This is a genomic window from Mesorhizobium sp. M0618, from assembly GCF_040320765.1.
Lineage (GTDB): Bacteria > Pseudomonadota > Alphaproteobacteria > Rhizobiales > Rhizobiaceae > Mesorhizobium.
Map to the genome: position 1 here is coordinate 1 of NZ_JAMYQH010000022.1, position 54,768 is coordinate 54,768.

At 63.2% G+C, this 54,768-nt stretch carries 61 protein-coding genes and 1 pseudogene (1 of these 62 only partly in view); 23 read left to right on the plus strand and 39 right to left on the minus strand.

The window, feature by feature from the left end; all coding sequences use genetic code 11:
• Positions 1–139 precede the first annotated feature (139 nt).
• Complete coding sequence (locus tag NKJ04_RS22005; protein ID WP_352677372.1) at positions 140–745, minus strand: tetratricopeptide repeat protein; 606 nt, start codon at positions 743–745, stop codon at positions 140–142.
• Between the two features lie 111 nt (positions 746–856).
• Positions 857–982, minus strand: coding sequence for a type B 50S ribosomal protein L36 (ykgO, locus tag NKJ04_RS22010; protein WP_006327841.1), 126 nt, complete (start codon positions 980–982; stop codon positions 857–859).
• 241 nt (positions 983–1,223) lie between these two features.
• Between ykgO and NKJ04_RS22015 the strand changes: the two genes are divergently transcribed.
• A complete protein-coding gene (locus tag NKJ04_RS22015) occupies positions 1,224–1,646 on the plus strand; it encodes a lysozyme inhibitor LprI family protein (protein ID WP_352677373.1) in 423 nt (140 codons plus the stop codon).
• 6 nt (positions 1,647–1,652) lie between these two features.
• Here NKJ04_RS22015 and NKJ04_RS22020 read toward each other — a convergent pair whose 3' ends face one another.
• The 14 genes from NKJ04_RS22020 to NKJ04_RS22085 form a co-directional block, all read right to left on the minus strand.
• The gene (locus NKJ04_RS22020) at positions 1,653–2,732 is read right to left on the minus strand and encodes a 5-(carboxyamino)imidazole ribonucleotide synthase (RefSeq protein ID WP_023810925.1); all 1,080 of its coding nucleotides are present in this window, start codon (positions 2,730–2,732) and stop codon (positions 1,653–1,655) included.
• On the minus strand, positions 2,729–3,226 hold the full coding sequence (gene purE / locus NKJ04_RS22025; RefSeq protein ID WP_023810926.1) for a 5-(carboxyamino)imidazole ribonucleotide mutase: 498 nt from the start codon (positions 3,224–3,226) through the stop codon (positions 2,729–2,731). Before purE ends, NKJ04_RS22020 begins: the two co-directional genes overlap by 4 nt.
• 102 nt (positions 3,227–3,328) lie before the next feature.
• On the minus strand, positions 3,329–4,222 hold the full coding sequence (locus NKJ04_RS22030) for a ribokinase (protein WP_352677374.1): 894 nt from the start codon (positions 4,220–4,222) through the stop codon (positions 3,329–3,331).
• Complete coding sequence (locus NKJ04_RS22035; protein ID WP_013529211.1) at positions 4,219–5,094, minus strand: MurR/RpiR family transcriptional regulator; 876 nt, start codon at positions 5,092–5,094, stop codon at positions 4,219–4,221. The genes NKJ04_RS22030 and NKJ04_RS22035 overlap by 4 nt, the downstream gene beginning before the upstream one ends.
• Positions 5,091–6,059 carry an ABC transporter permease gene (locus NKJ04_RS22040; protein WP_352677375.1) on the minus strand — a complete coding sequence of 323 codons (969 nt, stop codon included), beginning with the start codon at positions 6,057–6,059 and terminating at the stop codon, positions 5,091–5,093. Before NKJ04_RS22040 ends, NKJ04_RS22035 begins: the two co-directional genes overlap by 4 nt.
• A 23-nt stretch (positions 6,060–6,082) precedes the next feature.
• Positions 6,083–7,582, minus strand: coding sequence for a sugar ABC transporter ATP-binding protein (locus tag NKJ04_RS22045; protein WP_128305973.1), 1,500 nt, complete (start codon positions 7,580–7,582; stop codon positions 6,083–6,085).
• Between the two features lie 69 nt (positions 7,583–7,651).
• Positions 7,652–8,704, minus strand: a complete 1,053-nt coding sequence (locus tag NKJ04_RS22050; RefSeq protein WP_352677376.1) for a sugar ABC transporter substrate-binding protein — start codon at positions 8,702–8,704, stop codon at positions 7,652–7,654.
• Between the two features lie 41 nt (positions 8,705–8,745).
• The gene (locus tag NKJ04_RS22055; protein WP_352442014.1) at positions 8,746–9,735 is read right to left on the minus strand and encodes a TIM barrel protein; all 990 of its coding nucleotides are present in this window, start codon (positions 9,733–9,735) and stop codon (positions 8,746–8,748) included.
• Between the two features lie 217 nt (positions 9,736–9,952).
• The gene (locus NKJ04_RS22060) at positions 9,953–11,158 is read right to left on the minus strand and encodes an aminotransferase class V-fold PLP-dependent enzyme (protein WP_352677377.1); all 1,206 of its coding nucleotides are present in this window, start codon (positions 11,156–11,158) and stop codon (positions 9,953–9,955) included.
• A gap of 25 nt (positions 11,159–11,183) precedes the next feature.
• Positions 11,184–11,645, minus strand: coding sequence for a RidA family protein (locus tag NKJ04_RS22065; protein WP_128305969.1), 462 nt, complete (start codon positions 11,643–11,645; stop codon positions 11,184–11,186).
• 38 nt (positions 11,646–11,683) lie between these two features.
• Complete coding sequence (locus NKJ04_RS22070; protein ID WP_023810935.1) at positions 11,684–12,478, minus strand: amino acid ABC transporter ATP-binding protein; 795 nt, start codon at positions 12,476–12,478, stop codon at positions 11,684–11,686.
• Positions 12,479–12,480: 2 nt separating this feature from the next.
• Complete coding sequence (locus NKJ04_RS22075; RefSeq protein WP_023810936.1) at positions 12,481–13,131, minus strand: amino acid ABC transporter permease; 651 nt, start codon at positions 13,129–13,131, stop codon at positions 12,481–12,483.
• 1 nt (position 13,132) lies between these two features.
• Positions 13,133–13,798, minus strand: a complete 666-nt coding sequence (locus tag NKJ04_RS22080; protein ID WP_023810937.1) for an amino acid ABC transporter permease — start codon at positions 13,796–13,798, stop codon at positions 13,133–13,135.
• A gap of 170 nt (positions 13,799–13,968) precedes the next feature.
• Entirely contained in the window at positions 13,969–14,850 is an 882-nt protein-coding gene (locus NKJ04_RS22085; protein WP_502897957.1) for a transporter substrate-binding protein, read from the minus strand.
• 127 nt (positions 14,851–14,977) lie between these two features.
• Here NKJ04_RS22085 and NKJ04_RS22090 point away from each other — a divergent pair, with 127 nt between their 5' ends.
• Positions 14,978–15,766 (plus strand): IclR family transcriptional regulator, encoded by a 789-nt coding sequence (locus NKJ04_RS22090; protein WP_352677378.1) that lies wholly within the window; start codon positions 14,978–14,980, stop codon positions 15,764–15,766.
• A 23-nt stretch (positions 15,767–15,789) separates the two neighbouring features.
• Here NKJ04_RS22090 and NKJ04_RS22095 read toward each other — a convergent pair whose 3' ends face one another.
• On the minus strand, positions 15,790–15,993 hold the full coding sequence (locus NKJ04_RS22095; protein WP_013529216.1) for a YdcH family protein: 204 nt from the start codon (positions 15,991–15,993) through the stop codon (positions 15,790–15,792).
• 239 nt (positions 15,994–16,232) lie between these two features.
• On the opposite strand from NKJ04_RS22095, the gene NKJ04_RS22100 reads away from it, so the two are divergent.
• The 4 genes from NKJ04_RS22100 to NKJ04_RS22115 all read left to right on the plus strand — a co-directional run bounded on the left by NKJ04_RS22100 (position 16,233) and on the right by NKJ04_RS22115 (position 19,764).
• Entirely contained in the window at positions 16,233–16,412 is a 180-nt protein-coding gene (locus NKJ04_RS22100) for a YdcH family protein (RefSeq protein ID WP_013529217.1), read from the plus strand.
• 334 nt (positions 16,413–16,746) lie between these two features.
• Complete coding sequence (gene ispG, locus NKJ04_RS22105) at positions 16,747–18,000, plus strand: flavodoxin-dependent (E)-4-hydroxy-3-methylbut-2-enyl-diphosphate synthase (protein ID WP_352677423.1); 1,254 nt, start codon at positions 16,747–16,749, stop codon at positions 17,998–18,000.
• A 5-nt stretch (positions 18,001–18,005) separates the two neighbouring features.
• Positions 18,006–18,860 (plus strand): lytic transglycosylase domain-containing protein, encoded by an 855-nt coding sequence (locus tag NKJ04_RS22110; protein WP_352677379.1) that lies wholly within the window; start codon positions 18,006–18,008, stop codon positions 18,858–18,860.
• 55 nt (positions 18,861–18,915) lie between these two features.
• Positions 18,916–19,764, plus strand: a complete 849-nt coding sequence (locus tag NKJ04_RS22115) for a Stf0 family sulfotransferase (protein WP_352677380.1) — start codon at positions 18,916–18,918, stop codon at positions 19,762–19,764.
• Between the two features lie 20 nt (positions 19,765–19,784).
• Here NKJ04_RS22115 and NKJ04_RS22120 read toward each other — a convergent pair whose 3' ends face one another.
• The 3 genes from NKJ04_RS22120 to NKJ04_RS22130 form a co-directional block, all read right to left on the minus strand.
• The gene (locus tag NKJ04_RS22120) at positions 19,785–22,124 is read right to left on the minus strand and encodes a response regulator (RefSeq protein WP_352554511.1); all 2,340 of its coding nucleotides are present in this window, start codon (positions 22,122–22,124) and stop codon (positions 19,785–19,787) included.
• Positions 22,125–22,238: 114 nt separating this feature from the next.
• Positions 22,239–23,045, minus strand: coding sequence for a class I SAM-dependent methyltransferase (locus NKJ04_RS22125; RefSeq protein WP_352554510.1), 807 nt, complete (start codon positions 23,043–23,045; stop codon positions 22,239–22,241).
• 158 nt (positions 23,046–23,203) lie between these two features.
• Positions 23,204–24,121, minus strand: coding sequence for a polyprenyl synthetase family protein (locus tag NKJ04_RS22130; RefSeq protein ID WP_352554509.1), 918 nt, complete (start codon positions 24,119–24,121; stop codon positions 23,204–23,206).
• 78 nt (positions 24,122–24,199) lie between these two features.
• On the opposite strand from NKJ04_RS22130, the gene NKJ04_RS22135 reads away from it, so the two are divergent.
• The 3 genes from NKJ04_RS22135 (at position 24,200) to NKJ04_RS22145 (ending at position 25,924) form a co-directional block, all read left to right on the plus strand.
• A complete protein-coding gene (locus NKJ04_RS22135; RefSeq protein ID WP_031213164.1) occupies positions 24,200–24,961 on the plus strand; it encodes a transglycosylase domain-containing protein in 762 nt (253 codons plus the stop codon).
• A gap of 140 nt (positions 24,962–25,101) precedes the next feature.
• On the plus strand, positions 25,102–25,284 hold the full coding sequence (gene rpmF / locus NKJ04_RS22140; protein ID WP_008834724.1) for a 50S ribosomal protein L32: 183 nt from the start codon (positions 25,102–25,104) through the stop codon (positions 25,282–25,284).
• A gap of 238 nt (positions 25,285–25,522) precedes the next feature.
• Positions 25,523–25,924: a hypothetical protein gene (locus tag NKJ04_RS22145; RefSeq protein ID WP_127296853.1), complete on the plus strand. Its 402-nt coding sequence runs from the start codon at positions 25,523–25,525 to the stop codon at positions 25,922–25,924.
• A gap of 108 nt (positions 25,925–26,032) precedes the next feature.
• Here NKJ04_RS22145 and NKJ04_RS22150 read toward each other — a convergent pair whose 3' ends face one another.
• The 3 genes from NKJ04_RS22150 to NKJ04_RS22160 form a co-directional block, all read right to left on the minus strand.
• Entirely contained in the window at positions 26,033–26,464 is a 432-nt protein-coding gene (locus NKJ04_RS22150) for a GlcG/HbpS family heme-binding protein (protein WP_023810947.1), read from the minus strand.
• Between the two features lie 161 nt (positions 26,465–26,625).
• Positions 26,626–26,859, minus strand: a complete 234-nt coding sequence (locus tag NKJ04_RS22155; protein WP_127296851.1) for a hypothetical protein — start codon at positions 26,857–26,859, stop codon at positions 26,626–26,628.
• Positions 26,860–26,935: 76 nt separating this feature from the next.
• Complete coding sequence (locus tag NKJ04_RS22160; protein WP_128305885.1) at positions 26,936–27,457, minus strand: winged helix-turn-helix transcriptional regulator; 522 nt, start codon at positions 27,455–27,457, stop codon at positions 26,936–26,938.
• A 77-nt stretch (positions 27,458–27,534) separates the two neighbouring features.
• On the opposite strand from NKJ04_RS22160, the gene NKJ04_RS22165 reads away from it, so the two are divergent.
• Complete coding sequence (locus NKJ04_RS22165; protein ID WP_352677381.1) at positions 27,535–28,386, plus strand: alpha/beta fold hydrolase; 852 nt, start codon at positions 27,535–27,537, stop codon at positions 28,384–28,386.
• Between the two features lie 104 nt (positions 28,387–28,490).
• A complete protein-coding gene (locus tag NKJ04_RS22170; protein ID WP_352677382.1) occupies positions 28,491–29,147 on the plus strand; it encodes a glutathione S-transferase family protein in 657 nt (218 codons plus the stop codon).
• Between the two features lie 84 nt (positions 29,148–29,231).
• Here NKJ04_RS22170 and NKJ04_RS22175 read toward each other — a convergent pair whose 3' ends face one another.
• The 3 genes from NKJ04_RS22175 to NKJ04_RS22185 form a co-directional block, all read right to left on the minus strand.
• A complete protein-coding gene (locus tag NKJ04_RS22175) occupies positions 29,232–29,495 on the minus strand; it encodes an ArsR/SmtB family transcription factor (protein ID WP_013529232.1) in 264 nt (87 codons plus the stop codon).
• Between the two features lie 32 nt (positions 29,496–29,527).
• Positions 29,528–30,775: an MFS transporter gene (locus NKJ04_RS22180; RefSeq protein ID WP_352677383.1), complete on the minus strand. Its 1,248-nt coding sequence runs from the start codon at positions 30,773–30,775 to the stop codon at positions 29,528–29,530.
• Between the two features lie 90 nt (positions 30,776–30,865).
• Complete coding sequence (locus NKJ04_RS22185) at positions 30,866–31,060, minus strand: DUF1192 domain-containing protein (RefSeq protein WP_352554508.1); 195 nt, start codon at positions 31,058–31,060, stop codon at positions 30,866–30,868.
• A gap of 123 nt (positions 31,061–31,183) precedes the next feature.
• On the opposite strand from NKJ04_RS22185, the gene NKJ04_RS22190 reads away from it, so the two are divergent.
• The 3 genes from NKJ04_RS22190 to NKJ04_RS22200 all read left to right on the plus strand — a co-directional run bounded on the left by NKJ04_RS22190 (position 31,184) and on the right by NKJ04_RS22200 (position 34,013).
• Positions 31,184–32,194: an NAD(P)H-quinone oxidoreductase gene (locus tag NKJ04_RS22190; protein WP_032909131.1), complete on the plus strand. Its 1,011-nt coding sequence runs from the start codon at positions 31,184–31,186 to the stop codon at positions 32,192–32,194.
• Positions 32,195–32,387: 193 nt separating this feature from the next.
• Positions 32,388–32,528 carry a DUF1127 domain-containing protein gene (locus tag NKJ04_RS22195; protein WP_013529236.1) on the plus strand — a complete coding sequence of 47 codons (141 nt, stop codon included), beginning with the start codon at positions 32,388–32,390 and terminating at the stop codon, positions 32,526–32,528.
• A gap of 372 nt (positions 32,529–32,900) precedes the next feature.
• Entirely contained in the window at positions 32,901–34,013 is a 1,113-nt protein-coding gene (locus tag NKJ04_RS22200) for a helix-turn-helix transcriptional regulator (RefSeq protein ID WP_352677384.1), read from the plus strand.
• Between the two features lie 11 nt (positions 34,014–34,024).
• On the opposite strand, the gene NKJ04_RS22205 is transcribed toward NKJ04_RS22200, so the two are convergent.
• The 3 genes from NKJ04_RS22205 to NKJ04_RS22215 form a co-directional block, all read right to left on the minus strand.
• Positions 34,025–34,420, minus strand: coding sequence for a LysE family translocator (locus NKJ04_RS22205; protein ID WP_352677385.1), 396 nt, complete (start codon positions 34,418–34,420; stop codon positions 34,025–34,027).
• Positions 34,366–34,656, minus strand: coding sequence for a hypothetical protein (locus tag NKJ04_RS22210; RefSeq protein WP_352677386.1), 291 nt, complete (start codon positions 34,654–34,656; stop codon positions 34,366–34,368). Before NKJ04_RS22210 ends, NKJ04_RS22205 begins: the two co-directional genes overlap by 55 nt.
• A 128-nt stretch (positions 34,657–34,784) precedes the next feature.
• A complete protein-coding gene (locus NKJ04_RS22215; protein WP_352677387.1) occupies positions 34,785–35,921 on the minus strand; it encodes a LuxR C-terminal-related transcriptional regulator in 1,137 nt (378 codons plus the stop codon).
• 412 nt (positions 35,922–36,333) lie between these two features.
• On the opposite strand from NKJ04_RS22215, the pseudogene NKJ04_RS22220 reads away from it, so the two are divergent.
• The 7 genes and pseudogenes from NKJ04_RS22220 to NKJ04_RS22250 form a co-directional block, all read left to right on the plus strand.
• Positions 36,334–36,753, plus strand: a pseudogene (locus NKJ04_RS22220) (hypothetical protein); the annotation flags it as partial.
• A gap of 102 nt (positions 36,754–36,855) precedes the next feature.
• Entirely contained in the window at positions 36,856–37,656 is an 801-nt protein-coding gene (locus NKJ04_RS22225; protein ID WP_352677424.1) for a YadA-like family protein, read from the plus strand.
• Between the two features lie 13 nt (positions 37,657–37,669).
• Entirely contained in the window at positions 37,670–38,338 is a 669-nt protein-coding gene (locus NKJ04_RS22230) for a hypothetical protein (protein WP_352677425.1), read from the plus strand.
• Positions 38,339–38,406: 68 nt separating this feature from the next.
• Positions 38,407–38,622 carry a hypothetical protein gene (locus tag NKJ04_RS22235; RefSeq protein WP_352677388.1) on the plus strand — a complete coding sequence of 72 codons (216 nt, stop codon included), beginning with the start codon at positions 38,407–38,409 and terminating at the stop codon, positions 38,620–38,622.
• A 423-nt stretch (positions 38,623–39,045) separates the two neighbouring features.
• Positions 39,046–42,372 carry an autotransporter outer membrane beta-barrel domain-containing protein gene (locus tag NKJ04_RS22240; protein ID WP_352677389.1) on the plus strand — a complete coding sequence of 1,109 codons (3,327 nt, stop codon included), beginning with the start codon at positions 39,046–39,048 and terminating at the stop codon, positions 42,370–42,372.
• Between the two features lie 264 nt (positions 42,373–42,636).
• Positions 42,637–43,488, plus strand: a complete 852-nt coding sequence (locus NKJ04_RS22245; protein WP_352677390.1) for a hypothetical protein — start codon at positions 42,637–42,639, stop codon at positions 43,486–43,488.
• 308 nt (positions 43,489–43,796) lie between these two features.
• Entirely contained in the window at positions 43,797–44,492 is a 696-nt protein-coding gene (locus NKJ04_RS22250) for a DUF1013 domain-containing protein (RefSeq protein ID WP_023810957.1), read from the plus strand.
• A gap of 62 nt (positions 44,493–44,554) precedes the next feature.
• Here NKJ04_RS22250 and NKJ04_RS22255 read toward each other — a convergent pair whose 3' ends face one another.
• The 4 genes from NKJ04_RS22255 to NKJ04_RS22270 all read right to left on the minus strand — a co-directional run bounded on the left by NKJ04_RS22255 (position 44,555) and on the right by NKJ04_RS22270 (position 46,726).
• Positions 44,555–45,274, minus strand: coding sequence for a helix-turn-helix transcriptional regulator (locus NKJ04_RS22255; protein WP_013529238.1), 720 nt, complete (start codon positions 45,272–45,274; stop codon positions 44,555–44,557).
• Between the two features lie 125 nt (positions 45,275–45,399).
• Positions 45,400–45,807, minus strand: coding sequence for a hypothetical protein (locus tag NKJ04_RS22260; protein ID WP_352677391.1), 408 nt, complete (start codon positions 45,805–45,807; stop codon positions 45,400–45,402).
• Between the two features lie 72 nt (positions 45,808–45,879).
• Positions 45,880–46,470 carry a DJ-1/PfpI family protein gene (locus NKJ04_RS22265; protein WP_128305880.1) on the minus strand — a complete coding sequence of 197 codons (591 nt, stop codon included), beginning with the start codon at positions 46,468–46,470 and terminating at the stop codon, positions 45,880–45,882.
• An 88-nt stretch (positions 46,471–46,558) separates the two neighbouring features.
• Positions 46,559–46,726 (minus strand): hypothetical protein, encoded by a 168-nt coding sequence (locus NKJ04_RS22270; protein WP_013529241.1) that lies wholly within the window; start codon positions 46,724–46,726, stop codon positions 46,559–46,561.
• A gap of 313 nt (positions 46,727–47,039) precedes the next feature.
• On the opposite strand from NKJ04_RS22270, the gene NKJ04_RS22275 reads away from it, so the two are divergent.
• Positions 47,040–47,987, plus strand: coding sequence for a ring-cleaving dioxygenase (locus NKJ04_RS22275; RefSeq protein ID WP_127296846.1), 948 nt, complete (start codon positions 47,040–47,042; stop codon positions 47,985–47,987).
• Between the two features lie 117 nt (positions 47,988–48,104).
• Positions 48,105–48,266, plus strand: a complete 162-nt coding sequence (locus NKJ04_RS22280) for a hypothetical protein (RefSeq protein WP_023810961.1) — start codon at positions 48,105–48,107, stop codon at positions 48,264–48,266.
• Here the strand turns inward: NKJ04_RS22280 and NKJ04_RS22285 are convergent.
• The 6 genes from NKJ04_RS22285 to gap form a co-directional block, all read right to left on the minus strand.
• Complete coding sequence (locus tag NKJ04_RS22285) at positions 48,234–49,001, minus strand: SGNH/GDSL hydrolase family protein (protein WP_352677392.1); 768 nt, start codon at positions 48,999–49,001, stop codon at positions 48,234–48,236. The genes NKJ04_RS22280 and NKJ04_RS22285 overlap by 33 nt on opposite strands.
• Positions 49,002–49,063: 62 nt before the next feature.
• Positions 49,064–49,804, minus strand: a complete 741-nt coding sequence (locus NKJ04_RS22290; protein ID WP_352677393.1) for a DUF899 domain-containing protein — start codon at positions 49,802–49,804, stop codon at positions 49,064–49,066.
• A 165-nt stretch (positions 49,805–49,969) separates the two neighbouring features.
• Entirely contained in the window at positions 49,970–50,995 is a 1,026-nt protein-coding gene (locus tag NKJ04_RS22295; RefSeq protein WP_352677394.1) for a class I fructose-bisphosphate aldolase, read from the minus strand.
• Positions 50,996–51,129: 134 nt separating this feature from the next.
• The gene (locus NKJ04_RS22300; protein ID WP_023810965.1) at positions 51,130–52,326 is read right to left on the minus strand and encodes a phosphoglycerate kinase; all 1,197 of its coding nucleotides are present in this window, start codon (positions 52,324–52,326) and stop codon (positions 51,130–51,132) included.
• A 146-nt stretch (positions 52,327–52,472) separates the two neighbouring features.
• A complete protein-coding gene (locus tag NKJ04_RS22305; protein WP_023810966.1) occupies positions 52,473–54,362 on the minus strand; it encodes a potassium/proton antiporter in 1,890 nt (629 codons plus the stop codon).
• Positions 54,363–54,580: 218 nt separating this feature from the next.
• Positions 54,581–54,768: the final stretch of a type I glyceraldehyde-3-phosphate dehydrogenase gene (gene gap, locus NKJ04_RS22310; RefSeq protein ID WP_013529249.1), read on the minus strand. Its footprint extends 823 nt past the window's final position; the window shows 188 of its 1,011 coding nt (coding positions 824–1,011); the start codon falls outside the window, past its right edge; it ends in the stop codon at positions 54,581–54,583.

A 54,768-nucleotide genomic window follows, 5' to 3' on the forward strand; every position in this document is an offset into this window, starting at 1 on the left:
GTAGGGGAGTAGGGGAGTAGGGGAGTAGGGGAGTAGGGGAGTAGGGGAGTAGGGGAGTAGGGGAGTAGGGGAGTAGGGTGTGTGTTCCGCAGGTACAATCTGCCCCTACTGCCTTATTCTCCCCACTCCCCTAGAGCAATCAAATGCCTTCACCGGCAAGTTCCTCCGAAATCGTGCCGACCTGGTCCTGGGCGCTGCGCATCATCGGATAGATGGCCAGCACCTTTTGCCAGGCCTCGAGCGCCGATTGCTTGTGGCCGGTCAACGCCATGATCTGCGCCAGGCCGGACAGCGCACCGAAATGGCGCGGCTCGAGCTGCAGCGTATGGTCGATGTCGGACATCGACTTGCCGTAGTTCTTCATCATGAAATGCACGGTGGCACGCCGGTTCCAGCCTTCGGCATAGGTCGGCTGCAAAGTCACCACTTGGTCGAGGAAATCGAGCGCGACGTCGAATTTCTGGCTTTCGACGGCTTTTTGCGACCATTGCATCATCAGGTCGATCGAGGCGCTGCCGGATTGCGACCACTCGCCCCAGATGTTGCCGGCGATGCGCTCCGCCGCCTTTTCGTTGCGCTCGCGTTTCAGATCGCTGAACAACTGGTCGAGGCGGGCTTGTTTCGTCGTTGCGGCGGGCGGGGCGTCCTGAGTGGCCGGCGGCGCGACAGCATCATCCGCCCATGCCGGGCCATAAATGGCGCCGGAAACAAGCAGAGATGTCAAAAATGCAAAAAGAATCCGCATCGCCGGACTCTAGTCCCAGGCGACGGAACGTCAAACTGAATTTGGCGTGAAAGGCCGGCAGGCGGCAACAAGCATCAAATGGGCGGAGGCAACAGCCTCCTGCCCGAAAGCTCAGCCCTGGCGTGCCTTGTAGCGCGGGGCGGTCTTGTTGATGATGTAGACGCGGCCCTTGCGGCGAACCAGCTGGTTGTCGCGGTGACGCGCCTTCAGCGCCTTGAGCGAATTCTTGATCTTCATGGTCTTGCCTGTCGGTGTGGACCCGGTCCGGGTCGAAATTTTAAGGCGCGCCAGAAGACGCGCCTTTGAACTGTGGGGTGGCTCATAAACGAGGAGCCTTGTCCCTGTCAACCGCAAGCGTGCTCCATTGCGGCTGTGAATCATCCCTGTCATCAATTATCCGCCATATCGGCCTGGCGCATTGCGCGGCCCTGGGCCGGCTGGGATGATGCGGTCGCCGTGAAGTGATTTGGAGAGAACCATGCGCCGAATGTTCCTGTCCGCCTGCCTTGTCCTGCTGGCGGCAGCTTCGGTTGCGCGCGCGCAGGAATGCGACCGCAGCGATGATAGCCAGCAGATGATGAACATCTGTGCCGGCGAAGACTATCAGGCCGCCGACGCTAGGCTCAACAAGGCCTATCAAAACCTCACCAGCTCGGATGGTGCCGACGGCAAGAGATTGCTGCAGGTGGCGCAACGCGCCTGGATCACTTTTCGCGATGCCGAGTGCGCGCATTCCACTGCCGCCAGCGAAGGCGGATCAATCCATTCGATGGAAGTCTCGCAATGCCTGACCAGATTGACCAATGATCGCGTCAAGCAGCTCGCTGCCGCGGCCAATTGCGAGGAAGGCGATGTGAGTTGCGCCAATCCAGGCGAGGAGGAGAGCGACGACGTGCAGTAGGCAACCTTATGAGGCGCGACGGCTGATCCGAGTGAAGTGGCCCATCTTGCGGCCGGGCCGCGCTTCGGCCTTGCCGTAGAGATGCAGCATCAGATCGGGCTCGGCGAGAAGCTCAGGGACGCGCAGCACATCGTCGCCGATCAGGTTCTCCATCACGCAGTCGGAGTGGCGGTCCGGGCTGCCGAGCGGCAGGCCGGCGATGGCGCGGATATGCTGCTCGAACTGCGAAACGATACAGGCGGCTTCCGTCCAATGGCCGGAATTGTGCACGCGCGGCGCGATCTCGTTGGCCAGCAGCGAGCCGTCCGCCAGCACGAAGAACTCGACACCGATGACACCGGCATAGTTCAGCGCCGACAGGACCTTCGATGCCGCCGTTCGTGCCGCTTGCGCCGTTTCGAGCCTTACGCGGGCCGGTAAGGTCGACGTATGGAGAATGCCGTTGCGGTGGACATTCTCGGCCGGATCGTAGGCGACGACCGCACCGTCCAGCCCACGCGCCGCGATCACCGAGATCTCGCGCTCGAACGGCACGAAGGACTCCAGGATCAGCGGCACATTGCCCATCGCCTCGCAGGTGCCGGCAAGACCGCCGGCTTCCATGTTGCTGAAGACGCGCTGGCCCTTGCCGTCATAGCCCATGCGCCGAGTCTTCAGGATGCCGCTGCCGTCGAACGCTTTCAGCGCCGCCGTCAGCTCGTCATCATTGTCGACGGCGTGGAAATTCGCGGTGGCAATGCCGATGCCGTTGAGGAATGTTTTTTCGTCCACCCGGTCCTGCGCCACTTCCAGCGCACGCGCCGGCGGATAGACCGGAACCTTGGCGGCCAGAGCGCTGGCGGCCGCGACCGGGACGTTCTCGAACTCGTAGGTGATGACGGAACTCGACGCTGTCAGTTCGGCAAGGGCGGCCGAGTCGTCATAGGCAGCTGTTATTTGCCGGTTGGCGACCTGTGCCGCGGGGCAATCCGCTTGCGGCTCCAGCACCACGGTGCGGTAGCCAAGGCGGGCGGCGGCAACAGCCAGCATGCGGCCGAGTTGGCCGCCGCCAATGATGCCGATGGTCGATCCGGCGGGCAGGCTCACGGCGTATCCGTCGGTTCTGCCGCGACCTTAGCGGTCTGCGCGGCGCGCCAGGCATCCAGACGGACGGCAAGGCTATCATCGTTCAGGGCCAGCACGGCAGCGGCCAGAAGGGCTGCGTTGGCGGCGCCGGCCTTGCCGATGGCCAGCGTGCCCACGGGAATGCCGGCCGGCATCTGGACAATGGACAGCAGCGAATCCTGCCCGGAAAGCGCTTTCGATTCCACCGGCACACCGAACACCGGCAGCGGCGTCATCGCCGCCGTCATGCCGGGCAGGTGCGCCGCACCGCCGGCGCCGGCGATGATCACCTTGTAACCGGCCGCCTTGGCGCCTTTGGCGAAATCATAGAGCCGGTCCGGTGTGCGATGCGCGGAAATGATCAGCCGCTTGTGCGGGATGCCTAGTGCTTCCAGCGTTTCGGCGGCATGACGCATCGTCGCCCAGTCGGACTGGCTGCCCATGATGATGGCGACGTCGGCGCGTTGATCGTCCAAGTCCGTGTTCCCCGGCGACAAAGGCGCGCCTTAGCGGAATTCGCGCGAGGCCGCAAGGATAGGCGGCCGCCGCTTCGGTCCGGCAAGACGGAAACCAGCCGTTCAGATGCCGTCGCGCTCGGCCTCTGGCGTCGAGACCAGCAACGCCGAAGCCGCGTTGGCAGCGGTGACCGCCGCGTGCATGGTCTCTCCTCGGGCAAGTCCCGCGGCCAGCGCGCCAACGAATTCATCGCCGGCGCCATGCGTGCTGGCGACCTTGACCGGGACGGCCAGCAGCGCAAAGGCCTCGCCGGTCTGGTCGCAGGAGGCGACGCCCTCGCCGCCCGCCGTGACAATCGCCACCGGATAAAGATCGGCCAGCAATCGTGCGGCTTGCGCGGCCCCGTCCTGCGTCTCCACCACTGCTGTGCCAGCCAGGAATTCCGCCTCGATTGCGTTGACCACCAATATGTCGACCAGGGCGATCAACTCGTCGGAGAGTTTGCGCGCGGGGGCCGCGTTGAGCACGACGCGGCCGCCCTGTGCTTTGACGGCGCGTGCGGCGGCAATGTTGCCGGCTTCCGGCACTTCGTTCTGTAACAAAAGCACTGCCGTTTGGGCCATCACATCGGAAGCTGAGGCAATGTCGGCATGGCCCAGTGTCAGATTGCTGCCTGAGACGATCACCGCGCCATAGTCGCCGCCCGCGTCGAAGATCGCCACGCTCATGCCGGAGCCGGCGCCAGCGGCCACCCGCACGAAGCGGTGGTCGACCTTGGCGCGATCGAGATTGGCCAGCAACGCCCGCCCGAAATCATCGCCGCCGACGGCGCCGATCATCGCCGCGCGCACACCGGCCCGCGCCGCCGAGACAGCCTGGTTGCCGCCCTTGCCGCCGCATTTCGGATGCCATGCATGGCCGGTCACCGTCTCGCCCTTGCGCGGGCGATCGGGCGCGTCGACCATGATGTCATAATGCAAGCTGCCGAACACGGTGACCAGCGGCGTTGTCGTCATGAGCCCCGGTCTTTTCGTTTCGATGTCACCGCCGACATGGTGCGGCCGAGATTGCGCTCAGCCGCTTGATAGTCGCGCTGCGCCACCGCCACGAACAGCGCGTCGAGGATGTTGAGCTGGGCAATGCGCGCCGCTGCGTTCTCGCCCATCAGCGGCGACCCTTGCGCGGTCGAGCAAAGCACGATGTCGGCGACCGCAGCCAGCGGCGAGTTGTCGTAGTTGGTGATGGCCAGCGTGCGGGCACCGTTCTTGCGGGCCAGCTGGATGGCGTCGATGACGGCCGACGTGTTGCCCGAATGCGAGAAGCCGACGGCGATGTCGTCGCCGCCGAGCAGCGAGGCCGACATCAGCATCATATGCGAATCGTCATAGACCGATGCGCGGATGCCGATGCGCAGAAACTTGTGCGAGACATCGCGGGCGATCTGCGCCGAGCCGCCGACGCCATAGAAATCCCGGTTCTTGGCACGGAAGAGCAGCTCGGCGGCGCGGTCGAAATCCTCGATGTCGAGGATTGCCAGCGTTTCCTCCAGCGCCTGGATGGAGGTGCGGAACACCTTCTGCACGATCTCGGCCGAACTGTCGTCGGACGACAGTTCCTGGTGCATCTCGGCGGTCGGCAGGCGACTGTATTCATAGACGGCGGTGCGGAAGTCGCGATAGCCGGAAAAGCCGAGCTTCTTGGCGATCTTGACCACCATCGCCTCGGACACGCCAGACTCTTCGGCGATCTGCTTCAGCGGAATGCTCTCGTCGAAGCCGCGCCGGCCGAAGACGGTTTCCACCACCTTCGCCTCCAACGGGGTGAGATGCGGCATCATCATGCGGATGCGCGGTCCTACCGCTTTCAGGTCCAGCCCGCTCAAGGTCATCCACGCCCCCTCGTCACGCGATCGATAAGCATCGCGGCGAGGATTATAAGACCAGTTGCCAGAAGCTGATAGAAGGACTGGACGTTCATCAGCGTCAAACCGTTGCGCATGGCGCCGAGGATGACGGCGCCCAGGATGGTGCCGACGATGCTGCCCTTGCCGCCCATCAGCGAGGCGCCGCCGATGGCGGCAGCCGCGATGGCGTCGAGTTCCCAGAGATTGCCGAGGATGGGCTCGGCGGCGCCGAGCCGGCCGATCAGGATCTGCGCGGCAAGCGCTGCCAGCAGGCCTGAGATCATGTAGGCGGCGATCTTGGTGCGGGCAATCGGCACGCCGGCGATGTAGGCCGCCTCCTCGTTGCCGCCGACGGCAAGCAGATATTCGCCGAAGGGCGTCTTCTTCAAAACGACCCAGGCGACGACAGCCACGCAGGCGACGATGACGACCGCCAGGGGCAGTCCAAACAGCGATCCGTTGAAGATGGCGCGGAACCCCGCGGGCAGGCCCAGAACCGGATTGCCGCCGGTGTAGATCAGTGCCAGCGCCCGGTAGGTGCTGAGCGTCCCCAATGTGACGATGAAGGGCTGCAGCCCGACATAGGCGACGAGCACGCCGTTGACGAGGCCGCAGGCAAGGCCAATGGCGAAGCCGGCGGCGATGGCCAGCGGAAACGGCACGCCGGCGACCATCATAGAGGCCGAGATGACGGCCGAGAGTGCCGCCGTCGGCCCGACCGACAGGTCGATGCCGCCGGAGATGATGACCAGCGTCATGCCGAGTGCGAGACAGGCATTGATGCTCGACTGCTGCAGGATGTTGATCAGGTTACGCTCGGCGAAGAAGCCGGGCACCAGCGCGCCGAATACTGCCAGGATCACGACAAGGCCGATCAGCGTGCCGGCGTCGCGCATGGAAACGCCGCGCAGGAATTCGGCGCGTGGCCGCACCAGAGTGGTATCCGACATATCCGTCACCTCTGCCTTGCCTGTTACGCGGCCGGCGTTTGCGTTTGCGGGATGGCGTGCGCCGCGATCGCCTGTTCGCTGATATCGTCTCTGTGGAGTTCGGCCGCGATCGTGCCGTCGCGCATGACCAGCACGCGGTCGGCAAGCCGGATCACTTCGGGGAGCTCGGAGGAGACGACGATCACGGCATGGCCCTCGGCGGCGAGTTCCTCGATCAGATGATAGATCTCCGCCTTGGCGCCGACATCGATGCCGCGCGTCGGTTCGTCGAACAAGAGGATGCGGGTTCCCGCCGCCAGCCAGCGGCTGATGATCGCCTTCTGCTGGTTGCCGCCGCTGAACAGGCGAATCGGCCGGTCGAGCAGAAACGGCCGCAGGTTGACACGGCTCATCTTCTCGACGGCCACGTGTTTCAACCTGGCGTGATCGATGAGACCGCGCGGCGCGAACACGGCCATCGAGGCGAGCGCCATATTGCAGGTGATCGAGCGCAGCGGCACGATGCCTTCGCGTTTGCGCTCCTCCGGCACCAGTCCGACGCCGGCGGCAATCGCATCGCGCGGGCTGGCGAAGCGCGCCGCCTTGCCGTCGATTGCAATCGTCCCGGCCGTGGCGCGATCGGCGCCGGCCAAGAGCCGCAAAAGTTCAGTGCGGCCGGAACCGACCAGGCCGGCAATGCCCAGCACCTCGCCGCAATGCAGATTGAACGACACGTTGCGCACCTTCGTCGCCGAAGAGAGGCCACGCGCGCTCAGCATGACCTTGTTCGTGGCATGGGAATTATGGTGTTCCTGCGCCAGTTCGCGGCCGACCATCATCGCCACGACCGCTTTCTCCGACAGGTCTTTCAGATCGACGGAATCGACGACGACGCCATCGCGCATGATGGTGGCGCGCCGGCAGATGCCGAACACCTCATCCAGCTTGTGCGAGACATAGACGACGGCGACGCCATCGCGCGCCAAACCTGTAATGACTTCGGCGAGCCGTTCGAATTCGCTCGGCGTCAGGCTCGATGTCGGCTCGTCCATGGCGACGATGCGGGCGCGATCGAGCAGCGCGCGAGCGATCTCGACGATCTGCCGCTGCGCCACCTTCAGGGTACCAAGGGGTGCCGCCGGATCGATGGAGGGATCAATGGCCGCAAGAGCATCCGCAGCACGGCGCTCTTGCTCGCGCCGGGCGACGAAGATACCGCCGCGCGTCAGCGGATGGCCGAGGAACATGTTCTGGGCGACGCTGAGGCGCGGTACCTGCTGCAATTCCTGATGGATCATGGCGACGCCCGCAGCGCGTGCGGCGACCGGGTTGGCGAGTGTAACCGGCTTGCCGTCGATGAGGATGCTTCCCGCTGTCGGCCTGTAGACGCCAGACAGGACGCGCAGCAGCGTCGACTTGCCGGCGCCGTTTTCGCCGAGCAGGCCGTGGATTTCACCGGCCCCGACCGAGAGTGACACCTCGTGGAGCGCCCGTACGGCCGGAAACAGCTTGGAAATGCCCTTGAATTGCAGCCGGGGTGACATCGGGTTCTATCTCCGGGCAAGAGTGCCGGCCGGCAGCGAATTGCTCTGGCCGGCACCCGCCGATTAGCCTTATTGGCCCGCTGCCGCGTCCTCGAGCAGGGCCTTGCGCGCGCCGGTGCCGGAATAGCGGTCGGCATTGTCCTTGGTGATCAGCGCCTGCGGCGTGGCGACAACGCGCGGCAGCTTCTGTCCCGCGACGAGACGCAGAGCTGTTTCCAACGCCACTTCGCCAGTCAGCACCGGGAAACTGTCGACCGTGCCGGTCAGTTCGCCGGCGCGGATCGAGGCATAGGCGTCGGAAATGCCGTCGGTGCCGAAGACCGCAACCTTGTCCTGCAGGCCGGCGGCCTTGACAGCCTCGACGATGCCCAGCGCCATGCCGTCATTGTTGGCATAGAAGCCGATCAGGTCGGGGTGCTGCTGTAGGATGTTGGTGGCCGCGTCATAGGAGGCTTGGCGGTCCCAGTTGCCGGGAACGCTGGCGACAACCTCGAAATTGCCCCCCTCGGTGATGGTCGACTTGAAGCCGTCGGTGCGCTGCACGGCGGCATAGACGCCGGCCTGACCTTCGACGATGGCGACCTTGCCGCCATTCGGACGGTTCTTGATGAACCATTTGGCGACGCGCACGCCATTGTCGCGTTGGACATTGCCGACATAATGCTCGGCCTGCGGGATGACGGCGTCATTGACGTTGACCACCGGCACGTTGGCGGCCTTGGCCTGCTCCATGATCGGCTGCAGATTGGCATCCGTCTGCGGCGAGACGAGCAGCACGTTGTAGCCCTGCGTCACCAGGCCTTCGGCGATGGTGAGCTGGCCGAGCTGGTCGCCCTCGCTCTGCGCTGCCTGATAGACGACGGGAACGCCGACCTTGGCGCCGAATGCCGTGTAGCCCTCGCCCAGCGAGCGCCAGTATTCATTGGTCAGCGTCTTGGAGACCGCGCCTGCCTTGGTGCCTTCGGGCAGCTTGGGGAACGCGCCGAATTTAGCCTCGACCTGCGACCAGTCGATGCGGTCCTTTTCCGTGTCGGAATTGAGCGGCGCGAGGTCGGCGGCAAAGGCAGAGCCGATCGAGAGCGCCATCAGTGCGGCGGTAGCGGTGGCAAGCAGAAGTTTCATTGTATTCCTCCCTGGTTGAAAACGGTGATGGCGCGGATGCCTCAGCTATCCGGCCCGAGCATGATTTCCTGGATGATGGCCTGCGACGTCACCGCGTCCTGGCTGTCCATGGCGGCGGACAGGCGATTGTCCTGCTCCAGCCGGTCGACGACGCGCAGCATGCGCTTGACGGTGGCGATGTTGACTTCGCACTCCCGCACCGGATCGAGCCCGGTCATATCGGGGAACGTGTCGAAATAGATGGCGCCGGCGTAACCGTCGCGGCGAATCTGCCTGAGCAGCTCGATGGTCTGCAGCGTGTGCACCGCGCCGACCATCAGGCCGTCGTCGCGCTTGGCGTAGCCGTCGTTCAGGTGCACGCCGAGCAGCTTGCTGTGACGCGCCACCAGGGCCGCGGCAAAGGCCGGCTGTTCGTCGGCGTAGAGCACATGAGCGAAATCGAGCGTGACGCCGAGATTGGGCAGGCCCACATCGCGGATCGCCAGCAAGGTCGTCGCCGCATCCGGCATCAGGCTGTAAGAGCGTGGTTCGTTCGGTTTGTATTCAAGGCTGATCTGACAGTCGGGATCATGTGTCGCAACTTCACGAATCCCATCAATTTCGTGTTGCCAAAGCGTTGAATAGTCGGCCTGGAAGGCGTAGTCGAAGCCATCTTGGCCGAGCCACAGCGTCATCAGGCTGGCGCCGGCCTCACGCACGGCATCGATGCCGGCCTTGGTCAGGTCGATGGCCTCGCGGCGCACCGCCGGATCCGGATTGGTGAAGGCGCCGAGCTTGAAGGCGGGGTTGGAGTAGTAGCGCATGGCAAAGCCATTGATGGAAAGCCCGAGATCGCCCAGTTTCAGGGTGATTTCCGTGGGCTTTTCACCGACGTGGTCAGGAAAGTTGAGGTCGAGATCGGTAAGCCCCTCGACCTTGGCGGCGCGCGCCGCCATCTGCAGCAGCGACGGCTTGCCGGTAAGATCGGGCCACTCGGCCTGCGGTCGCGAGGCAAAGGAATTCAGGCGCGTGGCGAAACGGTTGGCTGTCATGAGCGATCCTTCATCGTCATGACTTCACATAAATATAGATATTTGTAAAGTTATTGTTGAAAAGTTGTGAAGCAGCCGCCAAGCTGGAACCGCCAAGGCGCGCAGAGGGAGCCGGCAGTTTCCTGGCCGGTGCCCTGGAGAGCCGTCAGGGCAGGAGGCGCATGATGGCGCGTGCCGGTTACGGCCGACGCATTTCAGGTAGCGATTCGCCGGGTGTTCAATCTGGCCAGCGTAAGACGCCGGACGAATCCTTGCGGGCGACTTTCATCGCATCGGCCGGGCGGTCCTTGGCGGTCAATATGGCGCGCAGCCGTTCGGCGACGATCTCGGCCTCGCCGGGATGAAGATTGCAGGGGTCGAGGAAGAAATGGCCGCGCTCCACCTCGTGGTTGCGCACGATAATCGGCGGCGAGCCCGTCGCCAGTGCCGAGGTGAGACCGGCCGCCGTGAACCGGCTTTCGGGCAGTACAAAAATCTGAAGCCGATCCAGAGGGTTGGCGGTCGGATCCGGGATGATCTGCGCGATGACGCCCGGCAGCCCGTGCAACGTGTCCTTCCACAGGTTGAGCGCGGCGTCTTCGCGGCGGCGGATGCCGGCATGGTCGCGCTTTTCCCAGGCTTCCAGTGCGGCCATGGTGCCGGCGATGCTTTCCTTGCCGACCTTCATGGCGCGGGCGACGCCGCGGTTCTGCAGATAAGCGGCGCGAACCAGATCCTTGCGGCCGGTGACGATGCCGCTGGTCGGCCCGCTCAGGAATTTGTGGCCGCTGTAGATGACAATGTCGGCGCCGCGCGCGAGGAAGTCGCGCAGATCATACTCTGAAGCCGCATCCACGATCACCGGGACACCCCTGGCGTGGCAGATCTCGCAGAATTCCTCCAGCGACAGCATGCCATACTGCACGGTGTGGTGCGCAACGACATAGAGGCCCGCCGCCGTGCGGTCGTTGATCGCGTCGCGCACATGATAGTCCTGCGTCACGCTGACCGTGCCGGCCGGCACGACCCTGGCGCCCGCCAGCCGGACCGACTGGTCGATCGGCGCACCATAGTTGACGATGTGGCCGAGCTGGACGATGACCTCCGACTTGAGACCTTCCGTGTTATCAGGCAGCCGCTCGATGGCGAGCAGATTGGTCCTCGTCATCGCACCGGCGATCGCCATGGTGATGCCGCTGGCGCAGCAGGCAGTGATGAAACCGGTTTCGCCGCCGGTCAGGCGCGCGACGATCGTGCTTGCGGCGCGTTGCAGGTCATCCATTTCCACCCATTGCGAGGCCATTTCCGCCATGGCGCTGATCGCTTCGGGGACAATGATCGACGCGCCGAGCGCGGTCATCGTGCCGGAGACATTGATGATCGGGCGAAGGCCGAGCCGTTCGCGGATGGTGGTGTTGGAGCCGTCTGTGGAAGTGGTTTTCATCTCTCGGATTCCATTCTTCTAAAGGTCAGGCGGCGATCTCGACAACCGCCTCGATTTCAACGGTGATGTTTCCAGGCAAGGAGCCGACGCCGATCGCCGAGCGGGCATGGCCGCCGATATTGTCGAACACATCGGCAAACAGGTCGGAACAGCCATTGACCACTTTCGGGTGGTCGCTGAAGGTCGGTATGGCGTTGACGAAGCCGAGCAGCTTGACGACGCGCACGATCCGGCCAAGGTCGCCGGTGGCTGCGTGCATGACGGCAAGCAGATTGAGGCCGGTGAGGCGGGCATGGCCATAAGCCTGCTCGACGGTGACATCGTCTCCTACCTTGCCGGTGAACAGTTTGCCATCGGTGCGCAGCGGTCCCTGGCCGGACAGGAAGATCAGCCGGCCGCTTTCGGCATGGGTGACGAAGTTGGCGATCGGGGTCGGCGGCTCGGGCAGCGTCAGGCCCAACGCGGCGAGCCGGATATAAGGCGTCATGAAAGAAGGCTCCTTAGGACAGCGTTCGCTGTCCCGTTCTAGAAATGCGAGGCGCGGAAGCGTGCCAGGAAGGTGCGCAGGCGCTCATTGTCGGTGTCGGCTGCCAGGATTTCGGCGGGTGGACCCGCCGCGCTGACGCCGCCATCGGCCATGAAGATGATGCGGCTCGAGGCATCTCGGGCAAAGGCCATTTCGTGCGTGACCATCACCATCGTCATGCCGTCCTCGGCCAGGCTGCGCACGACCTCAAGCACCTCGCCGACCAGTTCCGGGTCGAGCGCTGAGGTTATCTCGTCGAGAAGCAGGATCTTCGGCCCCATGGCCACTGCGCGGGCAATGCCGACGCGCTGCTGCTGGCCGCCGGACAGTTCGGCGGGCAGGCTGTCGGCCTTGTGGGCTAGACCGACCCGGCCGAGCCAGTGTTCGGCGATGGTGCGCGCTTCGGCGTTGCTCTTGCCGCGCACCTTGGTGAGGCCAAGCATGATGTTGCCGGCGGCTGTCAGGTGCGGAAAGAGGTTGAAGCTCTGGAACACCATGCCGGTCTCGGCGCGCATCGCGGCGAGATCGCGTTCGCTGCGACGCTGGCGGGTTCCGGCTTCGCGAAAGCCGACCTCCTTGCCGTCGATGCGAATCGAACCACTGTCATAGCTTTCGAGAAAGTTGACGCAACGCAGCAGCGTGGTTTTGCCGCTGCCGGAGGGGCCGATGACCGTCACCACCTCCCCCTTCGCCACCTGCAGGCTGACCGAACGCAGGACCTGGACGGTCCCAAAGGCTTTGGAAACGTCCAGGACGTCGAGAAGGGCCGGGGTGTTTTTCGGACTTGTGGACATTGCTATTCCCGGATGAAGGAGAAACGCCGCTCGAGCCGCCGGCTGGCGAGCGAAAGGGCATAGTTGACCGCGAAGTAGATGAGCGCGCCGAGAATATAGAGCGGCATGGCCTCGTAGGTGCGGCCGATGACCTGGTTGATGGCCTGCATCAGGTCGGTGATGCCGAGCAGCGATACCAGCGCGCTGCCCTTGACCGCATCGGTGACGCCGTTGATCCAGGGCGGCAGGAAGCGCCTGAACGCCTGTGGGAAAATGACGTAGGCGAGCCGCTGGCGAAAGGTGAGTCCGATCGCCATCGCCGCCTCGGACTGCCCTTTCGGAATGGAGCCGACAGCACCTCTGAAATATTCGACGACCTGGGCTGTCTTGAACAGGGTCAGCGCCAGCACGGCGGCCCAGAACGACGGCAGATGAAGCCCGACGGCCGGCAGTCCGTAATAGACAAAGAAGATGAGCACCAGGATCGGGATGCCGCGGATGGTGTCGCTGAAGATGCGCACGGCCCATTGCAACGGCACCGGGCCATAGACCAGACCGACGCCCATGATCACGCCGGCAATCAGCGAAAACACCACGACCAGCAGGGATACCCACAGTGTCAGCGCAAAGCCCTGGGCGAGGAAAGGCAAGGCATAGGCGATCTGGGTCAGCATGTCAGCGCGCCGCCCTGAACCGGCGCTCGACAAGCCGAAGCGCAAAAAGCAAGATGTAGCCGGTCACCAGATACATCGCCGTGACCACGAGATAGACCTCGACGATGCGGAAGGTGTTGAAGTTGATCCACTGGGCGCCATAGGTCAGCTCCGGCACCGAAATGACCGAGGCGACGGAGGTGTCCTTGAACAGCGATATGAAGGTGTTGGACAATGCCGGCAAGGTGATGCGCAGCATGGTCGGCAGGCGCACGTTGAGCAGCCTTTGCCAGGGCGTCAGGCCGATTGCCTTGCCGGCGTCCAGCTGTCCGCGCGGAACGGCTTCGAGCCCGGAGCGAAACACCTCGACCAGATAGGCGCCGCTATAGAGCGACAGCGTGACGACGAACGAGGTCGGCGCGCTGTAGGCGATGTCGACCACTGTCGGCAGGCCGTAGAAGACGAGGTAGACGAGCAGGATCAGCGGCACGTTGCGGATGAATTCGACGTAGGCGGCGATGATGGTGCGCACGATGCGTCCGGCAGACACGTACCAGACCGCCAGAACCAGGCCGATGACGGTGCCGATGGCGATCGATATGACGGCGAGCTCGAGACTGAGCAGCAGTCCTCCCCACAGCTTGTCGAAGTGCCGCCAGATCAGGTTGAAATTAAGGGCATAGCCCATGCGTCCGCCTCAGTGCCGCAGGCTTAGAGCAGTTCACCGTTTCACGGAAACGGCGACCCGCTCTAACTCTTTGTTTTGACGCAATTCCGGGCGGAAAACCGTTTCACACTTTTCCTGGAATTGCTCTAGGGAGGCGGAAGGGCGCTGGATACGTCCATACCCCCCGCAGGTCAGATGGCTGGGAAGCCGGGATGGCGCGCCGGCGGCTCCTGTCCGAAAAAGTCCTTGAAGGCGGCATCGTAGAGTGCGTTTTCGTGGCCGAACATGGCGATGGTGAAGGTCGAGTTGACGAAGGTCAGCCAGTCAAGGTCGCCTTGCCGGAGTGCCGCGCCATAAAGCATGCTCAGCCAGCTCTTGCCGGCGTCGAAATATCTGTCCGGATTGCGCGAGGCGAGCCAGCGCACCGTGGACAGATCGACGGCAGCGGCGTCGACGCGTTTCGATTCCAGTGCCTGCAGCACGTTGGCCTGGGTATCGATCTGCATAACCTGGCACTCGGGCAGCACCGAATGCACCTGCGCCTCGGCATCGACATTCTGCAGGATGGAGACGCGTGTCGCCGAGCCGCCGGCAAGCAGCTTGTCGAAGGTCTTGTTCTCGGCGGTCGGAAGGCTCAGCAGGGCGACGCCCTCGACGTAGTAAGGCCGGGAAAAATTGACCAGCTGCGAGCGCTGGGCGCTCATCGTCATGAACTGAATGGTGATGTCGACCTTGTTGGTGGTGACGTTGGGGATGCGCTGTGCCGGATCCTGCATCACGAACTCGACCTTGGTCGGATCGTCGAAAAGGCCCTTGGCAAGAATGCGCCCCATGGTGATGTCCATGCCGACCAGTTCGCCGGCATCGTTCTCGAAGTGCCACGGCGCGTTGGTGCTGCCGGTGCCGACGATCAGCTTGCCGCGATCGAGCACGGTGCGCAGCAGGCTGTCGGGTGCTGCCTGGGCAGCGGCCTTCTGGGCATCGACGGCTACCGCCGCACCCACGACGCCGGCCGCGGCCAGTCCCGCCATTCCCAATTTCAGAAAATCACGTCTTCCGGATGTGTCGTTCACGGCGACCTCCTTTCGTTTATGTTCCCCTTGCACAGGCAATACACGCGTCAGTGACGCCGAAGCGATTGTCTCTTACAAGAGACGCGTGTATCCTGTACAGGACAGATACTAACACCGGGAATCAACAATGCAAGATGGCAATGCCTCGGCACTTTCAGCCGGCGAGAAGATTTCGGGCTCCCGTGAAAAGGGGCTCAACCGGGTGCTCGAGATTCTGGAGTTTCTTCACACGACCCAGCGCGCGATCGGCATTGGCGACCTTGCCAAGGGCGTGAACGCGCCCCGCTCGACGACCTATACGCTGGTGCGGTCGCTGGTCGATGCGGGACTGCTGGAAATGGAAGGCGACGGCAATCGCGTCTATTTCGGCAAGAAGCTCTATCTCTACGGAATGGACTATGTGCGGGGCAACGACCTGTTGAGGCGGGGGCGCCAGGAGGTCGACAATCTGTCGCGCGAGACCGGCGAGACTTCCGAATTGTGCATGCTGCAGAGCGGCCGCTATACGATCGTCCATGCGAGTCCCGGCACCAGACCGTTCCGCATCAGTTCCGCCACCGGCTTGCAGATACCGCTGCCCTGGACAGCCTCGGGGCGGCTGCTTCTGGCGGGGCTGGAGAAGGCTGAGATCGAAGACATGGTGTCAAACGACGACCTCGTGCTGCCCGACGGGCGCAAACTGCGGCTCGACGATTTCGTCGCCGACATCGCAAAAGCGCAGGTCACCGGCCATTGCGTCACTTCGGGCCTTGTCGATGCCTATACGAAGTGCCTTGCCGCACCGGTGTTTTCAGCGCCGGGCAAGGTCGAGGCGACGATGTGCCTGGTGGTCCCCATCGATACGTCCGAGGAGCGGACCGGCGAACTCATCGGCTTGCTGCGTGATCGTGCCGCAAAGCTTTCGATCGCCGGGTAGCGCGCGAGCGAGCGGATGCCAACTCACGCAATGATGTCGGGAATGATCTTGTCTTCCAGTGCCATCAGCCGATCCTTGAGGAACAGCTTCTTCTTCTTCATGCGCTGGATCTGCAGCGGATCGCAGGCCATGGCGATCATCGCGTTGATGGCGGCATCGAAATCGGCGTGTTCCTGCTTCAGGCGGGAAAATTCGAGGCGAATATCGGCCTGTTCCTGATCGGACATTCTCTACCGTCTGCACGTCTGCGGCGCCCAAAGCTGGGCCTGATTGGGCGGGGCCGGGTGTTTTGTCACCGGCGTGCAGCCCATATCACATTTCACAGTGTCGTGGAATGCTACCACGGATCATTCGACATCGCCCGCGGAAGGTGACACACTGTCACCGTGCCGTCACAGAAGCGAACCTGCGGTGGACGCGCCGTGACGGTTGCAATCGAGGAAAACCATGAAAGGGAGAACCAATCATGTCTCTTGCATCCCATCTTGATGAGTTGCAGCGGAAACACGGCGACATCGAACGTGAAATCGATGACGCGATGAATCATCCATCGGTCGACGACCTCGAAATCGTGAATCTCAAGCGACGCAAGCTGGCACTCAAGGACGAGATTGAAAAACTAAGAGGCAAACCGACCACGCATTGATACCCTCCTGACATAGCCGCCCAATATCCGCGGCCTCTTTTCCCGGCGGCACCACGCCGCCGGTGTGGAGGGTTTTGATTTCCAGCACCGGTCTGTCAGCCGAACCTGGACTTGCACAGGCTCAATTTCCGCTTCGGCCGTCGCTCGTTTCGCCAGATCATCGATTGTTTCCTGGCCTCTGGCGGCGGACCGATTCCGGCCAGTGGCGACCTGTCGCCATTGACAAGCCATCTTTGCTCCTCCACCTCATGCCCGGACCTCAGCGCATCGGCCCGGGGCGTCGTTGTGCGTCCATGCAGGACACAAGATGCTCCAGAGACAAAAGGCTGCCGGCATGACCGGATATTTTTCCTCTCCTTTTCCCCGCCGTACGTCGGTCGGCGTCGGTGTCGGCGGCGTGATCGTCGGCGGCGGCGCGCCTGTCGTCGTCCAATCGATGACCAACACCGACACGGCCGATATCGACCAGACCGTTGCGCAGGTCGCAGCCCTGCACCGGGCCGGGTCGGAGATCGTGCGCATCACCGTCGATCGCGACGAGAGCGCCGCCGCCGTGCCGCGCATTCATGAGCGGCTTCAGCGGCTGGGTATCCACGTGCCGCTGGTCGGCGATTTCCACTATATCGGCCACAAGCTTTTGGCCGATCATCCGGCCTGCGCCGAGGCGCTGGCCAAATACCGCATCAATCCGGGCAATGTCGGCTTCAAGGACAAGAAGGACCGCCAGTTCGCCGATATCGTCGAGATGGCGATCAAGCATGACAAGCCGGTGCGCATCGGTGTCAACTGGGGCTCGCTCGACCAGGAGCTTTTGACCCGGCTGATGGACGACAACCAGGACAAGGGTTTCCCGCTGACGGCCCAGGAGGTGATGCGCGAGGCGATCGTGCAGTCGGCGATCCTGTCGGCCGAGATGGCGGAAGAGATCGGCCTTGGCCGCGAGAAAATCATCCTGTCGGCCAAGGTCAGCGGCGTGCAGGACCTGATCGCCGTCTATACCGAGCTCGCCACCCGCTCCAACCACGCGCTGCATCTCGGCCTGACCGAAGCCGGCATGGGCTCGAAGGGCATCGTCGCTTCGTCGGCCGCCATGGGCATCCTGCTCCAGCAAGGCATCGGCGACACCATCCGCATCTCGCTGACACCGGAGCCGAATGGCGACCGCACGCGCGAGGTGCAGGTGTCGCAGGAATTGCTGCAGACCATGGGGTTCAGGCAGTTCGTGCCGATTGTTGCCGCTTGCCCCGGCTGCGGCCGCACCACCTCCACCGTGTTTCAGGAGCTCGCCCAGAACATCCAGGCCGATCTCAGGAAGAACATGCCCGTGTGGCGCGACAAATACCCCGGCGTCGAGAACCTCAAGGTCGCGGTGATGGGTTGCATCGTCAACGGCCCTGGCGAGTCCAAGCATGCCGATATCGGCATTTCGCTGCCCGGCACGGGCGAAATGCCGACGGCGCCTGTCTTCGTCGACGGCAAAAAGGCGGCGACGCTGCGCGGGCCGTCGATCGCCGCGGATTTCGAGAAAATGGTCGCCGACTATATCGAACAGCGGTTCGGTCGCGGCGGCAAGGCCGCGGCAGAGTAGGTCAAATGCAGCGTTTCCTTTGGGCAGCGCTGATCCTGCTGTACGGGCTGACCTGGTCGACCCTTGTGCAGGCCGATCCGCCGCAATCCGCCAAGCAGCGGCTGATCGACAAAGTCTGCAATCTGATCCAGGCGCATGCCGACCAGAACGGCCTGTCCAGGGATTTCTTCGCCCGGCTGATCTGGAAGGAAAGCCGTTTCGATCCCAACGCCGTCAGTCCGGTCGGTGCCGAAGGCATTGCCCAGTTCATGCCGGGCACCGCCAAGATGCGCGGGCTTGCCAATTCCTTCGACATCAACCAGGCGATTCCGGCTTCGGCTAGATATCTCGCCGAAATGAAAACCGGCTACGGCAATCTCGGCCTAGCCGCCGCCGCCTACAATGCCGGCGAGAGCCGGGTGTCGCGCTGGCTCAGCTCCGGGGGGTTCCTGCCGATGGAGACCGAAAGCTATGTCTTAGACATCATGGGTGAACCAGCCGACAAGTTCACGGACCGGGCCTATGCCGGAAAAGTCGAGCCGCTCGACGCAAGGACGGATTTTGCCGTCGCTTGCCGAAAACTGCCGGTGATCATGTCGCGGACGGTGGCCATGGCTTCGATCAACATAAAGCCATGGGGCATCCAGGTGGCCGGCAATTTCCGCCGCAGTGCCGCGATCAACCAGTGGCTCAGGGTAAGGAGCCGGTTCCCGGCCCTGCTCAACGGGCACGATCCGGTGGTCAGCCGGGTGCGCACGCCAATCGGCCGGCGCGGCATCTACGCGGTCAGGATCGGTATCGACCATCGCGCCGATGCCAATGTCATCTGCCAAAAATTGCAAAGCATCGGTGGGGCATGCGTGGTGGTGCGCAACCGGTAATTTGGCCGCTGCCGGCATGGTGTTTGTCTGAGAGAGGCATTTAAGAGCGACAGCCGTGACGTCGCATCCAGCAAAGATTTCAGCTATAGCGGCGGCCATCTTCTCCAAGGCGACAGCCCCTGCCTTTGACGAGCAGCATGGACACAACATGTTCGATGGGTACATAATCTGCGGCACGCCGAGGACCGGAAGCACGCTGCTGTGCAAGCTTCTGGCATCCACGAAGACGACTGGCGATCCGCACTCATTCTATCGGCGGCAGGATGTGCTGGAGTGGGCTGAAGAGTGGAAGCTGCCGGATCGCGGCACGATGAGTGAGCTCGACTTCAATGTCGCCTATCTCAACGCGGCGATCGCTGCGGGCAAGGGTGGGACCGGCCTCTTCGGCCTTCGCTTGATGCGCGAAAATCTGGATGAGCTTTCGACGATCCTCGACCGGATTTTCCCGAAACTGCAGTCGGACAGAGCGCGGTTCGGAAGAGCATTCGGCAATGTTCTCTACATACACCTCTCGCGGGAGGACAAGCTCGCGCAGGCTGTCTCCCTGATCAAGGCAGAGCAGACCGGTCTTTGGCATATCGCTCCCGACGGCACCGAGATCGAAAGGGTCGCGCCGCCGAAAGAGCCTCAATATGATTTCGAGCGGATCAAACGAGAGGTCGCGGAACTCGAGACCTATGACGCGGCCTGGAACATTTGGTTCGCAGAGCAAGGCATATCCCCGCTGCGCGTCGGCTATGAGCGCCTTTCAGGCAATCCGGCCGCGACATTGCTAGGCATCTGCGAAGCCCTGAGGGTCCGAGCGCCGGACGAGGAGGATATAAGCCCCGGCGTTGCAAAGCTTGCTGACGCGACAAGCCTCGACTGGATGCGCCGCTATCGTCTGGAGGCAGCAGCCGTCTGACGCATCCTCATGGATGCAGTCTAGGCGGTCTTGGCCACGACCGTTTCGCTGAGCCAGGTGCCGATCTTGGTGCCGAGGCGGTCGGGCGAAACGGGCTTCGGCAGATAGTCGTCCATGCCTGATTCGATGCACTTGTCGCGATCACCCTTCAGCGCGTGCGCGGTGACGCCGATGATCGGGATGTGGGCGCCCGTCGAGACCTCCATCGCCCGGATGGCGCGGGTCGCCTCATAGCCGTTCATTTCGGGCATCGAGACATCCATCAGGATCAGCTTGGGGCGCAGCGCCCGGTACATCTCGACCGCCGTGCGGCCATTGCCGGCGATGCGGTAGCTCAAGCCCAACCCGTTGAGGATCTGGCCGAACACCAGTTGGTTCACGTCATTGTCCTCGGCAATGAGGATGTCGATCGGTCCGTTCGGCGCGGTTGTCGATTCCGGCGCTGCCGCGACCGGCATTGCCGGGCCGCGGATGACGGTGAAGGCGGGCGGCGCCGCCGGGGGAGCCTGCACGATCGGTTCGCGGACGAATCGCGCCTTGCCGACCTGCGAGCGGGCCTTCTGGATCACCGAGATGACGGTGCCGAGCAGCACCGCGGAGCGCGCCGGCTTGGTCAGGTGTGCTGATATGCCGAAGTCGATGATCATCTTGCCGAAATCGACCTGGTCGACCGAGGTCAGCAACACCACCGGGATGGAGGACAGCCGGCTGTCGGACGCAATGGCTCTGGCGACATCGGCGCCGTTCATGCCCGGCATTTGGTAGTCGAGGATGATGCAGTCGACGGCGGCGCCCAATTGAAAGGCGCGGTCGAGGAAGGCAAGCCCCACCGCGCCGCTTTCGGCGGCGGCACAATCGAAGCTCCAGCTTCTGAGCTGCTCGAGCAGGATTTCGCGGTTGACCGGATTGTCGTCGATGACCAGCACGCGCGCGCCGGTGACGTCGACCGGCACGATCTCGTCGCGCGCTGCCGCCTGGTGCGCGGGCAGCGGCACCGCGAACCAGAACACCGAGCCGCGGCCGATCTCGCTCTCGACACCGATCTTGCCTGCCATCAGGTCGACGAGGCGGGCGGCGATGGCGAGGCCCAGCCCCGTGCCCTCATGACGGCGGGTGGACGAGCCGTCCACCTGCGCGAATTTCTCGAATACATTCTGCAGTTTCTCGGCCGGTATGCCGATGCCGGTGTCTTCGACGCGGACCTTGAGCTGGACCACGTCGTTGACGATTTCGCCGCCGACATCGATCAGCACATGACCCTTCTCGGTGAATTTCACGGCATTGCCGAGCAGGTTGGTGATGATCTGCCGGAACCGGCCGGCGTCACCGACGACATGGGCCGGCAGGCGCGGGTCGACACGCACGATCAGTTCGAGGTTCTTTTCGGCGACGCGCGCCGAGACCAGCGTCGCCACATCCTCGACCGCCTCGGAAAGGCGAAAGGGAGCAGGGTCGAGGGTGAGCTGGCCGGCATTGATCTTGGAGAAATCGAGGATGTCGTTGATGATGGTGAGCAACGCGTTGCCGGATTTGACGATGACGTCCGTGAAGGTCTTCTGGCGCGGGGTCAGATCGGTCTTGGCCAGCAGTTCGGCCATGCCGAGCACGCCGTTCATCGGCGTGCGGATTTCGTGGCTCATATTGGCCAGGAATTCCGATTTGGCGCGGTCGGCGGCCTCGGCCTTGAACAGGGATTCGGCGGATTCGGCAAAGGCGCGGCGGATTGCCACTTCCATCGGGCGGAAGATCCAGAAGGCGACGATGGCAAGTGCCGCGAACAGGATGCCGCTCGCCCACAGCAGCAGTCTGTCGCTTGAGGCATCGGCCAGGTGGCGCTCATCATCCATGGCGGTGCGGACGCGAACCAGCATAGGCTGGGCAAACAGGTCGTTCTGGTTGCGGATTTCGCGATAGCTCCACTCGTCGACCTTCTGCGCCACCGACATCAGGTTAAAATTGCGCACCATGTCGCGCGGCGACCAGAACAGATCGCCGTTGACGGAAGCGGACTGGAGTTCGTTGACGGTCTTGATCGACAGCCGCGGCTTGATCGCCGCAAGCTGGGCGGTCAGCGTCTCGATCTCGCCGGTCAGACGCTCCGAATGGCCGCGCGCCGATGTGGTCAGGGCATCGCGTGTCTCCGCCCGCCAGGCTGTCCCGGTCGTCTCGGCAAAGCTGGTCGCGTTGCGCAGGTCGCGGGTGAAGATGACGAGATTGCTGCTCAGCGCATCGATGTCGCGGCGAAAGGAATTGACGCGGTCAAGCGCAATCACGATGCCGGCGGAAGCCAGCGCGAAGATCAGCAAACCTGAAATATAGCGGATCCGGACCGACCGGATGAAGGACGAATATTCAGGCATGCGCAACCCCAACACATACGCACCATTTTAATGGCCGGGATTACGCTTCATTTACATTAAAATTTCGTTCGTGCGGGTTGGCAGGCCATGCGAGCCGCCGGATGGACACCACGCCTAGGCCGCTTCCACGACGAGGGCGCGGATGCGGCCACTCACCGAGCCTTCCCCGAACCGTTTCCCAAGGGCATTTGCCACGTATCGCGTCGTCTCCTCCAGCGAGCCGCCGCGCGCCTCGATCTCAGCCCGCAGGGGCGTGCCCTGGCAATAGGCCGCGGCCGCCTCATATGGCGAGGAAGCGGCGCTGACGGCATCCAGCGGCTCTATGGTGATGTCACGGAAGCCGGCGGCATGCAGGTCGGCGCGGATGGCGTCTGCATCGTGATAGCCATGCGGCGTCCTCGCCATGAAGCGAGGCGGATCGGCCGGAAAGAAATGGCCGAGTGCCCGCGTCACTTCCTCGGCGAACTCATTGTCTTCGATGGCACCCCAGACGTTGAACAGGAAATGCCCGCCCGGCCGCATCACCCGCCGCGCTTGTCCGTAGGCGCCCACTCGATCGGGGAAGAACATCGCGCCAAATTGGCAGACCACGGCGTCGAACCGGGCGTCCTCGAAGGGCAGTGCCTGGGCGTCGGCCTGCTGCCAGATGATACGAGGATCGTCCGCCATCCGCGTGCGCGCGTGGTCGAGCATCGGCTGGTTGAGGTCGGTGGCCACGATGCGTGTTTGCGCCGGCAATCTTGCTGCCAGCGCACGCGTCACCACACCGGTGCCCGCCGCCACTTCGAGCACCGATTGCGGCCCGAGCTTCGACACTCTCTCCGCCAGATCCTGCGCATAGGGCTCGAAGATCAGCGGCACCATCGCCCGGTCGTAGACTTCGGGAATGGAACCGGTGAACAGCTTGTCGGTGGTCGACATGGCATCCCTCCAACTCTATCCGCACCGCGTGCTTGCCGTGCGGTGGCAAAGCGATGTCGATCCTCTGCCTCGGCAGGCTTCCGCTCAAGCTCTATTTCAGAACCGGCCGGCGGGGACGTGCGTGCGTCGATCAGCTCGATGTTCCGGCTGGCACAACCTCAGCTGTTACGCGCCGCCACGAACGTCGCCGCTTCCTTCAGCAATTGGGCATCGTCGCCATAGGGCTCAAGCAGTGCATGGGCCTGTTCGACGAGGCCGTGAAGCTGGCCGCGTGCCCAATTCGCACCATGCAAGGCCACCAGCGTCGCCTTGCCGGCGGCGGCGTCCTTGCCGGTCGCCTTGCCCATCTGGCTGGCATCGGCGGTCAAATCGAGCAGGTCGTCGGCAAGCTGGAAGGCAAGACCGATCGCCGAGCCGAATTCGGCCAGCCGCTCGCGGTCATCGGCCGGAGCGCCGGCGATGAGGGCACCTGCCTCGCAGGCAAAGCGGATCAATGCGCCGGTCTTCATCGCCTGCAGCCGGATGATGCCGGCCTCGTCCGGCGGCGTCTGTTCGGCTTCGAGGTCGAGCTTCTGGCCGCCGACCATGCCGCCGGGTCCGGCGGCGCGGGCCAGCGCCAGCACCAGGGCTGCCCGCCGCTCCGCCGGCAGGGCGGTCGCCTCGCCAGCGATGATGTCGAAGGCCAGCGTCAGCAAGGCGTCGCCAGCCAGGATGGCGGTCGCCTCGTCGAAGGCTCTGTGCACGGTCGGCTGGCCGCGGCGCAGATCGTCGTCGTCCATGGCGGGCAGATCGTCGTGGATCAGCGAATAGCAATGCACGCATTCAAGTGCGGCGGCGACACGCAGTGCCGCCTCGCCATCGGCGGAAAAAAGGGCTGCACTTTCCATGACCAGGAAAGGCCGCAGGCGCTTGCCGCCGTTCAGCACGCCGTGGCGCATGGCCGCCATCAGCCGGGCGGGCCGGGCGATCTCGCCGGAAAGCGCGCGGTCGTCGAGCAGCCGCCGCAGCAGCACCTCGACGGCTGCCGCCCGTCTGATCAGCGCCATTTCGAACGCCATTTGGTCGTCATTCGTCATGGCCCGGACCGGTAGCCGACACTCAGACGTTGCGCAAGAAGCCAAGCGCCATTATGCCGGGGCAGGGAGAAGCACGGGTTGGGCGGCTTGGCGGAACCGATCGTCGATCATGAAACCGAAAGACTGGACATGGCGACGAGATCGCGGGGCGTAAACCGCCGTGGTCTCAAGCGCTGGGTCCGGCGCGGCATCGTCGTGGCCGCAGTGCTGGCTTTGATTCCGGTCGTGCTGACGTTTCTGTACCTGCCATTCTTCGTGCATCCTGTCTCGACGCTGATGCTGAAGGACCTGGCGACGTTCTCCGGTTACGATCGCCGCTGGGTGTCGATCGACGACGTGTCGCCGGTGCTGGCCAATTCCGTCATCATGTCGGAGGACGGGCAGTTCTGCTTTCATCGTGGCGTCGATCTCGGCGAGCTGAGAGGCGTCGTCGACGACGCGCTGGCCGGCGAAGCGACGCGCGGCGCCTCGACCATCACCATGCAGACGGTCAAGAACCTGTTTCTCTGGTCGCGGCCGTTGGGCTCGGTGCGCAAGGTGGTCGAATTGCCGCTGGCCGTCTATTTCGATGCGGTGATGTCGAAACGGCGCATTATGGAAATCTACCTCAACATCGCCGAGTGGGGGCCGGGCATCTACGGCATCGAGGCTGCGGCACAGCACCATTTCGGCGTTTCGGCAAAACAGCTGTCGCGACGGCAGGCCGCCTTGCTTGCGGTCTCCTTGCCAAATCCGATCGCCCGCAATCCGGCCAAACCTGGGCCTGGCTTGAGGCGGCTCGCCAATCTGATCGAGCGGCGCGCCGGCCGCTCCGGCGCCTATGTCGGTTGTCTCCGCTAGCCGATCCAAAAAAATTCGCGCCAGTGCTGGCCAAAACGGCACAGGGCGTGTATAGGCACCCGACTTTCTCAGATTTAGGCCCCGACATGGCCCTTTCACGAGGGCGGGCGGGGCTTTTGACCATGTAGTGGAGCATATCCATGGCCGTTCCGAAACGAAAAACCTCTCCGTCCAAGCGCGGCATGCGCCGCTCGGCCGACGCCCTCAAGGCCCCGACCTATGTCGAGGACAAGAATTCCGGCGAAATGCGCCGTCCGCACCATATCGACCTGAAGACCGGCATGTATCGCGGTCGCCAGGTGTTGACCCCCAAGGAAAGCTGAGACCAGCTTTTTCAAAGGTTTGAATTTCCAAAAGGACCGGCCGGTGGCTGGTCCTTTTGCGTTTGGGCGGGCCGGCAGCGCAGGCGTGCACCGCCGGCGTTGAAATCCTTCGGCCGGCAACCGGCTGACATGGTTGTTGCGTGCGGTCTTCGACCGTGTTCAGCGCTGATGGCGAAACATCTTGACGACGTGGCTATGGCGCATTCTACAAAGGATCGCCCCCACATGGAGACGCCAGATGTTCGGTGCCATTCCGCTGCTGATCGTGCCTTTCGTGCTTTACAACCTCGGACTGCTGGGAATATTCGGCAGCGGTGACGATCCGTGGGCGAGCGAGGTCTTCTCCTTCAGCATGATGTCGGGCGGCGTGTTCTCGATGACGCTGGGCGACCTGATGATACTGATCGGGCTGATCTTCCTGTTCCTCGAAATGGCGAAGTCGGTGCGCACGACCAACGCCTCGATCATGGACCATCTTCTGTCGACGCTGGTGTTCGTGGCCTTCCTGGTCGAGTTCCTGTTGGTGAAGGGCGCGGCCCATTCCGTCTTCTTCACGCTGATGGTCATCGCGCTGTTCGATGTGCTGGCCGGATTCGCGGTGTCGATGCGATCGGCCAGCCGGGACATCAATCTGAATTAGTTCCTCAGCGAAGCGATTGGCGGAAACGCGCATCGCTTCGTCATCCCAGGGCCTCCGCGACGGAGCTTCGCTCCTGCTTCGCCCAGCGATGACCAAAGTGGAGAGGATTCAGCCCGGATCGGCGGTGAAGCCGGCGGCCTCGATGCCGGCGATGGCCGCGGCTTCGTCATTGTCCGACGTGTCGCCTGAGATGCCGACGGCGCCGATGATGGCTCCGGCCTTGTCGCGGATCAGCACGCCGCCGACCACCGGCAGCACGCGTCCGCCCGAGACGTCCGAGATGCCGGCCACCAGGTGCGGGCGCTCCTTGGCGAAGGCCTCGACTTTGCGTGAGCCCATGCCGATGGCGAGCGCACCGTAGGCCTTGCCGGCCGACATTTGCGGGCGCAGGAACGAGGCGCCGTCCTGGCGCTGGAAGGCGACCAGATGCCCGCCGGCATCAAGCACCGAAACGCCGAGCGGCTTGAGCTTGAGATCGGCGCCCTTGGCAAAGGCGGCATCGATGATTTGCCTGGCTTTTTCGAGCGGCAGTGCGGTCATGGCAGTCTCCTGTTTGAAAACGCGTCGATCATCGACCGTCGACGGGCGAGATAACATCCCCGTTTCGGTTGAAATTGCTTCGCGTGAAGGGGCGGGATGGAAGCAGCTTTCACCGATACCATCAGGACAGGCATTAGCGTTTATGGCTCAAGGGGTGGCTGCTATTTTTTCTTGGCGCGGGTCGGCTTCTTGGCGGGTGCCGCCGGCGCATTGGCTAGGTCTTCGGCTTCCTTGGCGAGACGCAGCGCCCGCAGCTTGTTGGTCTTGGCCTGGCGGGCGTCGCTCTCGGCGACGTATTCGGCCATCGCCTTCTGGCGGACGGTTGCCGCCTCTTCCTGCTTCTTGAAACGCAGGTCGGCGCGCGCGCGGGCAGCATCCCGAGAGTTTTCAACCAAGACCTTATCCAATCCCGAAATTGTGATTTTCCGCCTCTTCTAGCAGAGTCGGCCCCAAAACGGGAAAATAAGTTAATTACGCGGCTGTGCTGGCGGCGGGGGCCTTGCTGGCAACCACGGCCTCATAGGCGGCCTGCAAGGTCGCGCGGACAGAAGGACCCGCTGCAGTATCGAGCGGCATGCCGAGATGTTCATGGCGCAACTCGTCCATGAATTTGTCCCACATCGGCTGTCCGCCCTTTTCCAGAAGTTCGGCGCGGATCGACAGTTCTTCGCTGACCGGCAGCCAGATGCGGCCCCAGGCGCCGAGATGGGCCAGGATCGGCACCAGCGTGATCGCCATTTCGGTCAGGCTGTAGATCGCCTTCTGCTTGTGCGAGGGGTCGTCGGCTTTGGTCAGCATGCCCAGCTCCATCAGCCGCTTCAGCCGGTCGGCGAGGATGTTGGAGGCGATGCCTTCCATCGATCCGTTGAGCAGCTCGCGAAAATGACGCCTGCCGCCGAAGATCATGTCGCGAAGGATGATCAGGCTCCAGCGATCGCCGAAGACTTCCAGCGACAGGTTGATCGGACACCCGGACCGGCGATCCATGCTCATGAGATTTTTCTCCAAAACCGGTTGCATTATCGTATCGGTTTTATTATCGTGCAACCGATTGCAAAACGCAATCGGTATTGCAGGAGAGGAGGCCGCACCGTGACGACGACCGAACGCCCGAAATCATATCCGAAACCTTTGGCGATCCGGCGAACCCGCCGCTGTTGCTGATCATGGGAGCGATGGCTTCGATGCTGTGGTGGCCGGAGGCGTTCTGCCGGAAACTGGCCGGTGCCGACCTGTTCGTGATCCGCTATGACAATCGCGACACCGGCCGTTCGACCAAATACAAGCCGGGAGAGCCGCCCTACACGTTCGATGATATGGCCGACGATGCAATGCGCGTTCTCGACGACCACGGCATCGGCAAGGCGAATGTCGTCGGCATGTCGATGGGCGGCATGATCGCGCAGCTTGTGGCGTTGAAACACCCGTCCCGTGTCGCATCGCTGACCGTCATCAGCAGCTCGCCCGTGGGAACCGACACTTCGCACCTTCCGCAGACGAGCGATGCCTATATCGAGCATTCGGCCGAGGGCGCCAAAGTCGATTGGTCGGACCGTGGCCAGGTGATCGATTTCACCGTCAGGGATGCGCGGGCGATCGCCAGCATCGCACATCCATTCGACGAGGCCCGGATGCGTGCCTTTGTCGAGCAGGATCACGACCGCTCCGGCGGCTTCCTGAGCGCGACCAACCATTTCATGCTCAAGGGCGGCGACGCCTGGAAGGGCCGCCTGCACGAGATCGCGGCGCCGCTGCTGGTCATCCATGGCACGGCTGATCCGATCTTTCCGGTCGAACATGGCGAGGCGCTGGCCGAGGCGGTCACCGGCGCGAAAATTCTCCGGATCGGAGGCGGCGGCCACGAGCTGCACCCGGACGACTGGGAGGTGATTGTCGCAGGCATCGTCGCCCAGGCCGCTTGAAGCGGCAAAAGCAGGTCTTGAAGGGCAATGCTTGCCGCAGTGTGTAACCCATGACGAGCGCGCCCGGCGCCGGCCCGACAAACCACGAAACAGGCGAGCAAAAAATGTCCCTGACGCTTCATTTCCATCCGCTGGCCTCCTTCTGCTGGAAGCCGTTGATCGCGCTGTATGAGAACGCCACGCCGTTCACCCCTGATATCGTCGATCTCGGCAATGCGGAATCGCGCGAGGCCTTCCTGAAGATTTCGCCGGCCGGCAAGATGCCGGCGCTGCGCGACGACGTGCGCGACCGCACGGTGCTGGAATCGACCATCGTTGTCGAATATCTGGCCGCGCACTATCCGGGGCCGGTCGACCTCGTTCCCGCCGACATCGACCTGGCGCTGGCCGTCCGGCAGGCCGATCGCTTCTATGATTTTTATGTGCAGGAGCCAATGCAGAAGATCGTTGGCGACCGGTTGCGGCCACAGGACAAGACCGACCCGTTCGGCGTCGAGCAGGCCCGCGCCCAGCTTCGAAATTCCTATGCCATCATCGAACAAGACATGCAGTCGAAGATCTGGGCGATGGGCGACACCTTCACCATGGCCGATTGCGCGGCGTCCCCCGCGCTGTTCTATGCCAACAAGGTCGAGCCGTTAGGCAACAAATACCCGACCGTGAAACGCTACCATGACCGGCTGCTGCAGCGGCCCGCCTTCGCCCGGGTTGTCGAGGAAGCGCAGCCCTACTTCAAGTTCTTTCCCTACAATAATGGCTGATCGGGATGCTGCACGATCTCGCCCCAGACGCTCGCCGATACGGTCGGTCAACTGACCGAGCCGCTGGCAATGACACTGAGAAGCTCAGGCTTCCCAGAACTGATCGAGCCAGATGTTGAGCTTGAGGAAGCCGGTGCCGCTCACCGTATAGACGCGCCTTGTTCCTTCCGGCTTGGCGTGGACCAGGCCGGCATCGAGCAGCACTTTCAGATGCTGCGAAACGGCTGGGCGCGACACCGGCAAGCCGGCGGCCAGTTCGGTGACGGTTTTCGGGCCGCGGCGAAGTTCTTCCAGAAGATGGCGCCGGTTGGGATCGGCAATCGCCATGAAGGCGTCGGAAAACATCATGCCTGTATTAGTGAGGCAAAGCCTTTCGAATCTCAACCGTCTGCTTCTGCTTTTCTTCTGGGATCAAGCCGCAATGCTTCAGGGGTCACCGAACGGTCGGCCGGCTGCGTCTTGAAGGCGTCACGATCCCCGATCGGCACCGGCGCGCGGCGGCTGATGCGCAGCAGCGTGTAGCCCGCCAGGCAGAGATGCGCCAAGGCGGTCGCCAGGAACAGACCTTCCGGGCGCATCCAGCCCATCAAAGCGGCGGCGAGCAAGGGTCCAATCATCGTGCCGAAGCCGTAGAGCAGCAACAGCCCGCCAGATACCTTGACGAAATCCTCCGAGCGCGCGTGGTCGTTGGCATGCGCCACGGCAATCGAATAGAGCGTGTAGGCGAAGGCGCCATAGGCCGCACTGAAGACGATGACGAAGATGCTGGAGCGTGGCTCGAACAGAAAGATCATGAGCGCGAACAAGGCGGCGCCGAAAGCCGCACCGGCCAGCACGAAGCGCCGGTCGGTCTTGTCGGACATGCGCCCGGCGGGAAGCTGCATGGCCGCACCGGCAACGACCACAAGGCTCATCATCAGGGCGATCTCGGCCGTGGAAATGCCGATGCGGGCGCCATAGACCGCGCCAAGCGTGCCCCAGGCGCCGTTGGCGATGCCGATCAGCACGCAAGCGACCGCCGACACCGGCGAATTGACATAAAGGCCTTTGACGTCGAGCGAGACATCCTGCAGCGGCTTGGGGTGGGAAGCGCTTGAGACCGCGGTTGGAATGAGCGAGAGGCAAAACAGGATGCCGGTGATCATGAACAGCGACGCCGACTTCACGTCGCCGCCGGCGACGATCATCTGCCCGCCCATGATCGAGGCATAAGTGACCATCATGTAGAGGCCGAAGACGGTGCCGCGATTCTCGTTGGTGGCCTTCTCGTTCAGCCAGCTTTCGATGACCATGAAGGCGCCGGCCATGGTGAAGCCGGTGAAGGCGCGCAGCAGGATCCAAACATATTCGTCGATGATCAGGCCGGTGAGCAGCGCCACGATGGCGCCCGACGCGGCAAAGGCGCCGAAGGCGCGCACGTGGCCCGCGCGGCGCACGATGCGCGGCGCAAAGAAGCAGCCGGTGACGAAGCCGCCGGCCCAGGCCGTGCCCATCAGGCCGAGCGATGCGGTCGAGAAGCCTTCCAGCTGACCGCGCAGGGGCAGCAGCAGCCCGTGCAATCCAGACGCCGCCAGCAGGAAGGCGGTGCCGCGAAGCAGCGAGAGGATCGGACGGTAGGTTGCGAACATTGTTTGATCCGGCTCGAGTTTGGCGGGGACGCTGGGTCTGAAGACAGTCGCATTCGGGCTTTTCGGCGGCGGGCTTTAGCGCCCGCGCACCTATCCGCGACGGAACAGCGCCTCGGCGGCGGATTTGGTGTTGTCCTTGGCCTTGAGCTCGGCCTCCAGCCTGGCGATCTCGGCGCGCAGGATGCCGATCCGCTCGGTCAAGTCGCTGACGGAAAGCAGTGACAGGTCCTGCCCGATCTCGTGCGGGCGCGCCTTCTTCTTGGGTTCGTCGTCGAAGATCGCCATCGTCGCTCCTCCTCCGCCAAGACCAGATTGGCCATTTGCCTGATTTGGCAATCAGCATACATAGGGCAGGGGCGTCGATGCAAACAGCCGATCGGATAACGGCGAGGAAAGACGGGAAATCTCATGGCGAGCGGACAGAAAATTCCGGCAAGGATGACGGCCATCGCGATCTCGGAGCCGGGTGGCCCTCGGGTGCTGAAGCCGGAAACACGCGACGTGCCGCAGCCCGGGCCCGGCGAGATCCTGATCAAGGTGCATGCGGCCGGCGTCAACCGGCCCGACGTCCAGCAGCGCAAAGGCGCCTATCCGCCACCACCCGGCGCATCCGACCTGCCGGGCCTCGAGGCGTCGGGTGAAGTGGCGGCCCTTGGCGACGACATATCACGCTGGCGCATTGGCGACCGCGTCTGTGCACTGACGCCCGGCGGCGGCTATGCCGAATATGTCAAGGTCCATGCCGGGAGCGTGCTGCCGTTGCCCGCCGGCTTCACCCATACCGAAGCCGCGGCAGTGCCGGAGAATTACTTCACCGTCTGGCACAATGTGTTCGAGCGTGGCGCCCTCAAGAAAGGCGAGACGCTGCTCGTCCATGGCGGCTCGTCCGGCATCGGCACGACAGCAATCCAGCTTGCCTCGGCCTTTGGCGCCTATGTCATCACCACCGCGGGCAGCAAGGAGAAATGCGACGCCTGCCTGAAGCTCGGCGCAGACCGGGCGATCAACTATCGCGAGGAGGATTTCGTCGCCGCAGTCAAGGAGGCGACGGGGGGCAAGGGCGCCAATGTCATCCTCGACATGGTCGGCGGCGACTATGTGGGGCGCAACTACGAGGCTGCTGCGGTTGAGGGCCGGATCGTCCAGATCGCCGTGCAGGCCGGTGCTGTCGCAAGCGCGGATTTTTCGAAAATCATGGTCAAGCGGCTTACCCACACCGGGTCGACGCTGAGGCCGCGCACCGTCGAGTTCAAGGCGGCGATCGCGGCGGCGCTGGAAGCGCAGGTGTGGCCGTTGCTCGGCACGCGCAAGGTTGCTCCTGTCATGGACATGATCTTCCCGCTCAGCGAAGCCTGGCGGGCGCATGAGCGGATGGAAGACGGCGAACATATCGGCAAGATCGTGCTCGACGTCGGCTAGGCCGTATCGATACTCGGCCGGCCTGCAGGCCGGGCGAGCGAGGTCCGCGCCCGTGGCTGCCTACAAGATGAACAGAAGCTTAATGCTGCAATGCAGCATTTGCATCATTGCTATGCAAAATCAGCCATTCAAGTCCTCATCGATGACGCCTATTTGAGCACCATCGAAACGAACATCATTTTGGAGGACTACCATGAACCCGATCCGCGCTTTCCGTAACTGGCGTATGTACACCGAGACCGTCCGCGAACTGAACCGTCTCAACGCACGTCAACTCAGCGATCTCGGCATCAACCGCGCCGACATCGAAAAGATCGCCCGCAGGGCCATCTGAATTCGAGCATGGTTCGCTGTAGGGTGGCTCACCGTTTCACGGAAACGCTGAACCGCTCTAGCTCCTGCCGATGCGACTCCGGACGGAAAACCGTTTCACGCTTTTCCCGGAATTGCTCTAAGGAGCGGACCTTGCCGTAGAAGCAAGAGCCGGAGCCGACGGTTTTGCCGTCGCCGGTTCCGAGCCCGCTGGACCCCGTCCGGCGGGTTTTGTCTTTTTGGGGCCATCAACCGCATGCGCTCGACAGCAATCTGAGGTTGACCTCAGCTTTCAACATGGCATTTTGATCCTGCGGGTATCGATTGGCGTGTGGGAGCGCGTTGACGATCCGAGCCGGCAAGACGCTGACTTTGAAAGAGGCTGTGCGCTCTCATGTTCGATGATCTTACGGACAGGATCTACGAGGCCGCGTTCGTGCCGGATTTGTGGGCGGGTGCTCTCGAAGCCGCCCGTGGTCTTTCGGGCTCGGCCAGCGGCGCGATCATGCTGTTCAGCGATGGTTCGCCTGTTCGCGGCCGGTTAAGCGACGAATCTCCGAGGCATGACAATTCGTTCGAAACCATCCGCTCCCTGTTCGATGAATTCATCGCCGGCGACAGCTGGAAATTCTCCGATGCGATTCAGCGCATGTGCAGCCTGCAACCGGCGAGTTTCGTGCAGGTCGAAGATTTTCTGACTGCCGACGAGCTCGATCATGATCCGGTGCGGATACAATTGAGGGCGGCGGGTATCGGCGCTCATGTCTGTTCGGCGGTTGCCATGCCGAGCGGTGAACTGGTCACATTTGTCTTTCAACGCTGGACGCGGGACGGCACCTACGATCAGACGTCGATCGACAGGCTCGACCAGCTTCGCCCGCACTTTTCGCGTGCCGGCCTTGTGTCGGCACGGCTGGGCATGGAGCAGGCCAAAGCGAGCGTCTCGGCGCTCGAGGCCCTTGGTCTGCCGGCAGCGGTAATGACCGCATCGGGACGCGTGCTGACGGCCAATGTGCTGCTGGAAAACATGCAATCCGTTTTCATCGCCGCCGCACATGGCGGCATGGCACTTGCCGACGTATCCGCCAATGAGCTTTTCCGGCAAGCCATTACGCACAATTTGCAAAACCGGGTCGTGCGTTCCATTCCCATTCCTGCCAGGGAAGGCCAACCGGCGTTGGTCATTCATCTCCTGCCGCTGCGCCGTGCCGCGCACGAGATCTTTTCCGGGGCCGACATTCTGGTTGCGGCGACGGCGATGAGCGCCAGCGCCACCGTGCCGTCGCCAAGCCTGCTTGCCGGCCTGTTCGACCTGACGCCCGCAGAGGCGCGGCTGGCGGCCTCCCTTGCGCAAGGACGGCCGTTGAAAGAGGCAGCGGCAAGCTCCAACGTCACTGTCAAAACCAGCCGCACCTATCTCGAACGGATCTTCGCCAAGACCGGGACGCGGCAACAAAGCCAGCTTGTCGCTTTGCTGAAGAGCGCGGAACTGCCCAGCCGCGGATGAGAAGAGGGCAGCTACAGCCGCCGCTCAATGCCCAAATGCGGAGAAGCCGAGCGCCACCAGGGTCCCTCCCAATGCGATGTCCGCATGCTTTCGAAACGACTGTAAAATCGCTGCGCAGTCGGTTGGGTGATACAAAGGCCGAGCAGGCCAAACCAGGCAATGGCGATGGCAAAAACCGGCACAGCGAGGGGTAGGTGCATTGCCCCGCGCGCATCCAGATTCAACGTGGAGGACGCGAAGAACAATGCGGTTGCAGGATTTGCCACTGCCGTGACAAAGCCCAGCCGAAAATATCGCGTGATTGGAACGGGCTTCGGCACCTCGAAGCCAATCTTGATCGACAGCGCCCGCCTCATCGAATTCCAACCGATGAAGACCAGCATCGTGCCGTAGAGGCTGGCGGCCATCTGGTGTGCAGCGCCCCCCAGAGCGGCAGCGCTCCGGCGCCAGTCGCGACGACGGCCGCCAGCGAACTCGCGCCCAAGGCAACGCCTGCGGCGGCGGAAAGAGCCGTGGCGCGCGAAGCGGTTAGCGCGGCTTGCGCAACGACGGCGAAGTTGGCGCCGGGCAGCATTGCCACCAGCGCATAGGAAATGACAAACGGCAGCAACCCCGCTTCCGCAGCGTGTCCGGTTTCGAACATCGACTTTCCCCGCATCGACAGTGCCTCTCCTCAAGCGAGGCCGCTGCAATCGAGGGCGGAACTTGCACGGAATGCTTTGCCTCCGACAGTCGGCATATGCCGACTGTCGGGTTCCAAAAACCAGATTGCTACCTGCGCCTGCTGAGTGGTTCGGTACTTTTGAGCAGCGCCACCAGTTCGCTCTGCTGGCGGGTGCGGGTCTTGGAGAATATCCGTTCGAGATAGGTGCGACCGGTTTTTACGGTGATGTTGGAAATGTCGGCGACTTCCTTCAGCGACCGACCCGACGCCAATGCCGTTGCAAGCCGCGCTTCGGCCGGCGTCAGGTCGAACAGCTCACGGAGGTGCTTCTCGAAACCATCGGGAATGCGGCGCGCGACCTCGGTCACCATAATCACCGCGCAGCGCTCCGACGCCAGGCCGTAGGCGCGGGCATCGATGAAGGGTGCCACCGACAGCACCAGGCGCGCCAGGTCGGACCGCTGGCGATCGGACGGCACCAGCAACGTCCCGCCGGTTCCCGGCATGACGCCGTCGCGCAGTGAGCAGGCATCGATGACGAGCCGTTGCAGTTCCTGCGTATCCCTCGCATTGGCGGCGACGATCGTGCCTTCGCTCAGTGTCAGCGGGCTGTCCGGCCGCGCCAGCATCGCCTCGGCGGCCTCGTTCATCTGCGCGATCTGCTGATGGCCGTTGACCAGAAAGACACCGAAGGGCAGATGCGAAAAGGCCGATGCCAGCGCCGATGTTTTCTCCAGTTGCCGACCTATCTGCCCGGCCCGCAGCATGTGCGGCACGATCTTCTGCAACAGCTCGATCTCGTGGCCGCCGAACGCTTCCTGCCTGACGCCGCGATTGATGTCGAGCAGCCAGTGCGCGCCGTTGGAGGCGAGCAGGTTGCAGGCGAGCCCGTAGTACATGTCGCGCGGCCTCAGCCAGTCCTGCCAGAGTTCACGGCGGCGGTATTCCGTCTCGTCCGATGTCGGCGGCCAATGGCTGACCGTGCCGAGGGGCAAGCCGGCTGACGCCCCGGCCAGGGGATCGCGCAGAAGGGCTTCGACGCCTTTTTGCGACATGAGTTCCGGATCGAGGTCGGATGCGACAGCGTCGAGCGTTTGCGGGCTGATGCGCACGATGCAGGAGCGCGAGCCACCGAACAGGTCGCGCAGGCCGGTCACCGCGTCGAACCAGCGTTCCTGGTCGTAGGCGGCCTCATAGACCTTGCCGACCACGGCGGTGACCGCTTCGATGCTGACGTCAGCCACTGGTCTTGCGATCCTTGGGATGATCGGTTCTCGCCAGGAAGCCTAACACACGGAAACGCTCGTGCAAGTTGCATTGTCGCTGAGTCCGGTCACGCCGCCCCCGAATTCCAACTCATCGATAATTAGCAAAAATGAATATGTGACCTTGCGGTAACAGCTTGGCCCGACAACACAATTACCGCGTCATAAAGCGGCGAACAGTCGTCATATGACGACTGTTCGGGCTGTCGCGCGGCCGTCAAGTTCGCGTCGTTGCTCCGGTGGAGTTCATCCGACGTCAAACTGAACAAGCGCTGTGAGATCGCCGGCACGGATGCAGTCCGGCTCCAAGCAATTTTCACGGCGTCATTCTCGGGGGTGGATATTGATTTTCTCTTCGAAGATACGCCTGTCGCTTGTGCTTGCTGGGACGATGCTGCTGCCGACGACCGGCAGCGGCTTTGCGCAGTATCGCTGCCTGATTGACGACGGCACCGATGGTGGTGCGACCTCTTCCGGACCGAACAGCTTAGCGTGTGGCTCCCAGGCCAGCGCCAATCCGCCTGATCCGGCGAGCCCCACCTTTGGCTTTGCAACGGCTGTCGGAACCTTGGCTGAGGCTGAGGGGGACATATCGACCGCAGTGGGGGCTTTCGCAACGGCCAATGGGCTGGGTTCCAGCGCGTTAGGTGCGAGTTCCAAGGCGACAGGCCGGCTTTCAACGGCGACAGGCGCTTATGCGGAAGCAACGAGTTCGCAGTCCACCGCCACGGGCTATCATGCAATAGCGTCGGGCCCTGATGCCACCGCGACGGGACAGAGCGCCCAGGCCACGTCGCTCTATGCGACTGCGACCGGCTCGGCGAGCAAGGCTTTGGGCTACGGTTCAACGGCTACAGGCTACGACAGTCAGGCGAAGGGATCCACCGGAGAGGGAGGGGCAACGGCTACCGGAATGAGCAGCAAGGCACTGGGCGATTACTCGGTCTCGAATGGCTATTCCGCGTCGGCTTACGGAGACAACAACACCGCTGTTGGAGCGCAAGCCGTTACCGGCGGAACTTCAACAAACGGCTTCCAGAACAGGGCAAACACTGCGCTGGGCAGCGGCGCATCGGCGGGCATCTCCGCCGATGGGCAGGTGAATTCGACGGCGGTCGGCGCCGGTGCCGCGGCCAATGCCTCGAATGCCTTGGCGTTGGGCAGCGGTGCGAAGGCCAATCTCGACAATTCCGTCGCCATTGGCCAGGGCGTTGTGGCCGACCGCACAAACCAGGTTAAGCTCGGCAGTGCCACGAACACCTATACGCTATCGGGTGTTGCCTCGGAGGCCAGCAGGGCGGAGCAGGTTGGCGTCACGCATCTGATGACCACGGACGGTGCCGGCAATCTGGCGACATCCACCTTTGACATCGCAGCGTTGAACGACCTGCCAAACAACATCGCGGCTCTCGACGGGCGCGTCGGCGCGTTGGAGTCCGGCTTCCAGAACCTTGGCGGCGAGATCAGCGAAACCCGCACGGAAGCGCGTGCCGGCACCGCGCTGGCGTTGGCGACAGCGGGGCTGCGCTACGACGACAGGCCCGGCAAGCTGTCGCTGGCTGGCGGCTTCGGTCATTTCAAAGGGCAATCGGGGCTGGCGCTCGGCCTTGGCTACAACACCAGCGAGGAGTTCCGCATGAACGCCGCCGTATCGGCAACCACCGGCCGTGGCGATGTCGGCGTCAGCGTCGGAGCCTCATGGACACTGAACTGACACGGCCGGGATGATGCGGGGTTTGGGGCTTCAGCATTCCGTGCCGTTGCAGTGGCGGGCGCCCGGTTGGCGGACTTCGGGCGCCCGCGGTTTTTTCGCCGCATTGGCCATCGCGCTGATGGCCGTCGCGGTGCCTGCGCAGCCCGCGCATGCGCAAGCCAAGGAAAAACGGGTGGGGCAAAAGACGGCGCGGCCTGCCGGTATCGACCGCAATGGCGTGCTGATCCTGATCCGCGGTGCGCTTCTGGCGCTCGACCAGGCCAACAAGACCGGCAACTACACCGTGCTGCGCGATCTCGGCTCGCCGAATTTCCGGGCCAACAGTGCAGCCCAGCTAGGCGACATCTTCGCCAACCAGCGCAAGCAGGCGCTCGACTTCGGCGCCGTCGCGGTGCTCGAGCCGCAACTGACTTTGCTGCCGCAGATCGAGCCGAACGGCATGCTGCACATGGCCGGCTTCTTCCCGTCTGTACCCTTGCAGGTCAATTTCGAGCTTTTGTTCGAGCCGGCCGACCGGCAGTGGAAGATCTACGGCGTGTCCGTCAACCTGACATCAGGTGGCCCGCAAGCGCCCGACACGCCAGTGGCCGAACAGCCGAACCCAGCCGATGCCGGCCCGCCGCCGGAGGGGCCGTCGATGGCCGTACAGCCGAAGAAAGAGACCAAACCGGTCAAGCCGTAGCGTGTGGAGCGTTCATGCGTTGATCCTGCCAAGTCCTGTGCTTAGCCTCGATGTCGGGAGCACCTGAGTTGACCGATGAAAAAAGGCTCCAGAGGTACATTTGCATGCTCGACCCGACCAACGCATGGACGGTCTGGGATTGCGAGATGGAGATGCCGGCTTCACTGGGAGGCCAGCTTCTGACCGGGCGGCCGAAGGAGCGAGCCGAGGCTGCCCGCGCAATTCTGGAGCGTATCCACAAAAGCAAAATGGATGGTGGCACGCCAAATCGGCTCCTCAATTAATCGTGCCTTCTGCGCTTCGTGGCGAGACCGCTGTCATGGTCGGCTCGGCCAGTGGGCGCGGGCTAGAGGCGGACCGTCGGCGCCGACAACCTGATCCTTCGGATCAAGCTCGAAGGCCGGCTCTTTGCTGCTGCCGGCCATGTTGTGCAAGGGGCAACATGGCTGGCTGTGCAGCGTAGCTCAGGCCGACGGTTTTCGTGCGGCTTGTCGCCCCACTCGTCGATAAATTAGCCGAATGGAATGTGTATCCTCGATGTAACAGTCCGGCCCCGCAAGCGGTCATTGGCGGCACAAAGCGGCGGACCGTCGTCATTTGACGACTAGGAAAGCCGGCGGCATTCGATCAGCCATTGGCAGGAAACACTGACGATCGCTTCGGCTCCCGCCGAGGGCGATCTGTCGGGATGGGGGCTGGGGCACTACATGAATCTCAACAATCGCAATCGTTGCTATCGCAACCGCTTGCTGGTCAGCACGGCGATGGCCGGGGCGACGCTGCTCGGCTTGGGCCAAAATGCCGACGCCGCCTGCACGCCGGCGGCGCCACCCAACTATGTCTGCTCCGGCGTCAACACGACCGGCCAGATCGTGCCGTCCGGAATCGGCCTGCCGCTCGACGCAGGCGATCTGCTGACTCTTCTGCTGGCGCCCGCCAATCCGGCTGTTGCCACTGACCCTGGGTTCAGTGTCTCCACCAGTGATCCCTTCGCGCTGGGCATACTGGGCAAAGGTGCGGTCAGTTATACCGATGCCAATTCTTCGGCGCTAAGCTCGACGACGGGCATCGGCCTTGGCGTCGTGTCGCTGGTTCCACAAATCACGGATCCTTTTTACGGGCCTAACCCAGGCGGCGCGGTCGCCATCGACACCGGCGGTGCCATATCGGGCTCGCTGATCGGCCTGGCGGCAATAAACACCGGTGATGGCACGACCAACGTTAAGGCCACCGGCGATATCACGGCGACCGGCGCCAATGGCTATGGCGTCCTCGTCTATTCGCTAGGCTCGGATACCGACGTCACCACCGGAAAAGTGAGCGGCACCAATGGCGGCATTTCCGCGATCAACCAGGGGGCGACCGCAGCCCTGAGCATCACCGCCAATGGCGACGTGACTGGCGGCACCGGCGACGGCATCAATGCCGTCAATGGCGGACAACAACTCGATGTCGTCAATACGATTCTGAATGGCACCGTAACCTTTTCAGGCCCGGCCGTCCCTGCTGGCAGCGATCTGAATGTCACCGCCTACGGCAAGGTGACCGGCGGCCGGTACGGCATCTTTGCCTCGAACGATGGCAGCGGCGCCACCAGCATCATAGCCACGACGGCTGCCGTAGCCGGGTCAAGCGAAGACGGTATTTATGCCACCAACGGCACCACGGCGACCGACCTGACAGTGAGTGCCGCTGAAGTCAGCGGCAAGGGCGGCATCGCCGTCACCAACAACGGCACCGGCTTCACCAGCGTCACGGCGACGGGCTCGGTGATCGGGGCAAGCAACAACGGTATCGATGCCTACACAGGCGGGGCCGGACTGACGGTGAGTGCGGCGGCGGTCAATGGCGGCTTCGCCGGCATTTCTGCCCAGAACAACGGAACTGGCGCCACCAGCGTGACCGCGACGGGTACGGTGACCGGAACCGCCGACAACGGCATCGATGCCTATACCACGGGTACGGGCCTGACAGTGAACGCCGTGGCAGTCACCGGCGGGACCAATGGCATCCGCGCCTACAACAGCGGCAACGGAGCCACCGGCGTGACGGCGACCGGCACGGTGACCGGGATAGGCACCGACGGCATATACGCCTTCAACGCGGCCACCGCGACGGGCGGCCTGACGATCGACGTCACGGCAGTCAACGGCCACGAAAACGGTATCAATGCCGATAACAGGGGAACCGGCGCCACCACCATCACGGCGACAGGTATGGTCGAAGGCGGCGACGCCGCGATCAAGGCGGTGTCGTCCGCGGGCCAGGCGATTACCATCACCACCAGCGGTCTGGTGCGCAACAACGCGCAAGCCTCGGCGGCGCTGGCAATCGATGCGTCGGGCGGCCCGGTGGCCTTCAACAACAATGGGACCCTGATCGGTACGATCAAGCTGGGCGCAGCAGTGGGCAATGTCGTCACCAACGGTGGCAATTGGGCCACCGCCGGCGGCAGCAACGCGTTCAGCGGCGGCACGCTGGTCAACAATATCGGCAACAACATTTATGCCGCCAACCTCGGCGCAACCGTCGCCGTGACGACGACGTTCAACGGCTTGGCCATTTTCACCAACAAGGGCCAGTTGAGCATGATGAATAACGTGGCTGGCGACATCACCGAGCAGACCGGTGGCAATGCGGCCTTCGCCGCCGGCTCGGTGCTGGCCATCGACGTCAGCGGTGCCAGCGCGGATAAATTCACAACCACGGGAACTGCCGATATCACGGATGCGATTCTAGAGGTGCGTGTCGGCGGCCTTGCCATCGGCACCTACACAGTGCTGACGGCGAATGGCGGGCTAACCGGTACGTTCAATAGTGTGACCGGCGTCACCAGCACCCCATTCCTGTCTGTGACCGACACCTATGACGCCAACAACGCCTATCTCGACGTGACCAAGGTGCGCGACTTCGCCGATGCCGGGCTGACGCCGAACCAGATTGCCACCGGTGAAGGGCTGGACAGCCTGACCGGTGGGGCTGTGTTCAATGCCATTGCCGGTCTCGCCACCGACGCCGAAGCCCAGGCAGCCTTCGACCGGCTGTCTGGCGAAATCCACGCCTCGGCCAAGGGCATGCTGGTCGAGGACAGCCGCTTCGTCCGCGACGCAGTCACCAATCGTATCATGTCCGCTTTCGGCGATGTTGGCGCGGCCGCATTGCCGGTCATGGCTTATGGCGAAGGTGGCCCCGAAATGGTCGCGGCCGACACCGACCGTTTCGCCGTCTGGGACCAGGCCTTTGGGTCGTGGGGCAATACCGACTCCGACGGCAACGCCGCCGCCTTCGATCGTTCGACCGGCGGCCTGCTGGCGGGCGCCGACACGCTGGTGGGCGGCTGGCGCGTCGGCCTGCTCGGCGGCTACAGCCATTCGAGCTTCGACGCCGACGATCGCAACTCTTCGGGCAAGAGCGACAGCTATCATCTCGGCCTCTATGGCGGCACCAACTGGGGCGCCATCGCTTTCCGTACCGGTGCTGCCTACTCCTGGAGCAGCCTTTCGACCAAACGCTCGGTTGCTTTCAACGGCTTCACGGATGGGTTGTCGGCCGACTATGATGCCGGCACCGCGCAAATGTTCGGCGAACTCGCCTACCGGGCCGATGCCGGACAATTCAAGTTCGAGCCCTTCGCCAACCTCGCCTATGTCAGCGTCCATACCGATGGCTTCACCGAAGACGGTGGCGATGCGGCACTGACCAGCGCCGGCTCGAACGATGATGCGACCTTCACCACGCTGGGCCTGCGCGGTTCCTCGGACTTCGCGCTCGGCGGCATGAACGCCACGGCGCGCGGCATGCTCGGCTGGCGCCACGCGTTCGGCGACGTCACGCCGACCTCCAGCTTCGCCTTCGCCGGCGGCGATCAATTCAGCATCGCCGGCGTGCCGATCGCCAGGGATGCGGCCGTCATCGAGGCCGGTCTCGACTTCAACATGTCGGCCAACGCTAAGCTCGGTGTGTCCTATTCCGGCCAGTTCGGTGGCGGCGGTGTCGACCAGGGCGCCAAGGTCGATCTCGGCATCAAGTTCTGACGGCAACAGGTGGCGAGCAACAAGAAGCGCACCGTCACCGCGGTAATGGCAAGAAACTGCTGGAGGTCGCATGGTCAAGTCAAAGGTCGATTTCCACACGAAGCATGAAAGCGGTTTTGTCCCAACACCGGGATGTAAACTGCCATTCGACACGGACCTTCTGCAAGGCGAGGCCAAGGCGCGAGAGAAATTGCTTGGCAAGCAGAACGCTTTCCTTTCCAAGACAAGACGTTCCGCCAAAGACGTCGACCATCGATCGAAGAGATGGTCGCGTTCGAGAAGATCCGGTCTGGGCACTATTGGCGAGACTATCGGGCGGACCTGATTGCGCGGAACGTGCGATCGGCGGTTGGCAAAACAGGATCCTTGCTCGATCTAGGCAGATTGTCGCAACGACCAGCGACCAGCACGATTATGATACCACGCCTCGATATACCGGACCTGGGGCCCGTTCCTTTTGGTCCGGTCGAACGGGGGGAATTGCAGAGGATCGACCTGAACACGGTCGATCGAGGAACCTACTTCGACAAGTGGTTCAACTATAATGGACGGTGGACGCTCACCCAACTCTACGATCATGCCGTGACCGATCCGGTACCGCTCTCAATGGATTTCGTCAGTGCCAACAATCTGGACCCATACGATTCTGATGGCCTGCGCGCCACGAGCGAGACCGGCATCTGGTTCACCTATGTGCCGGACATGGACGGCTACGTAACGGTTTTCTGGCTATCGGACCGCGTAACCTATCGCCTGTTCAGACAATACCATCCGCGCGATGCGGACGGCTGGGCGAATGGTTGGCTCTCGGTGGAAGGGGTTGTCGGCATCTGGACGAACAATTCATTCGCAGGTCGCGACTACGTCGAAATTTCGAGCAGCAACGGCAATGCGCACGATACGCTACAAGCGAGCGGGGTCCTTTTCATTCACAACAGTACATACCCCGTCCAGGCGGGAAAACCGGTCCATGTGCTGATCGGAACGCGGTCGAAAGTCTTTAGTGTCTGCGACGGAACAGGCATCAATTTGGGGGCCGGCGTTGTCGCGCGAATTGATCACCCCATTTCCATCTTCACGCGAGCGGGGCTGGAGCCATATTCGCCGTTCTACTGAACCTGGATGACAACTGGGCCGCTACCGTTTCGAGGCATTCGACCTGGGGTAAGGTGGAGCTGTCGGGCCGATACCGACAGGCCGGAAAGCCGACCCGCGATTTTTTGCGCCGTCCGTCGAACAAGGGGCGGCCGCGCTCCGGGCGATCTGACGGTCTTGGGAGCGCGCAGCGCACGCGGTGCGGTCTTTGGCTCCAAAAACATTGCGAAACGACCCGAGAGCGGTTATACAGACCGCGAATTTCCCATTTTGGTGGCTCTAAACCACCGCCCGCGCGGGAACGCGGGCGAACGAGAAGGATTTTTTGAATGGCCAATACGCTGCTGATGCCCAAGGCGACCGCCGTCTGGCTGGTCGACAACACCGCGCTTTCCTTCGAGCAGATCGCGCAGTTCTGCGGGCTGCACCCGCTCGAGGTCAAGGCAATCGCCGACGGTGAATCGGCGCAAGGCATCAAGGGCATGGACCCGATCATGACCGGACAGCTGACCCGCGACGAGATCGCCCGTGCCGAGAAGGATCCGAACCAGCGCCTGAAGCTTTCGGACCCCAAGGTCCGGGTGCCCGAATCCAAGCGCAAGGGGCCGCGCTACACGCCGCTGTCGAAGCGCCAGGACCGGCCGAACGCGATTCTGTGGCTGGTGCGCAACCATCCCGAACTCAAGGACGCGCAGATCTCGCGCCTCGTCGGCACCACCAAGTCGACGATCGAACAGATCCGTGAGCGCAAGCACTGGAATTCGGCCAATCTGCAGCCGATGGATCCTGTCACGTTGGGCCTCGCCTCGCAGATCGACCTCGACATGGAAGTCAATCGCGCCTCGCGCGGCCGCGAACAGGCGCAGCCGGTCGGCGACACGCTGCTGCCGGCGGCCTTGACCGAGCGGCTGGTGCCGGCTCCCGAGAAGCCGAAGGACGAGGATGCCGAACTCGACGCCAACGCCGTGTTCGCCAAGCTTTCCGCCTTGAAGTCGAAGAACACGGACAATGACGACGACGAGTGAGGTTGTCTGATATTCCAAGAAAGCCCGCTTCGAGCGGGCTTTTTTTGTAGCTGCGTCAGGTTTCAGCTGCGCGCCGCGCGATCCGGCGCCATGCCATAATCTTCGCTGCGCTCCACCGCACGGTAGAAGTCGGCAAGCTGCTTGCCGCGCTCCGGCTTGAAGATGCGGCCAGCGATGACCACGGAGGCGATGCGATCGATGCGGAAGGCGCGAAAATCGTCGCGCATCTCGCACCAGGCGACCAGCGTCCACACCTTGCCCCAAAACCACAGGCCGAGCGGGCGGATATCGCGGGCGGTGCCGCGGCCGGCCTCGTCGGAATAGTCGATGGTCAGCACCTGGCGTTTTTCGACCGCGCGCTCGATCAGGTCAATCGCCTCGCGAGCAGCGTCGCTGACCACCCACATCGGTGTGTGGATCTCAGTGCGGGCGATGCGGTCTTTCTCGGCATCGGGCAATACGGCGCCGATCTTGACCAGCGCCTCGTCGGCGGCCCTCGCCATGGCGGCACCGCCAAAGGCGCGCACCATGCGGGCGCCGGCGACCAGCGCGACGATCTCGTCACGCGTGAACATCAGCGGCGGAAGGTCGAAACCCTCCCTCATCATATAGCCAACGCCGGCCTCGCCGTCGATCGGCACTCCGGTCGACTGCAAATCGGCAATGTCGCGATAGATGGTTCGCTCGGAAACTTCGAGCCACGTGCCGAGCTTCTGGGCAGTGACCAGTCGGCCACCGCGCAGATGCTGCACGATCTGGAAGAGCCTGTCGGCGCGGCGCATCGTATGGTCCCTCGGCGTTGTCTCTATGCATGTCGCCCGAAACCGGTCCACCTCTGGGTGGCATGCATCGTGTTTTCGCGCATGCCGCTATCCCAAAACCGCAGAACACTTTTGGGCGGCATGTATCATGGCTTCAGCCCTTCGCGCTTGCGCTGCGCGGCGACGAACTCCGCGCCGAAGGACAGTTTCTTCGTCGTCGGTGTTTTCGCATCGAGCACGCGCCAGAACGGTGCCACGTCACTCAGCGTCATACCGCGCTGGAGGTCCTCGTTGGCGGCTTCGGCAACAGTGCGCAGATGATAGCCTATGGTGACCGGGCATGTCACTTCGGCGCCATGCTCGATGGCAAGTGCTGTACGCAGCGCACGCACATCCATCTCGACGCCTTCGGGAATCGAGCGGATGAAATCATCCACCTGGCGCGCCGTCGGCACCAGCATAGGCTGGCCTTCGACGACATCGGCCATCGTGCGCGGCGTCGGCCTCACGCCGTTGATGCCTGGTGTGCTCAGTCTGTCGTTCCAACTCTTCATCGATCGTCCTTTGACGCCAATGCGCGGTGTCCGAAGCTGGCACCATTGCACGCCCCTCCTGACAGCATACTGTCAGGAGGCTTCAGCATACTCCTTGGCGAACAGCGTCCGCATCTGTGCGAGATCGCTGCCTTTTTCGGGGTAGAGCGCCTTCAGAAAGGCGAGTGCGAAGGTGCCTGGTGCCGAGCCCGGTGCGGAAACGATGTTGCCGTCGGCCACGGCATGCGGCACATCCTCGTAGTTCTCGGCACCGGCATAACCGGCTTCATGACCCTTGATCCACTCGCGGCCATTGCTGGTATGCCTGGCCTTCTCGAAAAGGCCGGCTCGGGCCAGCGCCAGCGTGCCGGCGCAGATGCCGCCGACCACGCCGCCGCGCGATGCAATGGCGGCAAGCAGGTCGCCTACATCAGGCGGTGCCTTGCCCGTCCACTGGTCGGAACCAATGACGGCAATGGCATCGAGATCGGCATTCTCGCCGGCGCCTGTTGCGCGATCAGGGATCAGCCGAAAGCCGCCAATGCCCGTCACCTGCTTGCCATCAGGCGTCAGCGACACGGCACGGGCGCCGAACCATTCAACCGCCGAGGCCGCCAGCAGCCCATACTCCCAGTCAGCGAAGCCTTCGATGAAAAGGAAACCGATTGTCTTTTGTTCGGGCATAAGCGCGCTCCGCGTGTCGACCTGTTGCCCTGCTTGTTATCTGGGCGTTGACGCGCCCACATCCAATCGCCGGGTCGAAAAATTGGCTTCAATTGCCGCGAGGGCCACGGTCCGCGTACATGTCGGGCCAGCCGATATCCTTGCGAATGTCCGCCGGCAGCGAGTTCATGAACCGCTGGGTGCGGATCTCGTTGCGCATCGTCCGGATCTTGCCGACATAGTGCTGCATGCCGCGCAGAATGGTGTAACCGTTCATGGCTAAGTCTCCTCTCTCTGTGTAGAGGCACTATCGCATACCCCTCCTGACAGCAGTCTGTCAGGAGGATGTCAGGGCGCGAGACAATAGTTGCGGCCGGTGTGCGCGCCGCAGGCAAGGCATCGCTTCTCGCCGCATCGAGCGGTGCCTCAAGGCAGGTTTGCGACGTCCGATTGTTCATGGCGACGACGTTGTTTTCGGCGCCGCTGTTCAGCGTCCGGCGACGGACTGTCGGAATACGAGGCCTTCAGCGAGGTGACCGCAGGTCTGATATGAAGGGAGAAAATTCTTCCCTAACAGCAGGGAGACGACGATGAGCTTGCAACTGACAGGTATCCACCATCTGACCGCCATCACCGCCAATGCGCCTGGCAATCTTCATTTCTACACCAAGGTGCTGGGTCTGCGGCTGGTCAAGAAGACCGTAAACCAGGACGACACCTCGGCCTACCACCTCTTCTATGCCGACGGCGAAGCGACGCCGGGCACCGACCTTACCTTCTTCGACTGGCCGGTCGGCCGCGAGCGGCGCGGCACGCACAGCATCGTGCGGACCAGCCTCAGGGTCGGCAGCCGGGAGAGCCTTGCCTGGTGGAAGCAACACTTGACCGATGAAGGCCTGGCAACTGGAGAGGTCGCCGACATCGGCGGTTATGCGTCGTTGGACTTCGAAGATCCCGAGGGCCAGCGTCTGCGCCTGGTCAGCGATGGCGGCAAGGGCGGCAGCCATCCCTGGGCGCAAAGCCCGGTACCGGTCGAGCACCAGATACGCGGGCTCGGGCCGATCGTCATCAGCGTTCCCGACATCACCAACACCGAAGCGGTGGTGACCAAAGTGATGAACATGCGCAAGGCGCGCGACTATGTCTCGCCGGAGGGGCAGGTTCACGTCTTCGAAATGGGAGAGGGCGGGCCGGCGGCGGAGTTGCATGTCCTGGTGCAGCCGGGACTGGCGCCGGCACGGCAAGGCGCGGGTGCGGTTCACCATGTCGCCTTCAGGGCGCCGGACCAGGAGACGCTGCATCAATGGACGGCGCGGCTGGCCGAGTTCCGGCTGCCGTCGAGCGGCGAGGTCGAGCGGTACTATTTCCGCTCGCTCTACTTCCGCGAGCCGAATGGCATCCTGTTCGAGATCGCAACCGACGGGCCGGGGTTCACCGCCGACGAGCCGCTGGAAACACTGGGGGAAAGCCTCGCCTTGCCGCCATTCCTCGAACCGAAGCGGGCTTCGATCGAGGCTGGCCTCAAGCCGCTGAAGTAGATCGTTTTCCCAGTCGCAGACGGGCGCCGCGTTCCGACCTAGGATCGCGGCGTCGTTCTTTCTCAGCCAATGAACGACGTGCTTTGACAGCCGGGCGCGTTGCTGGTCAAAGGCGGCATGACGAAATTCCTCGCCCTTGTCATCGTCGGTTTCATGGTCATTCAACTGATCAAGCCGCTCGGCTGGCCAGGCCTCAAGCGACGCGGCGATTTCTGGAAGCTGGCACTGCTCGCCATGGCCGCGATTTCACTGGCGGCCGTGCTCGGGCATTTGACGTAGGACGGCACTTGTCGTCGGTGCCCCATTGCCAAGCACCGGGCCAACCAGATGCTCGGCCCAAGCCCGGTAGCCTGCTTCCGAGGCGTGAAAGCCGTCCGAGGCAAAGCCGGCTTCCGGATTGGTGATCGGCAGGCGCGGCGCCGGCACCGCGCCGCGCTCCAGGCAAAGGCGTTCGCCCATCCGGTTCATGTCGGTGGCGCGAATCTCAAGAATTTTTCCGAGCAGCGGAGGCATGGCCGGCGCCCGGGTGAACTCCAGCACCGGCGACCACACCACGCGTGCTTCCGGCCATTTGGCGCGCAGGCCGTAGAGCAGGCCACCGAACTCCTTTTTGAAGCGCGGCACCGAGTGAAAATTCTTGGCGTCGTTGGTGCCGATGGCCAGCACGATATGCGTCCACGGATCGGCCGACAGATTGGGCAGGACATGGTCGCGGATCTGGCCCGACGTTGCCGAATTGAAACCAGCCGCCCGCCAGCGCACGGCGCGACCTGTGCTTTGTGAAATCAGCACGGCGAGTTGCGAGGCAAGCCCATCTTCCGAATTGCCGATGCCGACCGACGCGGCGGAGGAATCGCCCAGCACCAGAAGCGAGATATCAGGCGCCTTGCCTGGTATTTCGTGCATGACCGGCCCTTGCGCCGGCAGCATGCGCGTGGTGCGGCGTCGCACGCCGAGGCCTTGCCAAATATAGACCGGGAAGGCGAGCCAGGTGAGTAAGGCCGGGAAGCGCATAGCAGTACCGTTAAACGATCAGCGGCAGCCTTAGCGCATGTTTTGGTCGACGGGAACGCTCTTCAATCGCAGCAACTCGCCTGCCCCGCTTGCTTGCCCTGATATTCATCGTGCAGCCGCACCCAATCCATCAGTCCATGATAGGGGCCGTTCTCGTTGCGGCCCTTCGGCGTCATGTCGAGATAGTCGTAGGCGCCGATCTGCGCCTCGCCGCCGCGGGCGCGCGACATGAAGGTGAGGAAGATGTCGCCGGTCTCGTCCCGGTAGAAAACGCTGGTGCCGGGAAGCTCCTTCGATGTCCGTGGACGGGTCTCGAAATTGTAGGTGGTGTCGCCGGCGGCGATCTGCTTGTCGGTGAAGGAGACCTGCATGTCGAAGTTGAAATCCGAGGCATAGGACGACACCCAGTCGAACTTCCAGCCCATGCGCTGCTTGTAAGGCAGAAGTTCCGCCAGTGGGGCGCGCGAAACCACGACCAGCGACACGTCGTGATGCCGCAGATGCTGATTGGCGCCGTCGATATGGTCGGCAAGGAATGAGCAGCCCTCGCAATGATTGACGCAGCCCGGCCCGAACATGAAGTGATAGACGATCAGCTGGCTGTTGCCGGCAAACAGGTCGGCCAGTCTCTTCGGCCCTTGCCCGGTCTCGAAGACATCGTCCTTCCGGATCTTCAGCCAGGGCAATTCACGCCGCTCAGCCGCGATCCGCTCGCGGAGCCGCGTCAGTTCCTTCTCGCGCGCCAGATGCGCCTTGTGCGCCTGGAACCGGTCTTCGCGCGAAACGACCTTGTTGCGATGCATGAACCTCTCCCTGAAGTGTCATTCCAAGGACGTTCGGGATGAGCACAACCCGACATCGCCCGAGAGGAAATAAGGACGGAGAGGCTCCGCCCCAAGCCCGGCAAGTCACAAACAAAAAACCCGGGCGCATCGGCCCGGGTTCGAAGGAGGAAGAAAGGACTGTGGTCAGGCGGCCTGTTCCAGGCTCGCCTTCCATTTTCCGAGCGCTGCCAGATGGTTCATGTGGGCGCGATGGGTGAAGGCAGCCTGACCGGCGGCGACGTTCGAGGCCTTGCCGCTCCAGGCTTTCTGTGGCGCGGCCTGCAGCGCGCGACCATAGGAGAAGGTCAGCTTCCACGGGTGCGGCCCGATGGCGTTGATGGCGTTGAGGTTGGCGGTCGCTTCCTCGTCCTCCTGGCCGCCGGACAGGAAGGCGATGCCCGGCACGGCTGCCGGTACGGTTTCGCGGAACAGCTTTATAGTCTTTTCCGCGACTTCTTCAGGGCCACTCACCTTGCCTGATTTCCTGCCGGCCAGCACCATGTTCGGTTTCAGGATAGTACCTTCCAGCACGACGCGCGCCGCGTAGAGTTCGCTATAGAGCTTGAGCAAAATCACCTTGCTGATCTCGTAGCATGTGTCGATGTCGTGGGCGCCATCCATCAGCACCTCCGGTTCGACGATCGGCACGATGCCGGCTTCCTGGCAAAGAGCGGCATAGCGGGCGAGCGCATGGGCGTTGGAGCCGATCGAGGTCCCCGAAGGCACGCCTTTGGCGACATCGATGTCGATCACCGCGCGCCATTTGGCGAAGCGGGCGCCGAGCTTGTAGTAGTCGGCAAGGCGCTCGCGCAGGCCATCGAGGCCTTCGGTGATGGTGTCGCCGGGAAACCTGGCCAGCGGCTTGGCGCCTGCATCGACCTTGATGCCGGGGATGGCGCCGGCCGCCTTGATGATGTCGACCAGCGGCGTGCCGTCGGCGGCCTTCTGGCGGATCGTCTCGTCATAGAGGATGACGCCGGAGATGTAGCGGGTCATTGCCTCCCTGGTTCGGAACATCATCTCGCGGTAATCGCGGCGGCTGTCGGCTGTCGATTCGACGCCAATGACGTCGAAGCGCTTCTTGATGGTGCCCGAACTTTCGTCGGCGGCCAGCAGGCCCTTGCCATCGACGACGATCGCAGCGGCAATGTCTTCGAGACGTTCGCTCATTGTGGCTTCTCCTGAAACGGTTGTTCCGCGCTTAACGGAAGTCTACCGCCAAAGGAATGGCATCGGAAAGCTCGAATCGATTGAAAGCCTCGGGCGGCCTTGTTCGCTCTCCGAGTGTTGATCGCCTCGGAGCCTCAGCGCTTCAAGACGTCGACGCCGGGCAGCGGCTTGCCTTCCATCCATTCCAGGAAAGCGCCGCCGGCGGTCGAGACATAGGTGAAGTCGTCGGCGACGCCGGCATGGTTGAGCGCCGCCACCGTATCGCCACCGCCGGCGACCGAGACCAGCTTGCCGGCCTTGGTGCGCGACGCCGCGTGCTTGGCAGCTGCCACCGTCGCATGATCGAAGGGCGCGATCTCGAAGGCGCCGAGCGGGCCGTTCCAGACCAGTGTCGCGGCGCGGTCGATCCATTCGCCGATGGCCGTCACGGTTTTGGCGCCGACATCGAGGATCATGCCGTCGGCCGGCACATCCGATATAGCGACGGTCCCGCAGGCCGCGCCCGCCTTGAACTCCCTGGCGACGACGCCGTCGACCGGCAGGATGATGGCGCAGCCGGCCTCGGCCGCCTCGATCATGATCTGCTTGGCGGTCGCGGCGAGATCATGCTCGCACAGCGATTTGCCGACATTGGTGCCACGCGCGGCAAGAAAGGTGTTGGCCATCCCGCCACCGATGACGAGGGCATCAACCTTCTTCACCAGGTTCATCAACAGATCGATCTTGGTCGAGACCTTGGCGCCGCCGACAATGGCGACGACCGGACGAACCGGTTTTCCCAAGCCCTTCTCCAGCGCCTCAAGCTCGGCTTGCATGGTGCGGCCGGCAAAAGCCGGCAACAGATGCGCCAGCCCCTCGGTCGACGAATGGGCGCGGTGCGCGGCGGAAAAGGCGTCGTTGACGAAGATGTCGCCATTGGCGGCAAGCTTTTCGGTGAAGGCCGGATCGTTCTTTTCCTCGGCCTTGTAGAAGCGGGTGTTTTCAAGCAGCAGCACATCGCCCTTGTTCATGGCGGCGACGGCGCTTCCGGCCGTGTCGCCGACGCAATCCGAGGCGAAACCGACGGGACGGCCGAGCACGTCGGCTGTCGCCCTGGCGATAGGCTCCAGCGAGAATTCGGGCGAGGGGCCATCCTTGGGCCGGCCGAAATGGGCGAGCAGGATGACCTTGGCGCCCTTGGCCGATAGCTCGGCGATAGTCGGTGCGATGCGTTCGATGCGGGTGGCATCGGTGACTTTGCCCTCAGTGACAGGCACGTTGAGGTCGACGCGCACCAGCACGCGCTTGCCGCTGATGTTGCCGATATCGTCGAGTGTCTTGAAGGCGGCCATGCGGGTTCCTTTCGCGAAAAACCGGGGGACCATACCCCGCATCGGTGACGATGCAAGGCTTAGGGCGCGCTCGAACCGAAATTTTGAACTGGGTACGATCTTGCGCCGGCAGGGCGGATGAATGGCAGCGCTCAATAGCGGTTTTGTCAGCTTTCGGTTGCTGCCTTTTCCGGCGCCGGCTCCGGGGCCGGCTTTTCGTCCGCCCGCGCCTCGGTCTCCTGCGTCTCGGTCGGCTTGCGCCAGTTGCGGATGAAGGCGGAAAGACGGTCGCCGATTTCGCCGGCGCTGAGGAAGACCGGCACCCGCGCCACCGGCGCGGTCGGCTCGAAAGACAGACCGAGGCCTATGATCTTGCCCTTGTCGTCGACGTCGCGGACGATCAGTTCTATCGGGCCGAGCAGGACGCGGTCGGCATATTCGGCATGGCCGCCGAGCCGCGCCGTGACCAGCGCGCCAACGGTGAGCTTTTGCTCCGCTTCGGTCAGGCCTGGCGTATAGGCCGCTTCCAGTTCAGCGGCGGAGCGCGCGGGGTCGACCGCGAAGGCACCGAAGAAATCGGCATCCTCGGGATCGACCACGGCACGGCTCGCGAACAGCTTGTCGAGCAGGCGCGGATAGCGGTCCGGCACGAAAATATAGACCTGGTCGCCGGCGGCGAGCCGGCCCATGTCCTGGAAGCGCATCGAGCGGCCGTCGCGCAACACCAGCGAGGGTCGCGCCCAGCGTGGGATGCGCTCGCCGCGCGCCACCGGGCTGCCGTGTGCAACGCGATAGGCAAGAAGCTCGTGATGGGCCGAGCCCGGCAATTCAAGCTCGACCTTGTCCAGCGGTCCGAGCCGTGCCGGCACGATCAGACCGAGGCGGCGCGCCAGCGGTCCGACCGTCCAGCCCTGGATGACCAGCGACACGAGCACGATGATGAAGGCGGTGTTGAAGATGACACGGCCGTTTTCCAGGCCGCCGAGCAGCGGGGTGATGGCGAGCAGGATCGACACCGCGCCGCGCAGGCCGACCCACGAGATGAAGGCGACTTCGGGGCGCGGCAGACGGAACGGGATCAGGCAGAGCCAGACGGCGACTGGCCGCGCCACGAACATCAGGAACAGGCCGAGCAGCACCGCCGGCACCATGATCGCCGGAAACTGCGACGGCGTCGCGAACAGGCCGAGGATGAGGAACATGATGATCTGCGCCAGCCACGACATGCCGTCCTGGAAACGCTTGAGGATGGTGACGGCTCGGATGTCGGAATTGCCGGCGATAAGGCCGGCAATATATACCGCCAGGAAGCCTGAGCCGCCAATGGCGCCGGCTGCTGCAAACACCATCAGCGACAAGGTCAGCACGAAGATCGGCAGCAGGCCGTGGTCGAGATTGAGCCGGTCGACGAGGCGCACGATGGCGAGACCGCCCAGCACGCCTACGATTGCACCGAGGCCCATATTGAGGAGGAAGCCGAGGAACAGGCTGGTGACCAGAACATTGGTCTCGGGGTTGGCGTGGGCGGCGATGATCTCTACCAGCGTGATGGTCAGGAAGATGGCGATCGGGTCGTTGGTGCCGGATTCCACCTCCAGCGTCGAGCGCACGCGTTCGCGCAGATTGATCTCGCCGGCTCGCAACAGGAAGAACACGGCCGCCGCATCTGTGGAGGCGACGGCAGCCCCGAGCAGGAAGGATTCCAGCCAGGTGAGATCGAGCAGATAATGGGCGGCGACGCCGAACAGGCCGGTGGTGACAAGCACGCCGAAGGTCGCCAGCGACAAAGCCGGGCCTGCAGCCTGCCGCAAGGCGTTGAGCGGCGTGCCGAAACCGGAATCGAACAGGATGACGGCCAGCGCCAGTGAGCCGGCAAAATAAGCGATGCGGGCGTTGTCGAACTGGATACCGAGTCCGTCGGTGCCGGTGGCGAGGCCAATGCAGAGAAACAGGAGCAGAAGAGGGGCGCCGAAGCGGAAGGCGATCAGGCTCGAAAACGCGGCGGCGACGACAAGCGCTGTGCCGACCAGCGTGACGAGATAGATCGCATGCTCCATCCTGAAATCAGCCCCTCAAATTCGTCTGTCTCCTGCTTTGCGAGAGAGTGGGGCGAAGACGTGACCAGTGCAAGGCGGCAGGGTGGCTTTTTGGCCTATGCCGCTGATTTTTGGATGTTTTGGCGTCCAGGACACAATTTGGAAAGGCGCAAGCTGCGCTCATGAAAAACGCCCGGGCAAAGCCGGGCGTTCCAAGTCTCGAAAAGAGAGTTTTGTGATCAGGCGATGGTCTTGCCGAAGGCGACCGATGTGTCGCCCATGCGGTTGGAGAAACCCCATTCATTGTCGTACCAGGACAGCACCGACACGAAGTTGCCGTCCATCACCTTGGTCTGGTCGAGCGCCATGATCGAGGAGCGCGGATCGTGGTTGAAGTCGATCGACACGTTCGGGTGATGGGTGACGC

Coding starts and splice junctions, on each gene's coding strand:
- NKJ04_RS22005 (WP_352677372.1), bottom strand. CDS start 745: ATGCGGATTCTTTTTGCATTTTTGACATCTCTGCTTGTTTCCGGCGCC.
- ykgO (WP_006327841.1), bottom strand. CDS start 982: ATGAAGATCAAGAATTCGCTCAAGGCGCTGAAGGCGCGTCACCGCGAC.
- NKJ04_RS22015 (WP_352677373.1), top strand. CDS start 1,224: ATGCGCCGAATGTTCCTGTCCGCCTGCCTTGTCCTGCTGGCGGCAGCT.
- NKJ04_RS22030 (WP_352677374.1), bottom strand. CDS start 4,222: ATGACGACAACGCCGCTGGTCACCGTGTTCGGCAGCTTGCATTATGAC.
- NKJ04_RS22035 (WP_013529211.1), bottom strand. CDS start 5,094: ATGACCTTGAGCGGGCTGGACCTGAAAGCGGTAGGACCGCGCATCCGC.
- NKJ04_RS22040 (WP_352677375.1), bottom strand. CDS start 6,059: ATGTCGGATACCACTCTGGTGCGGCCACGCGCCGAATTCCTGCGCGGC.
- NKJ04_RS22045 (WP_128305973.1), bottom strand. CDS start 7,582: ATGTCACCCCGGCTGCAATTCAAGGGCATTTCCAAGCTGTTTCCGGCC.
- NKJ04_RS22050 (WP_352677376.1), bottom strand. CDS start 8,704: ATGAAACTTCTGCTTGCCACCGCTACCGCCGCACTGATGGCGCTCTCG.
- NKJ04_RS22055 (WP_352442014.1), bottom strand. CDS start 9,735: ATGACAGCCAACCGTTTCGCCACGCGCCTGAATTCCTTTGCCTCGCGA.
- NKJ04_RS22060 (WP_352677377.1), bottom strand. CDS start 11,158: ATGAAAACCACTTCCACAGACGGCTCCAACACCACCATCCGCGAACGG.
- NKJ04_RS22065 (WP_128305969.1), bottom strand. CDS start 11,645: ATGACGCCTTATATCCGGCTCGCCGCGTTGGGCCTGACGCTGCCCGAG.
- NKJ04_RS22070 (WP_023810935.1), bottom strand. CDS start 12,478: ATGTCCACAAGTCCGAAAAACACCCCGGCCCTTCTCGACGTCCTGGAC.
- NKJ04_RS22075 (WP_023810936.1), bottom strand. CDS start 13,131: ATGCTGACCCAGATCGCCTATGCCTTGCCTTTCCTCGCCCAGGGCTTT.
- NKJ04_RS22080 (WP_023810937.1), bottom strand. CDS start 13,798: ATGGGCTATGCCCTTAATTTCAACCTGATCTGGCGGCACTTCGACAAG.
- NKJ04_RS22090 (WP_352677378.1), top strand. CDS start 14,978: ATGCAAGATGGCAATGCCTCGGCACTTTCAGCCGGCGAGAAGATTTCG.
- NKJ04_RS22095 (WP_013529216.1), bottom strand. CDS start 15,993: ATGTCCGATCAGGAACAGGCCGATATTCGCCTCGAATTTTCCCGCCTG.
- NKJ04_RS22100 (WP_013529217.1), top strand. CDS start 16,233: ATGTCTCTTGCATCCCATCTTGATGAGTTGCAGCGGAAACACGGCGAC.
- ispG (WP_352677423.1), top strand. CDS start 16,747: ATGACCGGATATTTTTCCTCTCCTTTTCCCCGCCGTACGTCGGTCGGC.
- NKJ04_RS22110 (WP_352677379.1), top strand. CDS start 18,006: ATGCAGCGTTTCCTTTGGGCAGCGCTGATCCTGCTGTACGGGCTGACC.
- NKJ04_RS22120 (WP_352554511.1), bottom strand. CDS start 22,124: ATGCCTGAATATTCGTCCTTCATCCGGTCGGTCCGGATCCGCTATATT.
- NKJ04_RS22125 (WP_352554510.1), bottom strand. CDS start 23,045: ATGTCGACCACCGACAAGCTGTTCACCGGTTCCATTCCCGAAGTCTAC.
- NKJ04_RS22130 (WP_352554509.1), bottom strand. CDS start 24,121: ATGACGAATGACGACCAAATGGCGTTCGAAATGGCGCTGATCAGACGG.
- rpmF (WP_008834724.1), top strand. CDS start 25,102: ATGGCCGTTCCGAAACGAAAAACCTCTCCGTCCAAGCGCGGCATGCGC.
- NKJ04_RS22145 (WP_127296853.1), top strand. CDS start 25,523: ATGTTCGGTGCCATTCCGCTGCTGATCGTGCCTTTCGTGCTTTACAAC.
- NKJ04_RS22150 (WP_023810947.1), bottom strand. CDS start 26,464: ATGACCGCACTGCCGCTCGAAAAAGCCAGGCAAATCATCGATGCCGCC.
- NKJ04_RS22160 (WP_128305885.1), bottom strand. CDS start 27,457: ATGAGCATGGATCGCCGGTCCGGGTGTCCGATCAACCTGTCGCTGGAA.
- NKJ04_RS22170 (WP_352677382.1), top strand. CDS start 28,491: ATGTCCCTGACGCTTCATTTCCATCCGCTGGCCTCCTTCTGCTGGAAG.
- NKJ04_RS22175 (WP_013529232.1), bottom strand. CDS start 29,495: ATGATGTTTTCCGACGCCTTCATGGCGATTGCCGATCCCAACCGGCGC.
- NKJ04_RS22180 (WP_352677383.1), bottom strand. CDS start 30,775: ATGTTCGCAACCTACCGTCCGATCCTCTCGCTGCTTCGCGGCACCGCC.
- NKJ04_RS22185 (WP_352554508.1), bottom strand. CDS start 31,060: ATGGCGATCTTCGACGACGAACCCAAGAAGAAGGCGCGCCCGCACGAG.
- NKJ04_RS22190 (WP_032909131.1), top strand. CDS start 31,184: ATGGCGAGCGGACAGAAAATTCCGGCAAGGATGACGGCCATCGCGATC.
- NKJ04_RS22195 (WP_013529236.1), top strand. CDS start 32,388: ATGAACCCGATCCGCGCTTTCCGTAACTGGCGTATGTACACCGAGACC.
- NKJ04_RS22200 (WP_352677384.1), top strand. CDS start 32,901: ATGTTCGATGATCTTACGGACAGGATCTACGAGGCCGCGTTCGTGCCG.
- NKJ04_RS22205 (WP_352677385.1), bottom strand. CDS start 34,420: ATGGCCGCCAGCCTCTACGGCACGATGCTGGTCTTCATCGGTTGGAAT.
- NKJ04_RS22210 (WP_352677386.1), bottom strand. CDS start 34,656: ATGTTCGAAACCGGACACGCTGCGGAAGCGGGGTTGCTGCCGTTTGTC.
- NKJ04_RS22225 (WP_352677424.1), top strand. CDS start 36,856: ATGAGCAGCAAGGCACTGGGCGATTACTCGGTCTCGAATGGCTATTCC.
- NKJ04_RS22230 (WP_352677425.1), top strand. CDS start 37,670: ATGCGGGGTTTGGGGCTTCAGCATTCCGTGCCGTTGCAGTGGCGGGCG.
- NKJ04_RS22240 (WP_352677389.1), top strand. CDS start 39,046: ATGAATCTCAACAATCGCAATCGTTGCTATCGCAACCGCTTGCTGGTC.
- NKJ04_RS22245 (WP_352677390.1), top strand. CDS start 42,637: ATGGTCGCGTTCGAGAAGATCCGGTCTGGGCACTATTGGCGAGACTAT.
- NKJ04_RS22250 (WP_023810957.1), top strand. CDS start 43,797: ATGGCCAATACGCTGCTGATGCCCAAGGCGACCGCCGTCTGGCTGGTC.
- NKJ04_RS22255 (WP_013529238.1), bottom strand. CDS start 45,274: ATGCGCCGCGCCGACAGGCTCTTCCAGATCGTGCAGCATCTGCGCGGT.
- NKJ04_RS22260 (WP_352677391.1), bottom strand. CDS start 45,807: ATGAAGAGTTGGAACGACAGACTGAGCACACCAGGCATCAACGGCGTG.
- NKJ04_RS22265 (WP_128305880.1), bottom strand. CDS start 46,470: ATGCCCGAACAAAAGACAATCGGTTTCCTTTTCATCGAAGGCTTCGCT.
- NKJ04_RS22270 (WP_013529241.1), bottom strand. CDS start 46,726: ATGAACGGTTACACCATTCTGCGCGGCATGCAGCACTATGTCGGCAAG.
- NKJ04_RS22275 (WP_127296846.1), top strand. CDS start 47,040: ATGAGCTTGCAACTGACAGGTATCCACCATCTGACCGCCATCACCGCC.
- NKJ04_RS22280 (WP_023810961.1), top strand. CDS start 48,105: ATGACGAAATTCCTCGCCCTTGTCATCGTCGGTTTCATGGTCATTCAA.
- NKJ04_RS22285 (WP_352677392.1), bottom strand. CDS start 49,001: ATGCGCTTCCCGGCCTTACTCACCTGGCTCGCCTTCCCGGTCTATATT.
- NKJ04_RS22290 (WP_352677393.1), bottom strand. CDS start 49,804: ATGCATCGCAACAAGGTCGTTTCGCGCGAAGACCGGTTCCAGGCGCAC.
- NKJ04_RS22295 (WP_352677394.1), bottom strand. CDS start 50,995: ATGAGCGAACGTCTCGAAGACATTGCCGCTGCGATCGTCGTCGATGGC.
- NKJ04_RS22300 (WP_023810965.1), bottom strand. CDS start 52,326: ATGGCCGCCTTCAAGACACTCGACGATATCGGCAACATCAGCGGCAAG.
- NKJ04_RS22305 (WP_023810966.1), bottom strand. CDS start 54,362: ATGGAGCATGCGATCTATCTCGTCACGCTGGTCGGCACAGCGCTTGTC.